The sequence below is a fragment of the Lactonifactor sp. BIOML-A5 genome (assembly GCF_009677585.1).
Lineage (GTDB): Bacteria > Bacillota > Clostridia > Lachnospirales > Lachnospiraceae > Lactonifactor.
Genome location: NZ_WKYV01000030.1, coordinates 1 through 52,441, shown reverse-complemented (window position 1 = coordinate 52,441; position 52,441 = coordinate 1). Strand labels below are relative to the sequence as shown.

53 protein-coding genes, 1 other RNA gene and 1 pseudogene are annotated in these 52,441 nt (G+C 46.5%); 21 read left to right on the top strand and 34 right to left on the bottom strand.

From position 1 onward, the window contains the following. The first annotated feature begins 207 nt into the window (after positions 1-207). The gene (locus GKG41_RS19270; RefSeq protein WP_154261461.1) at positions 208-855 is read left to right on the top strand and encodes a Crp/Fnr family transcriptional regulator; all 648 of its coding nucleotides are present in this window, start codon (positions 208-210) and stop codon (positions 853-855) included. A gap of 157 nt (positions 856-1,012) precedes the next feature. Beyond that, positions 1,013-1,344: pseudogene (locus tag GKG41_RS19265) on the top strand (CGGC domain-containing protein). Between the two features lie 119 nt (positions 1,345-1,463). Here GKG41_RS19265 and GKG41_RS19260 read toward each other — a convergent pair. From GKG41_RS19260 to GKG41_RS19120, 29 genes are all read right to left on the bottom strand, one after another. Continuing rightward, on the bottom strand, positions 1,464-1,805 hold the full coding sequence (locus tag GKG41_RS19260; RefSeq protein WP_154261460.1) for a DUF3852 domain-containing protein: 342 nt from the start codon (positions 1,803-1,805) through the stop codon (positions 1,464-1,466). A gap of 74 nt (positions 1,806-1,879) precedes the next feature. Beyond that, complete coding sequence (locus GKG41_RS19255) at positions 1,880-3,565, bottom strand: hypothetical protein (protein ID WP_154261459.1); 1,686 nt, start codon at positions 3,563-3,565, stop codon at positions 1,880-1,882. A gap of 68 nt (positions 3,566-3,633) precedes the next feature. Beyond that, the gene (locus tag GKG41_RS19250) at positions 3,634-4,194 is read right to left on the bottom strand and encodes a DUF6550 family protein (RefSeq protein ID WP_020072884.1); all 561 of its coding nucleotides are present in this window, start codon (positions 4,192-4,194) and stop codon (positions 3,634-3,636) included. Positions 4,195-4,301: 107 nt separating this feature from the next. Further along, the gene (locus GKG41_RS19245; RefSeq protein ID WP_154261458.1) at positions 4,302-4,847 is read right to left on the bottom strand and encodes a hypothetical protein; all 546 of its coding nucleotides are present in this window, start codon (positions 4,845-4,847) and stop codon (positions 4,302-4,304) included. An 8-nt stretch (positions 4,848-4,855) separates the two neighbouring features. Further along, positions 4,856-5,251 (bottom strand): DUF4320 family protein, encoded by a 396-nt coding sequence (locus GKG41_RS19240; RefSeq protein ID WP_020072886.1) that lies wholly within the window; start codon positions 5,249-5,251, stop codon positions 4,856-4,858. A 15-nt stretch (positions 5,252-5,266) separates the two neighbouring features. Then, positions 5,267-6,139, bottom strand: coding sequence for a secretion protein F (locus GKG41_RS19235; protein ID WP_154261457.1), 873 nt, complete (start codon positions 6,137-6,139; stop codon positions 5,267-5,269). A 10-nt stretch (positions 6,140-6,149) separates the two neighbouring features. After that, positions 6,150-7,079, bottom strand: coding sequence for a hypothetical protein (locus GKG41_RS19230; RefSeq protein ID WP_154261456.1), 930 nt, complete (start codon positions 7,077-7,079; stop codon positions 6,150-6,152). Continuing rightward, positions 7,076-8,602, bottom strand: coding sequence for an ATPase, T2SS/T4P/T4SS family (locus GKG41_RS19225; protein ID WP_020072889.1), 1,527 nt, complete (start codon positions 8,600-8,602; stop codon positions 7,076-7,078). The genes GKG41_RS19230 and GKG41_RS19225 overlap by 4 nt, the downstream gene beginning before the upstream one ends. Beyond that, positions 8,596-9,411 (bottom strand): zeta toxin family protein, encoded by an 816-nt coding sequence (locus GKG41_RS19220; RefSeq protein WP_066644889.1) that lies wholly within the window; start codon positions 9,409-9,411, stop codon positions 8,596-8,598. The genes GKG41_RS19225 and GKG41_RS19220 overlap by 7 nt, the downstream gene beginning before the upstream one ends. Continuing rightward, positions 9,411-10,235 (bottom strand): Flp pilus assembly protein CpaB, encoded by an 825-nt coding sequence (cpaB, locus tag GKG41_RS19215; RefSeq protein WP_066644887.1) that lies wholly within the window; start codon positions 10,233-10,235, stop codon positions 9,411-9,413. The genes GKG41_RS19220 and cpaB overlap by 1 nt, the downstream gene beginning before the upstream one ends. 30 nt (positions 10,236-10,265) lie before the next feature. After that, complete coding sequence (locus GKG41_RS19210; RefSeq protein ID WP_154261455.1) at positions 10,266-10,718, bottom strand: A24 family peptidase; 453 nt, start codon at positions 10,716-10,718, stop codon at positions 10,266-10,268. Then, positions 10,708-10,938: a DUF6133 family protein gene (locus GKG41_RS19205; protein ID WP_020072893.1), complete on the bottom strand. Its 231-nt coding sequence runs from the start codon at positions 10,936-10,938 to the stop codon at positions 10,708-10,710. The genes GKG41_RS19210 and GKG41_RS19205 overlap by 11 nt, the downstream gene beginning before the upstream one ends. 332 nt (positions 10,939-11,270) lie before the next feature. Continuing rightward, positions 11,271-12,119 (bottom strand): zinc-ribbon domain-containing protein, encoded by an 849-nt coding sequence (locus GKG41_RS19200; RefSeq protein ID WP_154261454.1) that lies wholly within the window; start codon positions 12,117-12,119, stop codon positions 11,271-11,273. Then, positions 12,112-12,846: a hypothetical protein gene (locus GKG41_RS19195; RefSeq protein WP_154261453.1), complete on the bottom strand. Its 735-nt coding sequence runs from the start codon at positions 12,844-12,846 to the stop codon at positions 12,112-12,114. The genes GKG41_RS19200 and GKG41_RS19195 overlap by 8 nt, the downstream gene beginning before the upstream one ends. Before the next feature lie 1,560 nt (positions 12,847-14,406). Further along, entirely contained in the window at positions 14,407-16,281 is a 1,875-nt protein-coding gene (locus GKG41_RS19190; protein ID WP_154261452.1) for a hypothetical protein, read from the bottom strand. After that, positions 16,265-17,593, bottom strand: a complete 1,329-nt coding sequence (locus tag GKG41_RS19185) for a site-specific integrase (RefSeq protein WP_173015657.1) — start codon at positions 17,591-17,593, stop codon at positions 16,265-16,267. Before GKG41_RS19185 ends, GKG41_RS19190 begins: the two co-directional genes overlap by 17 nt. Before the next feature lie 231 nt (positions 17,594-17,824). Then, on the bottom strand, positions 17,825-21,769 hold the full coding sequence (locus GKG41_RS19180; protein WP_154261450.1) for an S-layer homology domain-containing protein: 3,945 nt from the start codon (positions 21,767-21,769) through the stop codon (positions 17,825-17,827). A gap of 10 nt (positions 21,770-21,779) precedes the next feature. Further along, positions 21,780-22,139, bottom strand: a complete 360-nt coding sequence (locus tag GKG41_RS19175) for a SpoVG family protein (protein ID WP_020072895.1) — start codon at positions 22,137-22,139, stop codon at positions 21,780-21,782. Positions 22,140-22,172: 33 nt separating this feature from the next. After that, positions 22,173-22,436, bottom strand: a complete 264-nt coding sequence (locus tag GKG41_RS19170; protein ID WP_154261449.1) for a DUF6133 family protein — start codon at positions 22,434-22,436, stop codon at positions 22,173-22,175. A gap of 56 nt (positions 22,437-22,492) precedes the next feature. Continuing rightward, entirely contained in the window at positions 22,493-23,044 is a 552-nt protein-coding gene (locus GKG41_RS19165) for a YodL domain-containing protein (RefSeq protein ID WP_020072897.1), read from the bottom strand. 41 nt (positions 23,045-23,085) lie between these two features. Continuing rightward, on the bottom strand, positions 23,086-23,658 hold the full coding sequence (locus tag GKG41_RS19160; RefSeq protein ID WP_154261448.1) for a hypothetical protein: 573 nt from the start codon (positions 23,656-23,658) through the stop codon (positions 23,086-23,088). A 62-nt stretch (positions 23,659-23,720) separates the two neighbouring features. Continuing rightward, positions 23,721-24,551: a DNA adenine methylase gene (locus tag GKG41_RS19155; RefSeq protein ID WP_020072899.1), complete on the bottom strand. Its 831-nt coding sequence runs from the start codon at positions 24,549-24,551 to the stop codon at positions 23,721-23,723. 8 nt (positions 24,552-24,559) lie between these two features. Beyond that, positions 24,560-24,892 carry a hypothetical protein gene (locus tag GKG41_RS19150; protein WP_020072900.1) on the bottom strand — a complete coding sequence of 111 codons (333 nt, stop codon included), beginning with the start codon at positions 24,890-24,892 and terminating at the stop codon, positions 24,560-24,562. 133 nt (positions 24,893-25,025) lie between these two features. After that, entirely contained in the window at positions 25,026-25,247 is a 222-nt protein-coding gene (locus GKG41_RS19145) for a hypothetical protein (protein WP_154261447.1), read from the bottom strand. A 108-nt stretch (positions 25,248-25,355) separates the two neighbouring features. Beyond that, entirely contained in the window at positions 25,356-26,081 is a 726-nt protein-coding gene (locus tag GKG41_RS19140) for a DUF4314 domain-containing protein (protein ID WP_020072902.1), read from the bottom strand. A gap of 13 nt (positions 26,082-26,094) precedes the next feature. Further along, positions 26,095-26,325, bottom strand: coding sequence for a hypothetical protein (locus GKG41_RS19135; RefSeq protein ID WP_066644873.1), 231 nt, complete (start codon positions 26,323-26,325; stop codon positions 26,095-26,097). A gap of 153 nt (positions 26,326-26,478) precedes the next feature. Continuing rightward, positions 26,479-27,015, bottom strand: coding sequence for a hypothetical protein (locus GKG41_RS19130; RefSeq protein WP_066644871.1), 537 nt, complete (start codon positions 27,013-27,015; stop codon positions 26,479-26,481). After that, on the bottom strand, positions 27,008-27,760 hold the full coding sequence (locus GKG41_RS19125) for an ImmA/IrrE family metallo-endopeptidase (protein WP_020072904.1): 753 nt from the start codon (positions 27,758-27,760) through the stop codon (positions 27,008-27,010). Before GKG41_RS19125 ends, GKG41_RS19130 begins: the two co-directional genes overlap by 8 nt. Further along, positions 27,753-28,106: a helix-turn-helix transcriptional regulator gene (locus GKG41_RS19120; RefSeq protein WP_154261446.1), complete on the bottom strand. Its 354-nt coding sequence runs from the start codon at positions 28,104-28,106 to the stop codon at positions 27,753-27,755. Before GKG41_RS19120 ends, GKG41_RS19125 begins: the two co-directional genes overlap by 8 nt. 422 nt (positions 28,107-28,528) lie before the next feature. On the opposite strand from GKG41_RS19120, the gene GKG41_RS19110 reads away from it, so the two are divergent. Further along, positions 28,529-28,801 carry a type II toxin-antitoxin system Phd/YefM family antitoxin gene (locus GKG41_RS19110; RefSeq protein WP_020072906.1) on the top strand — a complete coding sequence of 91 codons (273 nt, stop codon included), beginning with the start codon at positions 28,529-28,531 and terminating at the stop codon, positions 28,799-28,801. Continuing rightward, entirely contained in the window at positions 28,788-29,102 is a 315-nt protein-coding gene (locus GKG41_RS19105) for a type II toxin-antitoxin system RelE/ParE family toxin (protein ID WP_066644868.1), read from the top strand. Before GKG41_RS19110 ends, GKG41_RS19105 begins: the two co-directional genes overlap by 14 nt. A gap of 71 nt (positions 29,103-29,173) precedes the next feature. Here the strand turns inward: GKG41_RS19105 and GKG41_RS19100 are convergent, their stop codons facing one another. Beyond that, positions 29,174-29,737, bottom strand: coding sequence for a helix-turn-helix domain-containing protein (locus tag GKG41_RS19100; protein ID WP_243141076.1), 564 nt, complete (start codon positions 29,735-29,737; stop codon positions 29,174-29,176). Between the two features lie 517 nt (positions 29,738-30,254). Here GKG41_RS19100 and tadA point away from each other — a divergent pair. From tadA to GKG41_RS19085, 3 genes are all read left to right on the top strand, one after another. Further along, positions 30,255-30,755 (top strand): tRNA adenosine(34) deaminase TadA, encoded by a 501-nt coding sequence (tadA, locus tag GKG41_RS19095; RefSeq protein ID WP_154261444.1) that lies wholly within the window; start codon positions 30,255-30,257, stop codon positions 30,753-30,755. Further along, on the top strand, positions 30,733-31,590 hold the full coding sequence (locus tag GKG41_RS19090; RefSeq protein WP_154261443.1) for a homocysteine S-methyltransferase family protein: 858 nt from the start codon (positions 30,733-30,735) through the stop codon (positions 31,588-31,590). The genes tadA and GKG41_RS19090 overlap by 23 nt, the downstream gene beginning before the upstream one ends. Before the next feature lie 178 nt (positions 31,591-31,768). Continuing rightward, positions 31,769-33,481 (top strand): Na/Pi cotransporter family protein, encoded by a 1,713-nt coding sequence (locus GKG41_RS19085; protein WP_154261442.1) that lies wholly within the window; start codon positions 31,769-31,771, stop codon positions 33,479-33,481. A 72-nt stretch (positions 33,482-33,553) separates the two neighbouring features. Here the strand turns inward: GKG41_RS19085 and GKG41_RS19080 are convergent, their stop codons facing one another. Then, positions 33,554-35,233: a Na/Pi cotransporter family protein gene (locus GKG41_RS19080; protein ID WP_154261441.1), complete on the bottom strand. Its 1,680-nt coding sequence runs from the start codon at positions 35,231-35,233 to the stop codon at positions 33,554-33,556. Positions 35,234-35,455: 222 nt separating this feature from the next. Here GKG41_RS19080 and GKG41_RS19075 point away from each other — a divergent pair, with 222 nt between their 5' ends. Genes GKG41_RS19075 through hydE form a run of 3 tightly spaced genes read left to right on the top strand, consistent with a single transcriptional unit; the run spans position 35,456 to position 38,316 of the window. Beyond that, a complete protein-coding gene (locus GKG41_RS19075; RefSeq protein WP_154261440.1) occupies positions 35,456-36,550 on the top strand; it encodes a DUF4118 domain-containing protein in 1,095 nt (364 codons plus the stop codon). Next, positions 36,547-37,248 carry a response regulator transcription factor gene (locus GKG41_RS19070; protein ID WP_154261439.1) on the top strand — a complete coding sequence of 234 codons (702 nt, stop codon included), beginning with the start codon at positions 36,547-36,549 and terminating at the stop codon, positions 37,246-37,248. The genes GKG41_RS19075 and GKG41_RS19070 overlap by 4 nt, the downstream gene beginning before the upstream one ends. A gap of 15 nt (positions 37,249-37,263) precedes the next feature. Continuing rightward, a complete protein-coding gene (gene hydE / locus GKG41_RS19065) occupies positions 37,264-38,316 on the top strand; it encodes a [FeFe] hydrogenase H-cluster radical SAM maturase HydE (protein ID WP_154261438.1) in 1,053 nt (350 codons plus the stop codon). 30 nt (positions 38,317-38,346) lie between these two features. Here the strand turns inward: hydE and GKG41_RS19060 are convergent, their stop codons facing one another. Both GKG41_RS19060 and ffs read right to left on the bottom strand, forming a co-directional pair. Continuing rightward, positions 38,347-38,958: a DedA family protein gene (locus tag GKG41_RS19060; RefSeq protein WP_154261437.1), complete on the bottom strand. Its 612-nt coding sequence runs from the start codon at positions 38,956-38,958 to the stop codon at positions 38,347-38,349. Between the two features lie 248 nt (positions 38,959-39,206). Beyond that, positions 39,207-39,468, bottom strand: an RNA gene (ffs, locus tag GKG41_RS19055) — signal recognition particle sRNA large type. Positions 39,469-39,600: 132 nt separating this feature from the next. Here ffs and GKG41_RS19050 point away from each other — a divergent pair. The 8 genes from GKG41_RS19050 to GKG41_RS19015 all read left to right on the top strand — a co-directional run bounded on the left by GKG41_RS19050 (position 39,601) and on the right by GKG41_RS19015 (position 47,207). Further along, complete coding sequence (locus GKG41_RS19050; protein ID WP_154261436.1) at positions 39,601-40,680, top strand: ATP-dependent 6-phosphofructokinase; 1,080 nt, start codon at positions 39,601-39,603, stop codon at positions 40,678-40,680. A gap of 37 nt (positions 40,681-40,717) precedes the next feature. Further along, a complete protein-coding gene (gene dnaX / locus GKG41_RS19045; RefSeq protein ID WP_154261435.1) occupies positions 40,718-42,322 on the top strand; it encodes a DNA polymerase III subunit gamma/tau in 1,605 nt (534 codons plus the stop codon). Positions 42,323-42,409: 87 nt separating this feature from the next. Then, entirely contained in the window at positions 42,410-42,760 is a 351-nt protein-coding gene (locus GKG41_RS19040; RefSeq protein ID WP_072854499.1) for a YbaB/EbfC family nucleoid-associated protein, read from the top strand. A gap of 12 nt (positions 42,761-42,772) precedes the next feature. Continuing rightward, positions 42,773-43,369 carry a recombination mediator RecR gene (gene recR, locus GKG41_RS19035; protein WP_154261434.1) on the top strand — a complete coding sequence of 199 codons (597 nt, stop codon included), beginning with the start codon at positions 42,773-42,775 and terminating at the stop codon, positions 43,367-43,369. A 15-nt stretch (positions 43,370-43,384) separates the two neighbouring features. After that, complete coding sequence (locus tag GKG41_RS19030; RefSeq protein WP_154261433.1) at positions 43,385-44,491, top strand: LacI family DNA-binding transcriptional regulator; 1,107 nt, start codon at positions 43,385-43,387, stop codon at positions 44,489-44,491. A 227-nt stretch (positions 44,492-44,718) separates the two neighbouring features. Continuing rightward, positions 44,719-45,372, top strand: coding sequence for a fructose-6-phosphate aldolase (gene fsa, locus GKG41_RS19025; protein ID WP_154261432.1), 654 nt, complete (start codon positions 44,719-44,721; stop codon positions 45,370-45,372). A gap of 42 nt (positions 45,373-45,414) precedes the next feature. After that, complete coding sequence (locus tag GKG41_RS19020; RefSeq protein WP_347563352.1) at positions 45,415-46,281, top strand: transketolase; 867 nt, start codon at positions 45,415-45,417, stop codon at positions 46,279-46,281. Next, positions 46,269-47,207, top strand: a complete 939-nt coding sequence (locus tag GKG41_RS19015) for a transketolase family protein (protein WP_154261430.1) — start codon at positions 46,269-46,271, stop codon at positions 47,205-47,207. The genes GKG41_RS19020 and GKG41_RS19015 overlap by 13 nt, the downstream gene beginning before the upstream one ends. Positions 47,208-47,928: 721 nt before the next feature. Here the strand turns inward: GKG41_RS19015 and yyaC are convergent. Continuing rightward, positions 47,929-48,585 carry a spore protease YyaC gene (gene yyaC / locus GKG41_RS19005; RefSeq protein WP_154261429.1) on the bottom strand — a complete coding sequence of 219 codons (657 nt, stop codon included), beginning with the start codon at positions 48,583-48,585 and terminating at the stop codon, positions 47,929-47,931. A gap of 155 nt (positions 48,586-48,740) precedes the next feature. Between yyaC and GKG41_RS19000 the strand changes: the two genes are divergently transcribed. The 3 genes from GKG41_RS19000 to GKG41_RS18990 all read left to right on the top strand — a co-directional run bounded on the left by GKG41_RS19000 (position 48,741) and on the right by GKG41_RS18990 (position 52,090). Further along, on the top strand, positions 48,741-49,949 hold the full coding sequence (locus GKG41_RS19000; protein WP_154261428.1) for a LysM peptidoglycan-binding domain-containing protein: 1,209 nt from the start codon (positions 48,741-48,743) through the stop codon (positions 49,947-49,949). 155 nt (positions 49,950-50,104) lie between these two features. Continuing rightward, entirely contained in the window at positions 50,105-51,337 is a 1,233-nt protein-coding gene (locus tag GKG41_RS18995) for a DUF5711 family protein (protein ID WP_173015656.1), read from the top strand. A gap of 45 nt (positions 51,338-51,382) precedes the next feature. Continuing rightward, positions 51,383-52,090, top strand: a complete 708-nt coding sequence (locus GKG41_RS18990) for a CvpA family protein (RefSeq protein WP_154261427.1) — start codon at positions 51,383-51,385, stop codon at positions 52,088-52,090. Positions 52,091-52,441: the final 351 nt, after the last annotated feature.

Sequence of the window (52,441 nt, the reverse complement as noted above, 5' to 3'; positions counted from 1 at the left end):
TAAGTGCTTTCAATGTCTTAACTTTATCCTTTTTTAAGGAAATCAAAAGGAATACGATCGTTCCTATCCACATTGCTGCTGTAAAAATATCCATACAAATCCTCCGTTCTTTTTGTGATAACACAATTATAAAGCAGTTTATTATGTTCAAATAGACACCGATGTTTCTTTTTGATATAATGTTTTAAAATAGAGGAGTAAATTCACATGAATATTGACATTTTACGAAACATTTCATTATTTTCAGCTATAAAGGAATCTGATTTAGAAAAACTAATAGCAGGTAATCATATTTATCGAAAACACTATATGAAAGGTGCAACCGTTCATAATGCAAATGAAACTTGCCGTACATTAGATATTGTATTGTCAGGAAGTTTGGTTGCGTATTCTTTATCAACTAACGGTTCAGCAACTACAATGTTTGAATTTAGTCAGGGAAGTGTGATAGGAGCAAATTTATTATTTGGTGAAAACCACAGTTATCCGCTTACTATCTATTGCCTTACAGATTGTCAAATTATCCATATTGACATAAATGCTGTTTTGGAGTTTTTGCATGATTACAATTTCACATTGCATTATATAAAGTCAATCTCACAAAATTCTCAAGGAATAAATCAGAAAATAGCAATGTTTACGCAAAGAACACTTCGAGAAAATATTATGGATTATTTTAAACAGCAAACTATCATACAGAAATCTTCGGTAATTCTTCTTCCAATGAGTAAAAGACAACTGGCAGATTATTTAGGTGTACAAAGACCTTCTTTGTTCAGAGAGCTTAAAAAATTAAAAGAGGAAGGTATTATTGAAATTAATAACCGTACAATCGCAATAAAAAACAAATATTAAACAATCGAATTCCATAACGTAGTATCCATTGTCTGTGTTCATAATAAGTTACTTGTAACCCTTGCTTTACTATGGTAAACTTTTATATACAAGCTAATTAAAGTATTGTTGATTTTATGCTTTTAGAGCGAATTTATATAGGAGGAGGAACATCTTAATGAAAGTAGGCATTATTAGGTGTATGCAAACAGAAGATTATTGCCCAGGTTCAACTGATTTTAAGGTGATACGGGATAAAAAAGGTGCTTTTGAAAATGTTGAAGAAGATATTGATATTATAGGCTTTACAAGCTGTGGCGGATGCCCTGGTAAAAAGGCTGTTTACGGGCAAGAGAACTTGTAAAGCGTGGTGCAGACACCATTGTATTTGCTTCTTGTATACAGAGAGGAAATCCCATTGGATATCCTTGTCCGTTTGCTAAGAAGATGAAAGAAGCAATCCAAGCGGATTTGCCAGAACATATTCAATATATCGATTTTACACATTAAATAGAAAAGTACATACCTTAATATAAAAAAGCAGCCTTACCAAAGTTAATCTTGATTACATCAAAAGTTTGGGCAACCTCACCGCTTTATGGCTTGGTTGCCCTCTATCTATTTCACTATCATAACCCAAGTATAGTCCAGATATATAGCGGAGCCGTCAGCGTGAACACAAGGCAGGCGAACAGAATAGCCGGTGCGGCCCATTCGAACTGACCATGCTTCCGATAATCAAAATACGCCATCCCCAATTTGGCAAAGAAGAACACTGCCAAAATGAGGTCAATGGCGGGAAACACCACGTTGTTGACAACCGTCTTGATCTGACCGGAGGCGTCCCGCCAAGTACCCTCAATAGCCCCTGCCACATCCCCGGTCGGAGCGGCGTATGCTGTCGTACTAAACGCAAAGGCTACCATGAGGGCAAAAGTCAAAACAAGAGCTGTTTTCTTGTATTTCTTCATAAAGACCACCTTTCCAAAGTTAAGAAAAGACCGCAGAAATACTTCTGCAGCCTTGCTCTTTTTCTGATATTTTATTAAGGATTGAGGGGGGCGACATGCCAGTCGCTCCACAAATTCCCGCGAATTGTAAGGGAGTCAGTGAGGTTGGCGGACAGCATCCCATCCGGCGTCCACCCATCAATGAGCCAAGTGTTAACGGTATAGGCTCCATCAGGCATCCAAATCGGGCTGAAATGAGTGCGATTTTTGTAAGTGGAATAAGGATTACGTTGAAATTCAAACCGCCCCGAACCCATACGTTCTAAAAGCCGCCAGTAGGTTTCATAACCAAACTCCGGGAAGTAGCTGACCGCATTCTGCGGCTGAGTAACTGCTGAGCTTTGGTTGGAGCTGACACTTCCGATAACTGTCTGATTGATGCCGTATCCTGATTTCATTGTCCTTCCGCTGGCAGTAGGGTTACGGTTGTCACACTTGATGCTCATGGCAGCGGTCAGGCTGGCGCTGTAGCGATCCAGGTCAAATTCCCACCATCCGTGATCGCACCAATATCCATCTTCATCATCCCCATGCCATACCCAGTACTCTTGCCACCACGGCCGCCAAACACTCCAATTTGCCGTGCTTTTTATCGCTCTGTTCGGAACACCGGCGATACGGTAGCTGTCGTTGCGGTCATCGGCTACGGGATTAGGCGGAGAATTTTTGTCAAGATCAACGATTTTTACATTGAGGGTGGTTTTGGCGGTGCTTCCGGGACCGGATACCGTCACATGGATTGTCAATGTCTGCTCAGTATCCGGGGTTTTCCATTTTACCCACGCAAGCTGACTGTCTCCTTCAGGATAATAAACATTACCCACGTTGTAGGTTCGCCCACCGATATTAAAGCTGACACGGGTGGGCCTGTCGGGGTCGGATTGACCGCCGCTGACTCTGATTGCCGTAATGACATCCGTATTCACACGGTACTCATAATCGTAGGCGTCAATCTGAGGTTCCTCCGGCCTTTCTGTAAAACGGACAATGCCAAGCCCAAGGCTGGACTTGATGTCCGCATTAGAAGCGGCGCTTGTCCTGCTTCCTCCCCATGCGGGATAACCGAGATCACTTACTTCAAGAAACATGGCGAGGGGCAAATTCTTATGAGTAAGGGACACCATACGCCGCCTTAAAAGGCCGCTTGTCTGCTCATCGTAGAGCGCAGCTTCGGTAGCGGTGGTGGCAATCATAACACCTTCAAATTTGTAGTAGGCGATGGGTTCCAAAAGAATTTTATACTCTCCGCCGATGAGGATGTCATAATCCATGCCTGTGTGATTGGCAATCATCTGTACGATGTATTCTGAACAAAAGTATTTCTTGATTGCTTCAATATTGTTGCTACCATTGGTGCTGATAATTTGCGGCATAGCCTGTGGCGGATTAATATATTGGTATTTACTTGTCATGGCCGTCAAAGCACTCCCTGCATTATATTGCAGCTTGCTTGTCTTTCCAAAATGCACTTTAATATTATTGGGGGATTTGTTTGTTAAATCGATAGGAGTTGTCACAACAGTATGATCACTTGCTCGAACCACAGTAATGCGAACGCCTTCGTTACCGGGGCTCCATGTGTTTGTGCTGGTTCCGCTGCCCATCCCGCCTCCGCCGCCGTCAATGTTTCCACTGCCGCCTGTATCTGCAAAAGCATTTATGGGAAAAAGCATGGACAGTGTCAGCAGTAGTATGAATGTGATTCTAATTACTTTTTTCATCCTGTCCTCCTGTTTTTCAAAAATTGAGGCACGGTAACTTTCAACCGTGCCTTTTAGATCTCTGCTATTCAGTCCATTGTACCAACTTGCTTATTGATATCGCCATCGCTTTTACCAACGGTACCCTGTCCACCACCGCCTTGATCATTAATCCATCCAAAACCCGGCACGTAGATTTTACCGTCCTTGGTATCGCCGCCATGCGGCTGGCCGTCGCTTTTTGGAGTAGTCTTGGGCTTTTCCACTTTATCATGGTCGACAGGCTTATCCTGTTCCGTAACTTCATCGCCGTTGGGCTTCTGTTCAGGATTTTTGAGCTGTTCCTCGGTATATTCCGGCTTGGATACATCACCCTGGATAGTCTGCTCGGTACCACTGGAAACCGCACCATTGTCGGTGCTTGTCGGCTGGGTGGTGTCAGAAGGGGCTATGGTGACATCTTTTTCTTTCTCTGTATTTTGCGGAACCTTCGGGTCTACTGTCACATTGCTCACATCGGAGCTTTGAGGTGGGTGCGGATTGTCCACCGGTTTTGGACTTTTGAACTGCTGCCCAATCAGTACCACCAATACTGCACAGATGGCGAGACAACCGATGACAGTCAGCCATTTCTTCATTTTATTATTCATAAGAGTGTCCTCCTATTTGTAAAATTTTGAGATTTACCTTGTTAAGTCACACCCTACCACGAACTTTTCAAAAAGTCTATCCTTACAAAATAGACTTTCACAAAAAATTAAAATCTCGGCGTATACCCGGCACTGGTCTTGACTTTGATACGCATAGGCGGCAGCAGTTTTCCTCCAAAGGATACCGGAACCTCCAGCATGATGGTGCTGTCAGCTTTAAAGCGGGCAGAGACTTGGTCACTTGATGCGAAAGGAGCATTTCGAATATCCACATCCAGATTCCATATTTTAAATTCCAGCTTTCCGTCAGAAGTGCGTTTTTCATGATAGCCGCCACTGTAGGAAAGACCGAGGATACCGTCCAGCCTGTTATATATATCGCCGTAATCGAGACTTTCTTCAAAATCCTCCGCAATGGGCTGGTAGGATCCGCTGTAGCCTTCCCGCACACCGTGGTACACATCGTCATAGTTGTCGTTGACGGTGGAGATGACGGCAGCCTGTAATGCATCCCGCACACCCTGTGCAACAATCATAAGCCGGAAATATTCCGAAATGCCGGTAAAGACAATCAAGAGCGACAGGGTTATGGCAATGATGAGCGGAAAGCCTGAGCCGTTTTTATCTTTAAAGATACGCTTGGTTTTTTCCATCTCATCACCTACTTCCAATAGACTTCCGATTTTCCTGCGGCATCAGCCCTGAGCGTTATCGGGAAGGAGCCGAATCCTCCGAACAGTCCGATATTAGTCTGATAGGTGACCGTTACCGTGACTTCCTCGTTGAGCTGAATCCTTCCGGTTTTCGACCATGCCACTGTAGGGCTCAGACCGGTCTTTTCCCGTAGATACTGTTCACGGCGTTCGGTTTCACTGCCGACCTGGCCGGAAATTTCCGCTTCTCGAATGAGCTCTGCGGCAAAGGTGTCAATCTGCTGCTTTTGGATGTAGACAGGAAACACATTCACGGCAAGGGCGATGACCAGCATAGCACATAAAACCAGCACCGCTACATCGATATATCCCTCGCCATTCTTACTTTTCAGGATTTTCAGCACGTGGTCACCTCCAACTTAAAACATTCCGCCGAGGGATGTGATGATTTCATAGACAATAATCGCCATGTAGGTCATGATGAAGCACATGAGCATGGCAAAAGAGAACACACGGATTTTCGGCGGAATTTTCATAGCCTGTGATTTCAGACGTTGGAGCTCCAACTGCTTCATATCGTGCGAAAGCATCTGAAAGTACATCACTCCATCATCCCCGCGCAGTACACCGATCAGCCCCCTTGTAATATCCGAGAGCATTGGCGAATTAAACCTTGCTTCAAAGCGAGTCAGAGCCGCTTCATAGCTGGAGGAACGCATGTCTGCCGTAAGAATATCAAGCTCTGCCGCAAAGTCCTCGCCTGCATTTCTTTTGAAATTTTCCAATATGGACAGCACATCCCGGCTGGCTTTCAGTTCCTGGGTGATGGTTGCAACAAAGCGTGGCAGTTCCTGCTCGATTTTACCTCGCTTGGCCGCCAGAGCTTCATCTGCCTTACGGACTTCCTTGAAGTAGACCAGTATGGCAGTAAAAAGCACAATGGGGGCCAGCAGCGGCAGGACGATAAGGCATGGAATGATGCAAAGCGCAATACTCATCGCCTTGACAATTGCCATTGCCATAAACAGTTCCGGTGAGTCGGAAAATCCTGCTGCCGACAGGACATTTGCCATTCGGCTTTTTTTATATTCATCCATACGGATGTAGTGGCATAGCCGGATAGCTGCATTGCGCAGCAGCATATCGATGGTTTTGGACTTCTCCTTAGTCTGCTTTCCTGACGACAGAATCGCCTTTTGGGTGGCGAGAGTGGGCAGCCGCAGCAGATCGGCGGCAATGAAAAAGAGCCCCGCCGACAGGAGGACTCCGAATAGAAAGAGATAGATTGTCATAGGCGTCCTCCTATCTTCGATATTCAATGGGCTGGGTCAGCTTAATGACAAAGGCTGTGGAAACAAACATTACGGCGGCACAGATGGTCAGGATAATCTGCCCCAATGGTGTGTGCATCAGCGTGTGATACCAGTCCTGATTCAAAAAATGGAGGAGCGGTATATTGCCGATGACAAGAACCTGCATGACGATGAATTCCTTTCGGGGCTCAAAAACCATGTTTTCCAGCTCAGCGTTGACCACACGCATATCGCTGAGCTTGCTGACGATGGGAGTCAGGGTGGTTTTGAGACTGCGGTCATGCTGACAAGCAATGAGGGCATCGCACCACTCGGCATATACAGTGTTGTCAATCCGGCTTTTCAGATCATGGAGAGCCGCCGTTACATCCGGGTCTATTAACTTAATACGGGATACAAATTCCTTGAATACGGACAGCACAGGCGGGTTCAGGTATGGGAGATTTTCCTCCACCGCCGTCAGAATATCCTCGTTTCTAAGGTAGGCCGTGGTGATGATGCTAAGCGCCGTTTCAAGCTCCGCCGCAATGTCCTTTTTGAAGTGGCCGGCAGTGAGCTTTACCCACCAGAAGGGCAGGAACATACAGCCTATCGCCATTACAGGAATAAGAAAAAAGTTTGAGAGCATGATGGCGATGGATGCGCCCACGGCAAAAAATAACAGGGACAGGACGCAGAGCATGGGAAAGCGTTCCGTCCTTCCGGTTACTCTAAGAATCGATTGCACTTCGTCTATTTCACGGCGCAGATAGGACTTCTTTTTTCTGCGGGTGAACTCGTCCAGCTCATCACGGAGGGACTTGGGTCTGCCGGTGAGCTTTGTGAATACGGCGGAAGTAAATTCCATTGGCGTAAGACCGAACAGAATAAAAAAGCCTGCAATCATTCCGATGCAAGCAATTAAAAGTATTGTTGTCATGCACTTCGCACCTCCTTTTTTCGAAGACTTTCAATGAGTGCCTGAGGCATACCGTTCTCCAGCAGTCGTTTGGCAAGGCTGTCTGAGATGGTGTTCACCTGTTCGTGATGTCCCTCGATGATAAATTTGCCGTTCTCAATACGGTTTTCAGTGATCACATACTGAAAGAGCGGGCGGTAGTGTCTTGTGCCGTCCGGCAGAATTTCGCATTCCTGAATCTCCATCATGCGCCGCTGCTTGTTTTCAAGTTGTTTGCAGAACACCACAATCGGATAGGCCTCCGTGACATAGTCCATGAGGGTCTGGTCGGACATATCCACGGCACGTTTGCACAAAGACACCATGCGGCGGTAAGTGGCTTCGCAGGAATTAGAGTGGATGGTGGTCAATACCGCTACGCCGGTCCGGGCAGCTTCCTGCGCAGCATTCGCTTCCGCACCGCGCATTTCTCCTACCACGATGATATCCGGATTAAAGCGGAGCGCATAGTCTAAAAGATCGGTCTGATCAATACGCTGACGGTCATTGTCGCTGTCGCGGGTCAGGGTATGGATAACCGAGTTGACCACCTTACCGTCTTTTTCCCGTACCAGTGCAAGCTCACGGGAGCCGTTTTCAATGGTATAGATTCTCTTGTTGTCCGGGACAGTTGTCAGCACCCAGCCAGCCACAGTGGTTTTGCCGGAGCTGGTGGCGCCTGCCACACAGATTGATATGCCATAGCGGATACAGAGAGATAAAAAATCCAGCATGGAATCTGTTGCCGTGCCGCTTTTGACAAAGTCCTCTTTCTTCATGCTCTGAGGGTTTACGATACGGATGGAGGCTGCTACGCCAACATCCTCGTCCACAATGGGACTTTTGAGTACGGCTATGCGGATATTCTTACTCAAATGTCCCAGCACGATGGGGCTGGCGTTGTCTAAGACCATCCCACTGATGTGAAGCATCCTTCGGATGACATTGACAGCGTGCTGGGGGCTTTCAAAACGTTCCTCCAGCTTGACGGTTCGTCCGTCCGAATACTGTACCTCAATATCCCGCCATGAGTTGATGTCGATTTCCTCAATGCCTGTGCCAAAGATATATTTAGTTAGAAACCCAAACTCCGCCATTTCGGTGTAGAGGGCATCTGTAAGCTTTTTTCCGCTTAAGCCGTTTACCGAGATGCGGTGATCCTGTACATACTTGGCGATATAGCGTTTAAGCTGTGCTTTGGCATCCTCGCCGCCCGCTGTGATGAGAGTGCTGTAGTTTTCGGAAATATATTCCTGCACATCGGCAAGTACTGATGAAAAGCTCTTTCCCTCGGCTTCAGGGGTAAAGAACAGCGTATGCGCACGGTTCGCGCCTGCAAAATCTACCGGGCGTCTGACCGTGGGTTCCTGCTCTGAGATGCTGTTTAAAGCCGCAGGTTTTGTCAAAGGGGCTATGGATAAATGGGTTTCGACCGTTTTTTTCTGTTCGGCCTGCGGCTTATTCTTCTTGGAAAATGCCTGAGCATTTCTCTTTTTCCCTAACATCCGAACACCTCCCTTGCAATTTTTTCAATTTCTCTGCGGAATTGACGGCTGTCCTTCAGGGACAGATCGGCAAGCAGATTGCCTGCAAGATACTGTTCCTCCAATTCCTGCGAATGGGTCAGGGTAAAGGCCACCGATCCCAGCGCCTGTCCGATCTGCTCGCCGGCCTGCTGGGGTTTTACATTGCTTGCAACCTTATATTGCTTATCCGCATCCCATTTGGAATCCCGAAGCAGAGGAAGCTGACTGGAGAGATAGCTCACCGATTTTAGGTCGGCATTGGCAAGTCGCAAAACGTTGTCGGCTTCCATGAGCGCCACGGTGGAGAGGATGTCATTGGCAATATAGCTGCCGCAATCCACCACCACAAATGGCGCAATTTTCCGCAGACCATCCATCAGTTCAAGTACCTGTACCTGCTCATAAGGCGGGTAGGTGTATTCGTTCTCACCCTTTTTCATGCCGAGGATGGTGAGATGTCTGTGCTTTTTTAGCGTCACCAGATTATGCTTGATGAGAGCATCCGTCACATGAGCCGCTGCAAGGACGCTGCCCAGTGAATGCTCGCATTCCAGCGCCGAGGGCGGACAGATGCAGGGCAGCATGGGTGCGGTCATGTCACACAGCAGAAGCACCACGTTTTTCTTCCGGTCGGCAAGATACTTCGCCAGCTTGACCGCCACGGTCGTCTTGCCGCTGCCGGGTGAGCCCCAAACGGCAAGAATGCCGCTCTGAGGTTCCATCTCCTGCGTGATATCTTCCTCGGCAGATTGTCGTGTGAAGATGCTCTTTTTCTTGAAGTTCAGCATCACTGCACCTCGCTTTCTGCAGGCGCTTCGGATACGGGGTTTTCTTCCGTTCCCTCGGCATGAGAGTCAGAAGGGCTGTCTTTTGTCTGTTCTGCAGGATAGAGGGCGGCGATCACTTTGTCCTGTGCTTCTAAAAATTTGGTGGTGTTGGCATGGGAGCCCCGGTAAACAAGGGACAGGTGGAGCTTGCCGTCAGACTCCAGCTCTGCCAGTATTTTGCTTTGTTCGGGAGAGACAAGCAGGGTCACCGTGGAGGGCAGTTCCCGTTCATCATCCCCTGCAGGAGCTTCCCCGGTATTAGCGTCATAGCCGGAGGATGCGGTTACGCTGATCACTTCAACATATTTCAACTCGGCAGGGATAACGGTGGCACCCTGCTTTTTATAGTCAGGTGCTATGACCGACACGATATCGCCGCTCTGAAGCTTTCCGGAAAGGCCGTTTGCAAAGCTCTTGATGGTCACCGACATGGCTTGTTTGGTGCCGTCCAGATTGTACAGATAGGCGTTCTCAGCGGCGGGAGTGTCGGACAATTTAGTATTCAGAATATAGTCACCAACGGAAAGGTCGGCTTTAGCGTACTTGCCAATAACTGTTTCGCTCTGGCGTATGACATTTTCGGGAAGTCCGAAGCCGCCCACTTCCACGGTTTGAATCATGTCTTTGGTGATTTCATCACCTGCTTTAATTTCCTTTGTTACACGGACAATCTCTGTTTTCTGGCTGATGGATTTATTGAATAGCGGTGTCACTCCGAAGCAGATGAGAAGGGATAAAAGAATACAGATTACGCCGACAACCGTGCGGTTTTTAAATAGGCTCATAAATTTTCCTCCTATCGGTAAGGATTTTTTTCATAGGATGGTTCCTCCAATATTCATAATGGCTGCAGCAAGAAAGCCGAGGGATAAAAACGGTGCCATAGGCAGGGTTAACTGTGACGCTCTCTGCGGCTCCAGTTTTTTGAGCTTTCTGATAGCCTGATTTAAGATGTAAAAAATGAGGGAGGCGGTCAGACCGAGTATCAGTCCGACCACGCATCCCCAAAAGCCGATGGCAAGGCCAGCGGCGGCAGTGAACTTTATATCCCCGCCTCCAATACTGTCAGGCTTACATAAAGCAGCGGTCAAAAACGGAAGCGCCGCAAGGATTCCCAAAAAATTGACGGGACTGAAATCAATCAGCCCCGTCAATGCAATCAAGATACAGGTACTGTCCGGGATGATCCGTTTGCGGATATCCCACACAGAAGTTGCTATAAGCAGGAAAGAAAAAAGCACCGTTTGAAGGGTGTTGTTAACCTCCATAGTTGAACATTTCCTTGATGCGCTGGGTCAATGTCGGGAGCACCGTTTCTCCGAACAGTGCGTAAAGCCCTGCCAGCAGCAGGGCGCCAATGACAACCGCCAGCAGAATTTTGATGGCCGTGTCAATATAGCCCTCCCCGCAATTGCTTGAAAGCATGCCATGAGTTTTAGAGATGGCTGTGGCAGTCTTGCTTTTCAGCTTGCAAAACAGATATTTCATGGATTTTCCTCCTATTCAAAGTGGTGTAACTAAAATTTAATCTACAAAATGTTCTTTGTTTAAAAGTGTTGGAATTACAGGGTGAAATGGTTTTGTAGACAACATATTAAAAATCTACAAAACATATCAAATCTACAAATGAAAGTGAGCCACCACCATAGGGTATGGCAGCAGCTCAGATAGAATAGTTTTGTAGATTTGCATCTTCCTGTTCTCCATAATAGTAGGTCAGGGGGATTCCCTGTGGGGTAGAGCCATCTGTTCATCTCAATTCGTCTCCTTTCATCAGTTTGAGCAAATCGGAACTTTGGGCCTGTGAAACATGCTTGAAATTATCTGACGCACTTCGGCTTGTACTGAACCTTTCCAACACAGTATGGACAGCCGCGGCCGTTTACCCGGCTTGCTACGTCTGAACGCCATGAATGACCAACAGGACATTTCCACCAAACTCTTTTGTTTGAGCCGGGAGTTACAGCCGTTGGCAGAATTCTGTTTTTATCCCGATCCCATTCATCGGCAATTTTGGGGTACAGTGTTTCCAGATCGTTAAATCCAACTAAGACCTTTTGACCAGCGCAGTAGGGACAGCCGCGGCCGGCAGTTCTGTTAAAAATGATCGCGCGCCAAGAATGCCCCAGCGAACACCTCCACCATGCTTTCTTGTTGGATTTAATGCCCACTTGGGATGGGAGGCAGGAGTTTTTATCATAATCCCATTCTCTTGCGAGTTGAGGCTTCAGCGTTTGCAGATCATTTACGCCCGTAATTATCTTTTGCCCTGAACAATACGGGCAGGAAAATCCTTCATTCCTGCTGAAAATTCTTGCTTCCCAGGAATGTCCGGCCGAGCATTTCCACCACGCTTTTTTGTTTGATTTAGCCGCTACCTGTGATGGAAGGAGAGCATTTTTCTCAAAATCCCATTCACCGGCCAGCACAGGATTTAGTGTTTGCAGATCATTAACACCGGTCAGAATCTTTTTTCCAATACAGTACGGACAGCCATCTCCATTGGTTCTGTTGAAAATCATAGCCTCCCAAGAATGGCCCTGGCCACATTTCCACCATACTTTCACATGAGAGTATGCAGTAAAATGTTCAGGACCACGTACATTTTTTTCAAAATCCCATTGCTGCATCAGAGCAGCATTCTCAGACAGCTTCTTCCTTTTACTCATCACAGAGCTCCCACATTTTTGAGATCAGCCGTTCTTCCTCAGACTGCATGAAAATATCTTTTGAAGCGGCTTCGCGCAAAGATTGGGGAGCACCCAACTCAGTCATATCTTTAAAAGCGGTATCTGTAACCTTCTTTTCTCCGCTGCCTTTTAGGGCCTTTTCCTGTACCAGAATCTCGTTCGCAATGTCTGGATAGAGGTAGGTGCGAAGCATTTTACGAAGATATCTGTTTTCAACAATCAGCTTGTTGTTCTGCTGAGAAAGCTCCCCATATTCATTCACCAGTTTTTCCTGCGAAAGAGCGGACTTCTTTTGTCCCTCTTGATACTCCGTTTTTTCTTTCCTAAGTGCGGAATTCTCCTTCGATATCTGTTCCGCATGATCATAAATCCTTTTCCAATAATCATTCAGTTCAGTCAGTGCCTGTGTCAACTGAGCCATACTTGGATTGTTACGAATAAGGCCGGCCACATCAAGGCTTTTGAAAGCAGTGACAGCCGTTTCTTCTGCAAAGACTTCTGCTTCTATCTTAAGGCATTCAATATGTTCACGAACTTCAGGATTTCTCCTGAAATCATATCCATCTGCAACATATCCAAGGTTGGCTGCGTAATCAGCGATAAGGCTGCACTTCATAAGCCTTGCGTTTCCTTCTGCTTTAGTAGCATAATATGAGTCAACGACCAACAGCATTTGTTCGGTTGTCATTTTTCTTGGTCTTGCCATTTTAGAGTTCCTCCATATTCCGATATAAACATTGACTGTATCTTGTGCTGCTGTATTGCAGCTTTAGAAGCGCGGACTGGATATCTTCATCACATCCGGTGCCTTTTCTGACCGTTTCCAATACTCGCATAAGGTATTTACAGTCTTCATCAACCTGTTTCCGTTTTTCATCAGCATTCAGGAAAGCAAGATACCGTCCCGTTTTGTCATCAATAAAATGTGGACAGGAGGCACATTCTCCGAGTTCACCGCCACTTCCCATGTGCTGGAGACAGTCCCTAATGCTGCCGCTTGCGTAGACTTCCGAATCACATCTCCCGCCGGTCACCGCCACGGTATTAGCCGACTTCATTAACCTATGTTCTCGCATCTCAACATGATGGGCCCTCTGCTTTCGAGAAAACTCATATGTAGCACACTCAATAAAACGGGAAATATTCGCATAATAATGTGAGCTGATATTGATATCCTCATGCCCAGCCAATTCTTTGCAGATTGTGGGCGAACCTCCGGATATAATCAGGCTGATCATCGCCAGATGTCTCGTATCCCCTAAATGGATACACTCATCACCGCTCAAATCAACTCCCATTTTTTCCTTTTGGAATTTTTTCAGGCAGGCCCTAAGAGACAAGTACGAATATAATTTGGGGGTTGCCTTTTTCCCTCGATCTCCCGGAACAAATAACGTATCAATCTCCGAAACGGACATTTGTGAAGTAGTCTCAATGTAGGCTTGAATTTCAGCGGCAAGTATTTCTGGTATGCAATACTTCATAAGTCGGTAATCGTCAGCAATGTTGTAGCGGATGTGCTTGTTACCGCCTTTGAGCCGTGTGCGCCGCACTGTTAAAATGCTATCACCATTTTCTCTGCTCAAGCAGTTGCGGGGGATCAGGAGAAACTCCGTTGGCCGCAGTGGTAAAATTATGGTAAGCTTCCACCACAGGAACAGTGGAAAGTAAAAAAGCCTTTCTTTTTCTTCCGCATTCGTCCAGAATTGTTCTAAACAATCATTAAATTTAAAATAGTTTTCAAAGCTTGCTAAGACACGCTGGAGCTTGAGTCCCTTCATATGCTGACTGAAAAGAGTCTGTTCCTCCATGTTTTCAATCACAAGCTCCCGCATTTCAGTGCTGTTCGGCAGCATTTTCAAAAATTCCAAGGTATGAACATTTACTGGAATCTGCTCATATGCGGAGATTTCAGCTAATCCCGTCAAGCTTTTTACTAGGCATTGCAAACTTCCGAGGCTCAGACTCCCGATTTGTAAAAGGGCATATATCTTTACGCAATTCACAAAACTGAGGGAGGAGCAGCCAAGCCACCTCTGAGCCGTTCGTAAATACATAAGCTGGTCAATTTTAAAAAATAGACTTGTGCGGGTTACCTGATTGGTCAGCAGCCAGACATCGTTGTCATAGCTTTCGTTCAGAATGACACCTTTGTTTTTGTAGTCATCAAAAATCTCTTTCGCCTGATTCGTAGTTTCCTCGTCAATGCAGGTTACTACAAAATGTCTGTCATAGTTGCCGTTATTGCTGTCAGCTCTGGCTGTTATCATATTTTCACCACCAATCCCGTAAATTTGAGCATGGCGGGCAGATCTGATTCGGGGTAGAGCTTTTTGATCGAGGTAAGCATTTCTGCAATGGCGGGCATCACCGCCTCTTTCAAAATCTTGGTGCAACGCTCTGCCTCTGTGCTATCCGCAGCTTTTTTCAGTTCCAATAACCTCGCGTATTCCTTCGTCAGTTGGTAGAGAATCGTCCTTGTATAAATTTCACAACCACAGCCTATGCAGCAATTCCTTTCAACATCTGCGCAGGCATAGCCTGCGGCCATCATCAAGCATAAGCACCCTTCCTGTTTCCCCGGAGCATTTCCCACAGCAATGCTTTGAAGAATATCAGCCACTGTACCGCGGATGGATTCCGGGCGCTTCATAATTTCAGCAATGGCGCTGCGTGCCTTGACAAGGCTTGTTTCCACTGCCTTTGTCATATTTTCCAAGCCGTAAGCAGCGATTCCGATTTCTGAAATCAGCTCTGTCTGAGCGGAAGGGGAAAGCTTTCGGTAATCCTGCTGTGCGTACATCTCCAGCATCAGTGCCGGTATGAAACTGAAAACGCCCCGCTCAAACATTTCCCTTGCGATAAACTCGGGACGATAGCCGGAGAAGTTCGCATCCCGTAAATAGATATCCGTTGTTGTGGGCAGGCTGCCCAGATGCCCCTTATGACTTCGTGCGAGTGCTGCAAGCATATATCCTTTTGGCTTGGCGGACGAATCTTCCGCCACCGCCTCCAAACCCTGCAGGTAGGCTTTGTTAGCCCGGCGGGTGCTGAAATCCCGGTTGCCACAGGCGGCTACAAAGTCTTTACCGAAAAATGATTGAAGCTGTTTCCTCTGTCCGGTGGCTTTAAGGAAACACCTGCCCGGCTCAATATCTTCATGGTGCGAGGCAGCTACGGCTAGAATAATTCCCATTGGCTTCCGAAGACTTTCAGGAACAAAAAGCTTCAGCTCAGAAACCCCTTCATGAGCTTCAGTTTTATGGGGCCTGCGAGGTGAATAATGGAGTCTTAGCTCAAACTCGTTCAAAATGTTTTCTGCATTAAAACTTCCCATGACAATCTCATTGCGCAGCTTGTCCCCGGAAGCAGGTATCTTGGGCATCGGTAATCGAATAAGGTCTGTCCTGCGCCAGCCACAGATGAAATGGAGTGAAATAAACAGCCATAAATCCGCAGCACTCTTTGATTGCAGGGCCTTTTTCAGCAATTGTTCCTTTTCCCAGGCTTCATCGTTAAAAACAATGTAAGCCATTCGTATAAAGTCCAATGCAGAGTAAGCTTCTTGTGGCTGAGGCTCTCGCCGAGATTTGAAATGGAACGTCCAGCCATTTGATAAATGCCGGTTTTCCCGCACATACACCAGAAATGTTGAAAATAGCCTCGCGGCATTTAAAGGAAGCTCTTTATCCATCTCCGCGGCCAAAGAGTCCAATTCCGTTTCATCCATTTCAACAAGCTCCGTTTTAAGGGTAAAACACAGATAGTCTGCGAGTATCCACGCGGCTCTGCTATCGGAGCAATTATGCTCAATGTAGTCCGCAAACAGATTTCCTGTTTTGGGAACCAAAGAGCGCAGCCGATCAGTCAGCAAAATAAGTTTTTCGTCGTTCCCTGTGCCATAAGAGCGAATCCACAGATCAAGGCCGGGTTCAATCTTTTGGAGATCAGTTCTGGAAACGGATAATGTCTCATCAAGCTTTGCATGCTCCAAAACGGATACTCCGAAGAACGCATTTTCCTTCAAAAACATGAAAAGTTCTTTTTTGCATTTCCACTTCTGTAATGAAAAGTGTTTGTTTTCTGCGGATATTTCTTTAATCCAGTCAAAGAAACCGACAGCCTCAATTGTTTTTGCCATAGTGCAAACCCCCTTCGTTCATCAGAAAGTTTGCAAATAATTCGTTCGCTGCCGAGAGTTCTTTTACAAGATCCCCCTTGTTTTGCAGATAAACCAATGCGCTGTCAGGAGAAGAATCACCGCGCCAGTATTGCAACCCGGCGATATCTTCGCCCATCAGGACTAACTGCACTGAGAACCAATGCCGTAAAGCGTGAGGGCCAAGGGGATTTTCGTATAGCAGTTGCCCGTATAGACGGCACTCTGGATCGCTATGGTTGAGCAAAGCCGTTCTGACATGTTCCGTAATTAAACAGCGAAATCTATTCTGATAGCTGGAGTAGGTCATGGCCTTACCATTGCTGTCAACAAACATCGGGCAATAATCTGTTTCATAATCGTTCTGCAAGCGTCTTTTATGGAATTCATATACCTGACAGAAGGCTGTCAGGAACGCGGGGTACACCCGCTGGCGCCGTTTTTTCTTAATTCCTCCGCATCGAATGCCATCGCTCCTCAGCATGTATTCTGTGCTTAGGTCAATCTCAACCTTTTTAACAACGCCGTTTACTGTTGTAATGGAAAGGCCGCTTCCCAAAGGACTGCATTCCTGACGTACATTGCACACTTCCCCAGGGCGGAGCCCCGCAAAGGCTTGCAGGCAGATTGCAAAAGCAATCTCGGGCGTATATCGAAAGGCATTGCTTATGATGACTTGAAGCACCTTCGTCGGTATATCTCGAAATATGGTCTTCTCTGGGAAGGCTCCCCGAACTCGAAAGTTCGGAATATACTTTCTTTGAATTCTCCCGCGTTTTGATAATGAGGTTTTTTCAGAGTAAAGATCGCTTGCTGAAAGCTCCATGTATCCACCATATTTCAGGCTTAACTTTCTGAAAAAGCCTGTCACGACGGCCACGCACCGGTTAACCGTTTGTTTATCTCTATAGGTCCCATTTGCCTGTTTTCCTAATGCATAGTCCTGGAAAAAGGCTTCCAGCATCTCCTTTTTTATGCTGAATATATGCTCCACCCCGAAAGTTTCGTACTGCTCAATCAGGATGTAATTCAACATTGAACAAATATGGTGCAGCTTCTTTCTGCCATCACTGGTTATAGGTATGCACACACCTTGTGTATAGGCATCGATATAATTGTGCAGTGAAGTAAAACGGACGATCACATCATACTGGTTTTTAATTACAACAAAGCATCTGGAATATGCCTTGCCATCATCCAACGGCAATCGGTGTTCGTAGACAGCATAGCGATACAATGTCCTCCATTCGCGCGATCTGCGACTGTTCGCAGCTTCAAGTTTGTAAATTGACATAACGGTTTCCTCCATATTCTGTATTTGGAAAGACAACTTTCCAGACAAAATTATACAGGCTCGTATGTCAACTGAAAAACGGTCAAATGGAGTTCCTTCTGTCAGAGCATAGCCTGACAGAAGGAATCCTTTTACAACGCTATAGGATTTGAAAATCTACAAAACTACGCATATTTTGATTGTTAAGGTACACGGTGTTTTGTAGATTTTTTCGACAAAACTACAGTTTTCTTAATCTGTGTTCCAGTAGAAGGTCACCGAGTAGGTGATGTTGGACTTGTTATACATACAATTATGGTTGGTGTAGTAATAAAATTCGAGCTTGCTGTATACGCCTGCGCCCAGCGTCCTCTTGAAAGTAATGCCATTTGAGGTGGTACCATAGTCAAGCTGATCCCACTGGCTGGTCAGCTTGTTGTAACCGCGCACTCTGCCAAAGTCAGAGCCACTGTGACCGCTGACCGGAGGTACGGTAAAGGTATACTCCGTGATGGTTGCGCCTTCAAGTCCGTTTTCGAGAATAACCGAATCGGGTCCGGTGAGCGTCATACCGCCGCTGCCGTTGGAGTCCGCCACAAAGAACACGATGGCAGACCAGGAAGATTCAGCACCCGCAGAATCCACCGCCTTGACACGAATCACATTTCTTCCCAGCGGGTAGGTTTGTGTTTCTGCGTTTCGGCCCTCCCAAACGAGAGTGACAGGATCGCCGTCGGGGTCGGAGCTGGTCGCTTTGATGGTGACTGGCGTTCCCGGCGGTACGCTATTGCCGCTTGGCGTTCTGGTAATGACCGGCGCAGTCGGCGCAGAGTTTGCGATGGTAAAGGTTTTGGATACCCATTGCGAATATAGCCCGGTTGCATCCTTGGCACGGACACGGATGGTGTGAGTACCAACGGCATAGTAGTTGTCAGCCGCCTTATTTTCCCATTCCAGCGTGGTTGCATCGCCGTCTGCATCGGACGCTGTGGCGCTGATATCGACAAGGAACTTGCCGTTATTCGCTGTTCGGGTGGGAGCTGCGGTCAGTGTGACAACAGGTGCAGAGCTGGTGATGGTAAATGTCTTTTCTGCCCAGGGGGAATAAGCTCCGACAATGTCTTTTGCACGGACACGCACGGTGTGAGTACCTGCGGCGTAATAATTGTCCGCCGCCTTGTTTTCCCATTCCAGCGTGGTTGGGTCGCCATCCGCATCAGAGGCTGCAGCGCTGATATTGACAAGGAATTTGCCGTCCTTGACCGTGCGGGTTGGTTCAACTGTCAGGGTAACAGTGGGAGCGGAATTGGTCACGGTGAAGGTTTTTTCCGTCCACGGGGAATAAGCTCCGGCGATATCTTTGGCTCTGACACGGATGGTATGGGTACCCGGCGCATAGTAGCTGTCAGCCGCAGTACCCTCGTACTCCAATGTCACCGAATCGCCATCGGGATCGTCGGCACTGGCGGTAATGTCTACAAGGAACTTGCCGTCCTTGGCGGTACGAGAGGGAATTGCCGTTACCACAGGGGCATTCGGCGCAGTATTGGTTACCGCGATGCTCTCCGAATGAGTGGTTACACGCCCTTTGCTGTCTATGACAGAAGCGGTCAGGATAAAGTCGCCGGTGTCACGGATGGCGATCCTGCCGCCGTCATTGTCCAGCGTTCCCTGATACTGTGCCGCATTGCCGTCCTTTTGCAGCGTCCAAACTACGGTATAGCTGCCGATATGCTGAACATCTTTTGCGACAACATCAAACTCCGCACCGTAGTGAACGGTCTGCGGCATGGTGAATGTATACTGCACCACCGGCAGGATGCGTATACTTTCGCTGTGGGAGTAACTGCGTTTCAGATAATCGGTCATCATGGCGGTTAGAACATATTCGCCATCGCTTCGGAAAGTAATTTTTCCTCCCTGCGGGGTGAGACTTCCGCTGAATGCCTCTGAGAGCGGAATATTTTTGCCGTCCTTGCTGACGGACCACTCTACCGGCAGAACATTGTTGTTGCCGTGGGTTCTGATGTCAAGGTCGGTATCGGTGTAGGCAAAGGCGGGAAGCTCAAAGTCAATGGTCAGAACGGGAAGCACCTCGCACCTGTCCTTGCTTTCATACAAAAATACCCGTCCTGTTTCATCGGTAACTCTCGCCACCAGCTCATAGATACCGGCTCTTTTAAATCGGATTGTGCCGCCGTTGTTTGTGAGCTTACCGCTGACATAGGTCGACCAGTCCTGAAAACCGAAGGTATTGTCCACCAGCCATTCGATGGTAAGGCCGTCCAGATTGGCGGTTTCAGTTTTGACTACGACATCGGTATCGGTATGAGCGTACTTTGACAGGCTGTAGCTTACGGCCGGCACAGGATAAACCTTGAATCTCTGTTCATAGCGGTAGGTTCTGCCGCCATCATCGGTGAATTCCGCTTTCAGGACATAGCTGCCCTTGGAGTGAAACTTCAGCTTGCCGCCACTGTTGCCCAGCGTGCCCTCCGCCGCGTCGGTGAGGGATACCTCCTTGCTGTCATGCAGCAGCGACCACTTGGCGGTATGGCTTCCGATCTCCCCGAACACCGCTTCCACCGTAACGGTTTTATCGGTATGGAAGATTTCAGGCAGATAAAATCCCGCTGATCCCACCGGATAGACGGTGATATCCGCTGTATCGGCAAACACTCTGCCTGTAGCGTCTGTGACAGAAGCGGTCAGCACATACACGCCTTTTTCCTTAAAGCGGATGCTGCCATCGGATGGATTGCCTTCGATAAATGTGCCGATGTCGGCAGGTTCACCGTTTCTGGTCAGGGTATAGGTTAAAGCGAGACCATCCGTTTCTTTTGTTTCTGTCTGTAGAGTGATGGTTTTATCCGTATGGGAAACCGCCGGCAGGGTAAGCTTTACCTCCGCCACAGGGTAGATGGCGATGTTGCTTTGTGCAGTAACGGTTTTGCCCAGCTCGTCTGTAATGGAGGCGGTCAGCGTATATCTGCCTTTTTCCTTAAACAAAACCGTACCGCCAGCAGAGTTTAACTCACCAGAGAGAGCTTTTTCCAGATCCGCGGCAGCTCCATCTTTTTGAAGGGACCACACTACCGAATTAGCGCCGAGGTTTTCAGTAGCAAGTTCCACCGAAACGGCCGTGTCGGTGTGGGCGGTTTCAGGCAATGAAAAAGCAGCCTTTACCACCGGATAGATGCTGATTGTCTGCTCATGGGTTACCGTAATGCCCCGGCTGTTTTTTGCTGTGGCAATCAGGGTAATGCTGCCTGCTTTCGTAAATTTGACTTTGCCGCCGTTTGCGTCCAACGTACCCTCTGCCAGCTCGGAAAGCTCTGCAGGGAGCCCGTTTTTAAGAGCCGACCATGTCACGCCGCTTACATAGCGGCTTTCCGGCTTGATCTCAATTTCCTCGGCAGTATAAGCGGTTTTGGGCAGCGTAAAGCTGAACTGCGGGGCAGGAACATAGGAAGATCCGCCGCTACTGTCGGAGTTTGAGTACTTATCCTTCGGTTTGGTGTTTGCTGGCGGCTTCGCTGTTTCCTCTTTATTGATCTGCTCCTTTGCCTTATCAGCGTCCACCAGCATTTCAAAGGCTTCTCCGCGGGTGGCATTGCTGTTCGGTTTAACCGTTCCGTCCGGATAGCCGTCTACAATACCATATTTTTTACCGGCGCAGATGCAGGCTTTGTCTGCGTCACCAAGTTCGCTGTCATCTGAAAAGCCGGTTGCGCAGGAGCAGGATGCGTCATGGTCGCCTTTGCCGATGGCTCTCACCAGCATACGGATCATCTCTATGCGGGTGATGGGCTCGTCTGGCAGAAACTTTGTGCCGAAATCATCCTTTTGGATGATTCCCGCAATAATGAGTGCTTCCACATGCTTCTCTGACCAGTGGCCGGCAATATCGGTAAAATGAATGGTAATTTGGCTTTCATTCGGTTCCGGCAATTCCATGGTTCTTGCGATCAAGGCTGCAAACTCGCCTCTGGTGATGATGGCATCAGGGTGTACCAAGCCATCGGGATAACCGCTGATGACGCCTTTATCTGTAAGAATTTGAATAGCTTCCTCCGCCCAATGGCCTTTGGCATCCTCAAAATATCGGTTTACCGCATAGGCGCTGCCCGCAAGCAGGGAAACCACCAAGCAAACCACAAGAAGAATGCCGAGAGGCTTTTTCATTTTCTCGTTCATTGGCTACCTCCTACATCCCGCCCATGACAGGCTGACTTTGCTCCTGCTGGAGTTCGGAAGATTCCTGTTTCTGTGCGGCGGCCTGTCCTTGAGTGAGCGTCTGCTGGTAAGCCCCGATAACCGCCTTGTCAAATTCCGCTTTGGACTCCTTGGTACAAGGAAAGCAGATATCCTTGTACTCGCCGTTTCCGGCCTTGTAGCTGGGCATGGAAATGAACAGCCCCTTGGAGCCCTCCATAATCTTGATGCCCCGAACGGCGAAAACACCGTAAATATTGACCGAGGCGGTGGCCTTGCAGCTTCCAGCCGGACGGATGGAATGAATTTTCACATCGTACTTTGGAACGGGCGATGTTGTATTCTTAGGCATGTTTATTCCTCCTTCTCAAAATTTCCGGTATTTCTAACCGGCGTAGTTGAACATTTCCTTAATGCGCTGGGTCAGGGTCGGGAGCACCGTTTCCCCGAACAGGGCATAGAGCCCCGCAAGGAGCAGGGCGCCAATGACAACCGCCAGCAAGATTTTGATGGCTGTGTCAATATAACCTTCTCCGGCATTACCTGAGAGAAGGTTCCTGCCACGGAAAGCGAGATTGGCTGCGGCATCCTTTGCCGCTGTAATCTTGTGTGAAGCTGTACTTTTCATTTTTTTGATAACCTGAACCATGTAGTTTTCCTCCGTTCTATTGTTTCTTTGGTCGAGAAAAGGCAGCCCCAGGCTGCCTACATACTCATTTCCATAGCTTGGGTCTGCTCTGAGCCCCCGAAGCTGATTTTCTGGAATCCAAAACGGTCGCAGTAGTGATATTCGCTGCCTTGGGCGTCATACAGCTCCACCACATCAGACATGGAAAGAGAGTGTCCCGAAAAGCCTGCCGGGTGATTTGCATTGCACCTTGTGTAGATGGCTTCGAGGTCGTTGGTGTCGAGCTGACCGTCATAGACGATGTTGTAATTTTCGAGAGATGGCTCTCCAAATCGCCGCACCATTTCTTCATAGGGTATAAATTTCATGTGCACGTCCACGTCCGGCTTTAACTGCCAGATGCGAACATTTTTCAGCAGTACGCCTTCCATGCCATCCGCACGTTCGCCAGCAAGAAGCCGCTCCATCACGCCATCTGTCCACTTCGGCGTTAAGGAGCGGCTTTGGAGCCAGATGGTCAGCTCATCATTTTGAAAAATGCTGTCCACAATGGCTTTTTCTTTATCAGTATAACCGGCCGGGTTTCCATAGTAGGAAATGAGGCCGTTTTTCAGGGTAATCCCTAACATCTTCCCACCTCCCAGATAATGTCTTAAAGAATGAGGGCAGGTTATTTGCCATAGATGATGCTTTCCTGCATGATCAATTCATCCAATGCTGCAAGGCAGATACCGTTTTGCGCCAGCACCGAAAGAATGCAGGCCGGTACATCGCGAATATCTTGCTGGATATCTGCCTTTACGACTGTAAATTCGCCGCTGTCCTCATCGGTATAGCCTTCTAACCGGGTACCCTTGGGGATACCCGCTTCCTCCAGCAGATAGTCTGGAATGCGGATGTCCTGGTTTTCGTCCAGCAGATCACGGCAAAGGGAGCAGTCTGCTACCCATTCAGCGGGGTTGTGATTGCAGCCGCCTTTTTCACTTGCTTCCGGATTTTCATCCTCGCAGTTGTTGCAGAGACCGCAAGCTCCGGCAAGGTGAACCGTCATATCGCTTGCCAGCTCGCTGAGTGCGGCAATAACGCGAATAAGCTCCAGCGCCGTCATTTCACCCTTGTGGATGACGCATACGCATTCGGCGGCTGTCACCACAAGGGTTTCCGCATCGGCAAAGCTGCAACGCTGCTGAATATCTATGGGGATTTGCAGGGTCTGCTCATTTTTCTTCTGATTGTTTTTCATGGGGTCTGTCCTCCTTTAAATATTTGCCCCGATAGGGACGGTGTTCCTTTTTGGTTTTTCGGTCAGAGCTCAATCCCGCCGTTGTCAAATAAATTGAGTTGCGCCGGGGCCTCCCTCGTCCGTTCCCCCATATCGTAATTGGCAATGAGGATTTCGGGGAACTGCGCCCCATTGTCATACCGCTGCTTGATGTTATTGATGCGGGTATAGGAATCAATTTGGATACCCGGCGCATCATACAAATTGCGGATAAAATCGCAGTCATTGTAGGACAGCAGGAATTTGCCCTCAATTCGCAGCAGAGCATCCCGCAGGCGGATGTGATCTTTTTCTGTAAAGCCGTCCTCACCCACGTTTTTGTAGTAGCCCTCGGTTTCAAAGTACGGCGGGTCACAGTAGAAAAAGCTGACGGGGCGGTCGTATTGCCCAATCAACTTCTCGAAATCCTTGTTTTCGATCACCACTTTGGCAAGCCGTCTGTGAGCCTGTTCAATCAGTGGAAAATTGGACCACATATCATGGGGCTGACTGCCATAGCTGGTAAGTCCCGATGCGTAGCTGTAGCGGATAAGCTGGTAAAACCAGGCTGCCTTCTGTACATCGGAAGCAGGACTGTCACGGGCGAGGGTATTTTTAACAAGGTCAAAGTCTGCGCGGGCATTGAGGACATAACGCAGTGCGTCTATAAGTTCCTCCGGCTTTTCCCGCACACAGCGGTACAGGTTGACCAGCAGTCCGTTGAAATCGTTATACACCTCAAAGTCGTTACCGGGCGGCTTGTGAAACAGTATCCAGCCGCCTCCGCCGAACACTTCAATGTATCTTTCGTAGTAGAGGGGAAACAGTGTGACGATCAGCTCACGCAGGGATTTCTTGCCGCCGATCCATGACATAAAGCTGTTCAGAAATCATCACCTCCCTCCAGCGGCAGGCGTATCTGCGTATCGTCAAATGCCGTGAGGGAATGCCTGAGCCCTCCGATGGCAGCTCTGATTCCGCTGACGCGGCTTCTCATATGACGGATGGTCAGCCGGACTTCCGCTTCGGTTCTTGCGTAAAAATATCCGCTTTGATCGCTGGCGATAGGGATGCCTTCGCGACGCAGGCTGTTGACAATGTCGCGCAGTTCCTTACCGGAAACACAAAAGGTGTGTTCCAGTTCTTTGCTGGTGACGGCATTTTCCGCACCGTGATGATAGCGGTGCAGATATTCCGCAAGCTGTTTTTTCAACATGTTTACCTCCTTTCCGACCGCTTCCCCGGAAAGAAAGGCAGGACAAATGATAAAAAACAGGGCCGCCTCCTGTTTGGGGAAACGGCCCTGTTTTGATTTTGAATCTAAAAAAGCACAGGCATCATTGCCTGCGCTACTTGATTACGCCAAGCTCTCTCAAAACCGCCACACAGTCTTTAGCGCCTTGGATGTACAGATGTCGGCTGTATTCACCGAGCAAAAGCTGCATAGCTTCAAAATATGAGTCCACTATCTGTTCCAATTCGTTATCGTATTTCGGATGATCCTTTACCAGCACCGATGCATCCCGCTGCTGTTTGACAGCCTCCCTGACAGCAGGGTTGGATTCTGCCAACTGTCCACCTCCTTCAATTACAACACAATGCCACACTTTTCATAGGAAAGCTATACCAAATACCAAAAGAAATTCTGCTATTCATCTCCGGTCAGAACGGTCAAGATATTATCCAAGCTGCATTCCTCCCATCTGCTGGCTTTGCGCCAACTCATCCGGCGTCATGATGCTCCAGTCTTTATCACTGCTCCATAGGCTGACATAGATTTCGCCATTGCCTGTTTTTAAGGGATGCTGCTCAAAGCCTTCACCAAAGCCGTCCGATGCCTGACCGGAAACATAATCCTTAAGCTGCTCAAGCTCTGCCTCACTCAAGCTCCCTTGTATGCGGCATTCGGCCACACCCATCAGCTTGGCGCCAATCTGTTCCACTGTGAAAAAGAAGGAATGAACCTTCTGATTGACGCTGTCATTTTTAGGATAGTATTTCATGAGTCCTCGTTCCGTTTCTTCCGGCCTTCGCTCTTTCACAATGGCTGCAAGGATAGAATCGTGATAGGAGAGGATAGTATCTTGATCCAGCTCCGAGGGATAATCCTCCCAATCGCCCCATTCGTTGCGCTCGTATTTCTTAACGGTAAGCGGCATATATAGCTTGAGAGTCTGGAGCGGAGGAGATATTTTTGAGAACGAGTCCTCCCCAGGAATGAGGGCAAGGGAGCGCCCGTTGTCCCATTGCATGTGAATTCCGCACGCATCGTCAATAAAATCCACCGTACCTTCTGTACCGGGTGGTACGGGGGCATAGGGATCGTTCATTTTTGTGAGACGGATTCGTGTACCGGGCGGATACTTCTCCTTGAGCAATCTCAGAAATTCACTGTCATATCTCATATTTGTTCCTCCTTCATATGGGCTTTTGTTTTGCATTGGGTTTTTTGTTTATTTTCTGCATATCGGTTCTAAGGCAATCTCCCTCGGAACTGTAGCAGATAAAACCATGAGAGGGGTAGGGGCAGTTTCCGCAGCTTTTAAATGGTCCCTTAGGCTGTTCAGCTGCCGGTATCGGACCTGTTGTTACAAGGACATCAGAATCATAACAGGCAGGTTTCTTGTTTTTCTTATAGCGTACCAACATATTTTTCCTCCCTTCCAAAAAAGAAAAGCCGGGGAATCGAAGTGCATTTCTGCACTTCGATTCCCCGGCCAATAAATAAGGCTCCAATTTGCAATATTGGAGTCTTTAGTTCTAATTTTGCGTTATAAATTATGAAATGAGCGATAGGCGTTTTTATTTTTGCTTTGCCTGTATGTAAGCAGTAAAGTTTGCCGCCCCCAGTTTTCTTCGTTTAGATAGCATTTTAGTCCAAATAGTATTTCCCTGTGCTTCGGTGATGTATCCTCTTTCCAGTGCCGCAAGTAATATATCGCCAGTTGATAGATGCTTAAGATCCATTTGAGCGATATATAAAGAAATATCCTTCAGATTATTACTTGCTACAATGCCGTCATACTGTTTTGCTAATGCGATGGATGCGGCTTCTCCTTTGCCGATAACCATATGCCCGGCTTTTGGTTTTTCGGTAAGCTGATAATATATATCATAGGCTTCCGTAGCCACATCAATGGACATTACCTGTGCTTGTCCCACCGAAAGGAGTGCATCTACTCTTGCCTTTAGGTGCGCAATCCCGGGATAGGACAGTTCGTCATAAACAGTTTTAGGAATAACGATCCTACCGGGATATAACTTAACCAATAAATTTTCATTCCCAACCCACAAAAAAGCCGAGATACAGTCGCTATCAAAAAAGAGCGAATCAGTCAAGCAATTCGCCCCCTTCGATTTCCTCCCCATAGACGAGGTCGGAACGGAAAGCAGATAGCAGCAATTCATCATATTTGCCGCTGGATATTAGCCCTTGTTCCAAAGCTTTTTCCGCCTGCTGAATATAGTAGCCGTATGTCCTGTATCGCTTATCTTCGGGTGTCGGTCTATAGAGTGTATCATCGTAGCCAAGATTAAGAGCAGATAAAATTACGTTTTGGCGCATTGAATCAGCTTCTTCACGGGTTAATTCATTTTCGCTGAGCAGCCGGTAAAGGATAGCTTTGCGGCTAATACGAAAGTATTGCTCCAAACGCACAACATCATGAATGGAAAGCTTGGCGGAGCTCGACTTTTTCAGCTGGTCAATTTTATCCGAAAGGGCATCCGGGGGCATAAGCAAATACGATGCAAACTGATCTGCTTGCTTTTCCTTTTCATTTCCCTCGCCGATTGTTTTTGCACACACCGCAGTGAGTTCGTCATCATCAAAATACAGGTGATATAGTTCATGAGCCATGGAAAAGCGCTGCCTTCCAAGGGTCATGGCTGAATTAATGGCGATGACATTGCTGCCGGTTCCCTTAATACAAATACCGCTAATGTGATTCCCCATCGGATAGTATACGATGGATAATTTATCGATTGTATGAACCAATGCCAATATATCGATCGGAGAAGTCGCATCTTCTCCAAGCTCTTTCCGTAAACTGAGAGCTTTTTTCCATAACTCTATTCTATCCATTGGCATGCTCACCCTCAAGCAATTGAGTCATAAAGTGGCTATTTAAAGCAATCCTGTTTATGGCGCTAATTGCGTCCAAGTCATCTTCTCCGATTTCGCTTGCACGAAGCGCAAAGGACAGCGGTTTAACCTTCATTTCCGGCTCCATGAGTGCAGATACCCGCGTACCAAACAAGGCTGCAAGCTTATCCAGCATATCCGCCGTCAGTGCCCGTTTGCCTTTCTCGACCATAGACACAAGGCTTTGATCGACATGAAGATAATTAGCCACATTGCTTTGTGTAAGGCCGCTACTTTCGCGCAGAGATTTTATCCTTGCTCCGATGATCTCCAGAGAGTTATTCATGATAATGCCTCCCTTCTATATTTATAGTATATGCCGCATTTGTCATATTGTCAATCAAATTTAAAACTTATTTTATGACAGTGCTTAGGCATTTATTATTCTCTGATTATTCTGCTTCTATACATTGATACTGAATTTAATGGGATTTTGTTTGAAACAACAAGTTCAATGTGTTCAATTTTTATAAGATATATCTTTGATGTTGTATTGTTATGGAAAGAGATAAAGAGGTGTTTTGTTTATGATTAAACGAGAGTTACATATGAGTCATATTCGTCCCTTCATAGGAAACGATCTCATTAAGATTTTAACCGGCATCCGGTGTCTTATTTTCGATGCCAGTTGCAGTCAGCGAAATTCAATTGATATTCTAAAGAAATTCGTGTATAATATCTTTAGAATTGTGTAAGGAGGTAAACGCTATGCCAAATATAAAGTCCAGCACTGACCTGCGGAATAACTATAATGAGATATCCACCTTCTGTCATGAAAGCCGTGAACCTGTTTTTATCACAAAAAACGGGCAGGGAGATTTGGCGGTTATGAGCATTGAAACCTATGAGGCACTCAGCGGCAAGCTTGAACTGTATCACCTGCTTGACGAAGGACGATCGGCCGTTAAAGCGGGTAAAAAGCGTCCGTTTCAAGATGTCATGAAGGATATTAAGCGAGGCATCGCCGATGGCGAAATATAGGGTAGATGTATCTGAACCAGCCGAAAACGATCTTAGGGACATTGTTCGGTATATTGCTTCTCAGCTGTCAGCTCCCATATCGGCAACTCGTATGATGGAGCTTTTTGAAGAGGCAATGCTAAGTCTGTCCGATATGCCGCAGCGCTGTCCGCTTGTTTCAGACGATCGTCTATCTCAAATGGGATACAGGAAACTAATTGTAAAAAATTACGTTGTGTTTTTTTCCATAGACGAGAAGAACAAGGTGGTTGACGTTGAAAGAATTCTGTACGGCAGACGCGACTGGATCAGATTTTTATAATCGATACAAGAACAGGGTGACACTATGCAAAGTAGTCACCCTGTTTTCATGTAAATGGATGCGCCGAGCATTTAGGGATTTCGATACTGCTCCAGCAGCTCTATATGCTTTTTGGACTTCTGATGGATGCGGCAAGCTTCTGTTGCCATATAGTTTATCAAGCTGTCCTTTGGCACTAAATACTTGGTATAATACCATACCCCCGTTATCTTTTCTGCCTTGATCCATTCAGATACTGTGGTTTGGCAGTATCCCGTTAGCTTTGTGACATCATTTACCGTGAGGGCATCCGGAAAGGTGTGCCACTTGTTCTTAAGCATTGCCATAAACTTCTCGGAGTTGATTGCCTTCGCCGTTTGGCGCTTCGGTTTATATTTTATTCCGCTTGAAAATATCCCCGGTGGTGTCAGCAGAGTTTCAGGAGATTCTTCCAAGCGAGTAAGGTATGCAATAACGTCGGTTATTTGGATTTTAAACCTGCGGGTCTTTTTGTCGGTATCCTCGCAGGGGATATATCCGTTCTCCAAAAGCCATGTGGCTTTTCGTTTGCTTATGCGGCAAATTCTGTAAAGCTGGTCTTGACTTATCTTCTCCGGATATTCAGCCAGAAGGTAAGAGTAGTCGGTTGCCATCATCGTTCCTCCCATCACATTGATCCTTAGGACAGAGAATTATGCTCTGTCTGCTGCAGGATGTTCTGTTAAAAATCAATGTCAATGGTAGGATACGCTTGGTTTTGATTTTTCAAATTGCCGGGAAACTAAAGTATCTTAAGGTTATTTCGCCGGTTGTTTTTCTACGGTTTTTCTACACTTTTTCTACACTTTGCCCTGAAAACCGCTAAATCAGGGCGGTGTGTTCATGCGCGGAAATATCAGCGTTTGTGCCTGAAAAGCCTTTATTTATGCGGGTCTGCGGGATTTTATCTTCTCCTAAAGTTACTCTCGTAAACTCATAAGAACTTGCCTTCAAATAACTCGAAATCAAGTTGCCGGGTAACCGGCACGTGGGTTCGAATCCCACCGTCTCCGCTGCTGAAAATGCTGTTAAACAGTTGGCTTATTTACTGTTTAGCAGTATTTTTTATTTGCCCAAGTTATCATAACGTGTTAAAATGTATGATATATTTTTAGTGAATATAAAGGAAGATTTATGACAGAACAGGAAAAGTTTATGAAAGAGGCGATACGCCAGGCAAAAAAGGCGTATGCTCTCTGGGAAGTTCCTATCGGATGCGTGATTGTTTCTGAGGGGCGGATTATTGCCAGAGGATATAACAGAAGGAATACGGACAAGAATACGCTGTCCCATGCAGAGCTGAATGCTATAAGAAAGGCGAGCAGAAAGCTGGGGGACTGGAGGCTGGAGGGATGTACCATGTATGTTACTTTGGAACCCTGCCAGATGTGCGCAGGAGCGATTGTCCAGGCCAGAATTAACAAGGTAGTGATCGGAAGTATGAATCCTAAGGCCGGATGTGCCGGTTCTGTCCTGAATCTGCTGGAGATGGACGGATTTAACCATAAGGTAGAAGTTGAGAGAGGCATTCTGGAAGAGGAGTGCAGCGGGATGCTCAGCGGATTTTTTAAGGAACTTCGGGAAGCAAAGAAAAGAAAGGAACAGGTGACGGATGACAAAAAGGGAATGGAATGATTTAATAGCCTGCAGACCTGTGATTCTAGATGGGGCCACTGGCTCTAACCTGATCCAGGCGGGGATGCCCAGAGGAGTATGTACAGAAGAGTGGATAGTCCAAAATCCTCAGCCTTTGACAGAATTGCAGAGGGGATATGCAGATGCAGGTTCACAGATTGTATATGCGCCTACCTTTGCAGCCAATGCTGTGAGTCTTAAGGGGCATGGACTGGAAGATAAAGTAGAGGAACTGAACAGAGAGCTGGTGGCAGTAACACGCCGGGCAGTTGGCACAAGGTGTCTGGTTGCAGGCGATATAACAACGACCGGAAAGATGGACATGCCCTATGAAGAATTGTATGAGGTATATGCGCAGCAGATCAGAAGTCTTTGTACAGCAGGGGTAGATCTTTTGGTGGCGGAGACTATGATAGGGATTCAGGAGACCATGGCCATTCTGGATGCCGCCCATGAAATCTGCGATCTCCCGGTTATGTGTTCTATGACCGTAGAAGCGGACGGCAGCCTCTTTTTTGGCGGACATATTCTTGAGGCAGCGGTCAGCCTGGAAGAGATGGGGGCAGATGCGGTAGGGATTAACTGCTCTGTGGGACCAGATCAGCTGGAAGCAGTGGTAACAACGATCAAGAAAAATGTTAAAATACCGGTTCTGGTAAAACCCAATGCCGGAATGCCTGTGATAGATGAAGAGGGGAATGCGGTATATCAGATGGGAGCTGAGGAATTTGCCGGACACATGGAGCGTTTGGTAAAAGCCGGGGCGGATCTCATCGGTGGATGCTGCGGAACATCACCGGAATATATAAGAGAAGTCAGAAAGAGAGTCTTTTAAAGGCTCTCTTTTGGCGTTATAATCCGGCCGCCCGAATTTCTTATGTAAAATCAAATGGCAGCCTTTTGGAAGAATTTACTTAAATTTTACCTAAAGTTTTACATAGATTTAACATACAACCAATATACTTGGACCGTAAACAAGAGATAAGAAAAGATAGTTAACGGAGAAAAAGTATATGAATGAGACGATGCGGACAGTGTTTGGGTTGTTAGGAGGATTAGCTGTATTCATCTATGGAATGAATATGATGAGTGAAGGCCTGCAGAAGGTTGCAGGGGAGAAAATGAAATATGTACTGGGGATTCTCACAAAGAATCCTATTGTAGGCGTACTGGCCGGAGCGCTGACGACTGCGGTCCTGCAGAGCAGCAGTGCCACTACAGTAATGGTGATTGGATTTGTCAGTGCAGGCTTAATGAAGCTGCCTCAGGCGATTTCTGTCATTTTGGGTGCAAACATCGGAACAACCATGACCGCACAGATTATTGCTTTTAAGATTACGGATTATATATGGCCTATTATTTTCATTGGATTTGTAATTTTCTTTTTCTGTAAGAAGGAAAAAGCTAAGAATATAGGGCAGACCATATTTGCTTTTGGAATTTTATTTCTGGGAATTACCACCATGGGGGATGTCATGAAGCCTTTGGCAGCCAGCCCTGTATTTACCGATATGATAGCAAAAGTTTCTCACATTCCGGTTCTGGGTGTCCTGCTTGGCACGGTTATGACCCTGGTGGTGCAGAGCAGCAGTGCCACAATTGCAGTCCTGCAGAACTTTGCCAGCCAGGCGGGACCTGACGGGATATCCAGTGTCATAGGACTTACAGGAGCTATTCCAATTCTTCTGGGAGACAACATCGGGACAACAATTACTGCATTGCTGGCCTCTGTAGGCCAGTCTAAAAATGCAAAGCGGACAGCAGTGGCCCACAGTGTATTTAATATTACAGGAAGCTTCCTCTTTATCTGGATCATCCCATGGTTTGCAAAGTTTGTAGAGTTTATCTCTCCCAAGGGAAATGAGATTGATGTGATTTCCAGACAGATAGCAAATGCTCATACAGCGTTCAATGTGGCAAATACGCTTCTGTGGATTCCCTTTATCTGGCTGATGGTCAAGATTGTCACTAAGATTGTGCCGGGAGAGGATGTGGTGGACACAGAAAGCCAGCCCCAGTTTCTGGACGATAAGATGGCAGGCCAGCCAGTATTCGCGCTGCATCTTGCCAATGAGGAGATTGTGCGCTGCGCACACATGGTGCAGGAAATGATAAGTGAGGCGAGAAAAGCAATGGATCAAAAAGCGGCCGCTGTATGGGAAAATGTCTGCCAGAGGAGGGACGTTGTTGAGCATCTGTATGGCCAGATAGAAAAATTTATCTCCAATCTTTTTGCCAGCGGTACACTTACAGAGGTGCAGTCCATGCGGGCGGCCAGCCTGATGTATATAGCCTGCGATGTGGACAGAATTAGCCAAAGGTGCCAGGAAGTGGCCAAGGTCCGCAGAGAGCGCCTGGAGGATAACCGGGAGGGCAAAGAATATGCGTTCTCTAAGGAGGCAGAGAAGGAAATGGAAAGTATGCTGGAAAAAATAGAGGGAATGCTTCTCTCGGCCATGGATGCAGTGCAGAACGATAACCGGGCGGCAGCCTTTAAGGTGATTCAGCAAAGGGACGAACTGCAGATACAGGAAAATAAACTCAGAAAAAATCATGTACAGAGACTGAAAAAAGGAAAATGCAGTCCAGAGCTTACGGGAGCCTTTACAACCATATTGTATAGTATGGAGCGGATGGGCAGCCTTTGTGTAAATATCGCCGAGGCTTACATCGGACAGCCCAGCCTGGAAGGGGAACGGGAAGAACAGGAGGCCGTGGGACAGTAGAATCCAGCAATATAAGAACAGCCATTCTCAGCAGTCGGCAATAACTGGAGAATGGCTGTTTCTATGTGGGTACTATAGATTTTCTGTGGCTGCGATGCCCATCTCTTTGCTTTCCCCTTCCCACATCGTTGTGTATTCTTTGGCAATATTCAAAGCATGATCGCCAATTCTTTCGAAATCCGTAAGCATCTCAGAATAAAGAATACTGGTTTCTGCCAGGCAGGTTCCGTTTTGCATCCGTATGATTTGATTTTGACGGTACTGGGCGTTGATATCATCGATCTGCTGTTCATATTTGGCCACCTGTTCCAGAATATGGAGGGGGGAGACCGACTTCTGGGGGGCAAGCTGATCCAGCGTAGTCAGACATACTGCTTTCATAGACTGGATTTCCTGGATAGCTGTGGAAGAAAATTTAAGATCTTTATCGCAAAGCATTTCTGCATATTCTGCGATATTCATAGCGTGATCTCCCACCCTCTCGATGTTCCCTACTATTTTAAAATAGCCATTGATAATTTTACTGTCTTTGTGAGACATCTCCTGTGCCATGAGGGTAGAGATGTATCTGGATATCTCCATATTCAGATAATCCAGGTATTCCTCATTGGACAGAACCTGAGCCATTTTTTTTGTAGAGCGGTGCTCCACAGACTCAAAGCTGAGAAGCACATTTTCTCTGGCAAATTGGAACATACGGTATACTTCCTGCTGGAGCTGGGAAATAGCCAGAGCAGCCCAGCCTATTTTGTAATCTCCGGCGTGGGGAAGGGTGTGCAGATACATCAGGGAATGGCCGCCTTCTTCCGCCTCTCCTTTATCCGGAAGCAGTTTTTCTGACAGAGCAGCCAGATAATTGCCAAAGGGAAGAAGAAGCAGCGTGGTGACTATGTTAAACAAAGTATGTACATTTGCAATCTGCGCCGCGGGGTTGTCTGGTGTCAGTGACTGCATGAAAGACGTAAATGGGGTCATCATACAGACGCAGACGAAGATACCGGTGCCAATGGTATTAAACAGCAGATGAATAATGGTGGTTCTTTTCGCATTGCGGTTGGTGCCGATGGAGGCCAGCACGGCTGTGATGCAGGTACCGATATTCTGTCCGAACAGAACATATACGGAACTGGAAAGGCCGATCAGTCCGCTGGAGGCCAGTGCCTGAAGAATTCCCACTGAGGCTGAAGAAGACTGTATCACGGCAGTAAAAAGAGCTCCGGCCAGAATTCCCAAAAGCGGATTAGAAAACTGGGTCATCAGATGGATGAACCCCTGGGAATCCCGGAGGGGCATCATAGCGTCGCTCATCATCCCCATTCCGATAAAAAGTACTCCGAGACCGGCAATAATAGCCCCGAAATGATGATTTTTCTCTCCCTTCAGAAACACTACCATGGAGACCCCGATAAAAGCTATAAGAGGCGCAATTGCGCTGATGTCAAGGGCGATAAGCTGGCCTGTGATTGTTGTCCCTATATTGGCTCCCATAATAATCCAGACAGCCTGTCGGAGCGTCATGAGACGGGAGTTGACAAAACCAACTACCATAACAGTAGTCGCTGAGGAAGACTGTATGACGGCTGTTATGCCTGCACCCACTGCAATGCCAAGAAAGCGGTTAGCAGTAAGCTTTTCTAAGATGCGTTTCATTCGGTTGCCGGCTGCCGCCTCCAACCCGTCGCTCATCATATGCATGCCATATAGAAAAAGGGCAAGCCCTCCCAGGAGGATGAGTATGTCACTTGTTTTCATGTGTTTATTTCCTTTCCATATTTTCTCCAAAAATTCTACGCAAATCCAATATAACATGATAAAATAAGTACTTCCGTAAAGAAAGCGTTAAAAATGGAAAATTACCTGCTTACAAGCAGAAAAAATTGCGGTATACTGTTTAATACCAAAGGAATAATTCATGCCCTTCGGGCCGGCATAAGTATTGTGCCATATAAAATATGAGGAGGAAAACGGCCGTAAATGAAAAGACTTAAGGATTTTATAGTAACAATGGCGCTGCTTCTGCTGGCCACAGTGCTGGCCTACTGGTTTTACCATACCACAGAGAGTATGACGAATATGGCAATTGTGTATATGATGGCAACCGTTCTTATATCCAGATATACGTCAGGGTATTTTTGGGGGATAATATCCTGTTTTATCGGCGTTCTGGGGGTTAATTTCTTTTTTACCTATCCATTCTGGCAGATTGATTTTACCAGAGATGGTTATCCGGCTACATTTATTGGGATGCTGGTGATTTCATTTATTACCAGCGCCACCACGACCAGTATGAAAGAGCAGACAAGATTGGCAGAAGAGAGAGATGAGATGAATAAAAAGCTCTATGAATCACAGAAAAAACTGGAGGTGGAGACAGAGAAGGAAAAGATGCGGGCCAATCTTCTGCGTGCGGTTTCCCATGATCTCCGTACCCCTCTTACGAGCATGATAGGTTCCAGCGATTTGTATCTGGAAGCAAAGGATACGTTAAAAGAGGAGGAAAAAGAGGAGCTGATTCATCATATCAGAGAAGATGCTACCTGGCTGCTGCATATGGTGGAGAACCTGCTGTCGGTTACAAGGATCCGGGAGGGGAATACAAAGGTGAATAAATCTCCGGAGCCTCTGGAGGAAGTGGTATCTGAGGGCGTGATAAGGCTGAAAAAGAGATATCCGGGGGCAGAGATACGCACCACAGTCCCGGAAGATTTCCTGATGGTGCCTATGGACGCCACACTGGTGGAACAGGTAATAATCAATCTTCTGGAAAATGCGCTGCTTCATTCCGGGAGTACAAGGCCAATTGAGTTTACTGTTACAAAAGAAAAGGACACGGTACTGTTTCAGGTGAGGGATCACGGAATCGGAATTGCAGAGGATAAACTGCCGGATCTTTTTGACGGCATCAGCAGCGAAAGAGGAAGAGGGAGCGATTCCTCGAAAGGGATGGGGATCGGCCTGTCCATATGTAAAAGTATTATAACAGCACATGGGGGAGTCATTGAGGCCAGAAACCATTCAGATGGGGCCGAATTTATTTTTACTCTTCCGTTGGAAGGAGAAGCAAGATGAAGGATCACAGAGAGTTAATTTTGATTATCGAGGATGAGAAAAACATCGCTGATTTTGTAGAAACTGTATTAAATTCCCGAAACTACAAGGTGATTAAAGCTTACACGGGAAAAGAGGCCTTAAGCGCTATCACTTCCCATTGCCCGGATGTAATCCTTCTGGATCTGGGTCTGCCGGATATGGATGGACTGGACATTATAAAGCAGGTACGGGAATGGGCGGAAACTCCTATTGTTGTAATATCTGCCAGAACCCAGGAAAAGGAGAAAGTAGCGGCATTGGATCTGGGGGCAGATGACTACATAACGAAGCCCTTCGGTACGGATGAGCTTATGGCCAGGATCAGGACAGCGCTGCGTCACCACGACAAAGTGAAAGCTGGAAACTCCTCCGAAAAGTATCAGGTAGAAGGGCTGGAGATTGATTTTGGAAAACGGCTTGTCATGCTGGAGGGCCAGAGCATTCATCTGACCCAGATAGAATATAAGCTGATTACCCTGCTCGCCAAGAATGCGGGAAAGGTTCTGACCTATGACCATATTATGAAAGAAATATGGGGGCCTTATGCCGGGGATGACAACCAGATCCTCCGGGTAAATATGGCTAATATACGGAGAAAGCTGGAGAAAAACCCTGCAGAGCCAAAGTATATCTTTACAGAAGTAGGGGTGGGATACCGGATGCAGGAGGACAGATAGGGAGATACTTTAATCATGAACGAAGAACAATACAAGGAACGAATCCTTCAGCTGGCGAAACGAAAGGATGCGGATGATGATTTTTTGGGGAGGCTGATTACCTGCCGGGACGAATGGGTTACCAGCTTTCTCTACGAGACGGCTGCTGGCGTAAGGCAGAAATTGTATGGCAGAGACGTCTACATACGCGGGCTGATAGAGATATCCAATTTTTGCAGAAATGACTGTTACTACTGCGGAATACGCAAAAGCAATAAAGATTTGACAAGATACCGTGTTGGGGAAGATGAGATTCTGGAGTGCTGCAAAGAAGGGTATGCCCTGGGCTTTAGAACCTTTGTCCTTCAGGGCGGAGAGGATGGATATTATACGGACGACCGGCTTTGCGGCATCCTTACCGGAATCAAAAAGGAATATCCGGACTGCGCGGTTACTCTGTCTCTGGGGGAGAGAAGCAGGGAGAGCTATAAGAAACTGCATGATGCCGGTGCGGATCGCTATCTGTTAAGGCATGAGACAGCAGATGAGACACATTACAGACAGCTGCACCCTGCTTCTCTCAGCCTGGAGAACAGAAAGCAATGCCTTTTTCATTTAAAGGAAACAGGATATCAAGTGGGCTCAGGCTTTATGGTGGGTTCCCCCGGGCAGATTCCCGAGTATCTGATTGAGGATCTGAGGTTTCTCCAGGAACTGCAGCCGGCAATGATTGGCATAGGTCCGTTTCTCCCCCATAAAGATACCCCCTTTCGGGAAGAAAAAAAGGGGGATTTGACAATGTGCCTGAATCTCACAGCTATCTTAAGGCTGCTCTTCCCACATGCGCTGATCCCTGCGACTACGGCCCTGGGCACTTTGCATTCAGAAGGAAGAGAGCTGGGGATTCTGGCCGGAGCCAATGTGGTAATGCCTAATCTTTCGCCGTTGTCGGTGAGAAAGCTGTACAGCCTTTACAACAATAAGGCCTGTACCGGGCTCGAGGCGGCTGAACATAAAGCATTGCTGGAAAAGCGGATGGAACGGATCGGCTACCGAATCGTAACAAGCCGCGGGGATGTAGTGAAATAGGGACGTGTTCAGTCTGAACCGTCCCTCTCTTTATTTTTTCTTTCTTTTCCGGTAGACAATAAATAGGCCCAATAAAAGACCGCCCACTGTGACAGCCACAGCTACATCGGAGTAAGTATTCATATAGAGGACCACCCGCTGCCAGGAAGCCCCGGCCATAGCTCCCAGAGTGACAAGAAGCAGGTTCCAGATGGTACTGCCGACGGTAGTGAGAAAAAGAAAGGTGGGAAGAGACATCTTAGCCATGCCTGCGGGGATTGATATGAGACTCCGCACAATTGGGATACACCGGCAGAAAAGGACTGTGTAATTTCCCTGGCTGTCAAACCAGCGTATTGCTTTTCCCACATCCTCCTGTTTGAAATGGAGGAGATGTCCCAGCCGTCCGCTCAATATTTTCTCCAGCCGCTCTTGAGACACCAGGCTCCCCACCTCATAAAGGATGATAGCGCCGAACACAGAGCCTACGGTAGAAGAGAGGACAACGCCCAGGATGTTCATCTTGGTGTAGGTTGTCATAAAGCCGCCAAAGGTAAGAATGACCTCCGAAGGAATGGGGGGGAATACATTTTCGATGGTAATTAACAGGGCGATGCCCAGATATCCGTAAGTATTCATAATTTCCATGATCCATGACTGCATGGTTGTCTGCCTCCTTAAGGGTTAAGGGTTAGTTCATTGTATTATGAATAAAACGGAAATATAACAAAATACTGGTGCAAATAAGTTCAAAAGTTATTGGCGTAATCCGGGCATCAAAAAAAGATGATGCATTTCGGGCGGAGCGTCATCGGGTATCTTATGTATTTGTAAGCGTGGGGAATAGATAATTTCTATGAAATAATGAGAGTATGTACCTCAGATTTGAATATAAGATAAATTAATTTTTTACGTGCGCCGCCCTTCGACTCCACCCCATAGACGTTACCTCTACAGTTAACTCGGCCCAGGCACCCTTACGGCACACAGAAGATTCTACTTAGTGCTGCTTCATTCCTGACCTGACACGATTCATAGAGTTCTGTTGCGTAAGACCCAGACGTCAACGCCACTTATAGAGGGCAGCTCTACAAGATAAAAGCCTCAGTTTGGCATCACCCCTGCTGTAGCGGATTGCAGGTTCAGGGCACCGCTAACTCCCCGGCTGCACGGACTTATAGTATACATTGAATTGGGAAGTTTGTCAATTGATTTGAGAAAAATAAGCCAGATTCGCCTTCCCCTTGTTATAAAAAATAAAATATTATATAATGAGTTCATATTAAAAAGATTGGATGTGACAATATGAAGAGAATTGGCTTACTGACCAGCGGCGGAGATTGTCAGGCCCTGAATGCAACCATGCGGGGTGTGGTGAAAGGTCTTAGCAGTAATCTGGACGAACTAGAGGTATATGGATTCGACGATGGATACAAAGGTTTAATATATGGAAATTACAGAATGCTCTCTTCCAAGGATTTTTCAGGGATTCTGACACAGGGAGGGACGATTTTGGGCACCTCCAGACAGCCGTTTAAGCTGATGCGAGTGCCGGATGAAAACGGACTGGACAAGGTTGAGGCTATGACCCAGACCTACCATAAGCTGCGTTTGAACTGTCTTGTGATTCTTGGGGGAAATGGGTCACAGAAAACCGCTAACCTGCTGAGACAGGAAGGATTAAACGTACTCCATCTTCCTAAAACCATTGACAATGATATCTGGGGTACGGATATGACCTTTGGTTTTCAGAGTGCGGCAAATATTGCTACGGAAGCTATAGACTGTATTCATACTACAGCAGCATCTCACGGTCGCGTTTTTATCGTTGAGGTAATGGGGCATAAGGTGGGATGGCTGACACTTCATGCAGGAATTGCCGGCGGGGCGGATATTATTTTGATTCCGGAGATACCCTATGATTATAAAAAAATTGTGGAGGCTATTGACAAGCGGAGCAAGGCGGGAAAAAGATTTACCATCCTTGCAGTAGCAGAAGGGGCGATCTCCAAGGAGGACGCGAAATTGTCCAAGAAGGAGCTGAAGAAGAAAATGGAGGAAAAAGCAGGAAAATATCCCTCTGTTTCTTACGAAATTGCCGACAAGCTTGCAAAGGCTACAGGTGCGGACATCAGAATTACCGTACCCGGACATACCCAGAGAGGGGGAAGTCCATGTCCATATGACAGAGTGCTGTCCACCAGAATTGGATCAGCGGCCGCTGATTTGATCATGAAAGAAGAATACGGGTACATGGTTGGTATTGTAAACGGAAGAATGAAAAAGGTTCCGCTGGAGGAATGCGCCGGCAAGCTGAAGATGGTTTCCCCCAGTGATCCCCTGATTGAAGAGGCTAAACGTATTGGGATCAGCTTCGGAGATTAATTCCGGACTGGAAAGACATTAGAATAGGAGAATTTTCATGAGCTATACTGCTCTTTACCGCAAGTTCCGGCCAGACACCTTTGAGGATGTAAAGGGTCAGGAGCATATCGTCACAACACTGAAAAATCAAGTAAAAGCAGACAGAATAGGACATGCATACTTATTCTGCGGAACTAGGGGAACTGGTAAGACTACCATTGCCAAGATTCTGGCTAAGACAGTAAACTGCGAGCACCCTGTGGACGGGAGTCCCTGCAATGAATGTGAGACTTGCAGGGCAATCTCCGCAGGCACCTCCATGAATGTGATTGAAATTGACGCAGCGTCCAATAATGGTGTAGACAACATCAGAGAAATCCGGGAAGAGGTTGCTTACCGGCCCACGCAGGGAAGATATAAAGTGTATATCATAGATGAGGTTCACATGCTTTCAGTAGGCGCCTTCAATGCTCTTTTAAAAACTTTGGAGGAGCCTCCTTCCTATGTTATTTTTATACTGGCAACCACAGAAGCCCACAAGATTCCCATAACCATACTCTCCCGCTGTCAGCGGTATGATTTCCGAAGAATCACAGTTGACACCATTGCCGCAAGGCTGCAGGAACTGATGGCAGAGGAGAAGGTAGATGTGCAGGATAAGGCAATCCGCTATATTGCCAAGGCGGCAGATGGGTCCATGCGTGATGCCTTAAGCCTTCTGGACCAGTGTATCGCCTTTTATCTGGGGGAGACGCTGACCTACGACAAGGTGCTGGATGTTCTGGGAGCTGTGGATACGGAAGTCTTCAGCAAACTGCTCAGAAAAGTACTGGAGGGCAATGTCACAGGCGCCATTCAGGTTTTGGAGGAACTGATTACCAGAGGCAGAGATTTGGGACAGTTTGTCTCGGATTTTGTCTGGTATATGCGCAATCTGCTGCTGGTTAAAACGTCTGAAAATATCGAGGATGTTCTGGATGTATCCACGGAAAACAGAAAATTGCTGGAGGAGGAGAGCCGGATGGTGGACAGTGATACTCTGATGAGATATATCCGGGTGTTCTCTGAGCTTTCCAATCAGATCCGCTATGCAAGCCAAAAAAGGGTATTGGTAGAGATCGCTTTAATAAAGCTGTGCAGACCTGCTATGGAGACTAATTTGGACTCTGTCCTGGACCGTATCCGAATCCTGGAGGATAAGATGGAGAGTGGAGTGCCGGTCCAGGCATCTGCGTCATCAGGAAAGGAAGCCCTTCCCCAGAAACAGGAGGAGGCAGAGGTAAAGGAGCCGATAAAACCTCCAGTGGCCGCCCCAGAGGATCTCCAGTATATTAAGCAGAACTGGAAAAGCCTGATCCGGGAGACTTCTGGACTGTTCTATCAGATGCTTCAGAATTCCGTTCCCAAATATAATGGAGATACAGGGGAGCCGAAGCTTTATGTGGAGTTTCAGAGCTACCTGGCACAGGCTTGTATCGACAATCCGGAAAATGCAGTTACCTTGTCCAATATTATTCAGAAAAAACTGGGCAAATCCATAGAGCTTGAACTGATAATAAAGCGGGACAACAAGGAAGCCCGTACCGGACTGGCAGAGATTTCTGTAGATGATATTTTAAAAGATAAGATTCACATGGATGTTGTAATTGAAGATGACTTCTAGAGTGTGGTATGATAGAGGACAGAGGCGGCAGATAACCACTGCCTGCCATTATGAATAGAATAAAGAGTGTAAACAGGAGGTTATAAGATGGCAAAACGCGGAGGATTTCCCGGAGGCATGGGAATGCCTGGCAATATGAACAATCTGATGAAGCAGGCACAGAAGATGCAGAAGCAGATGGAAGAAAACCAGAAGATGCTGGAGGAAAAAGAATATACCGCAGCAGCGGGCGGCGGTGCAGTGGAGATAACGGTATCCGGCAAAAAGGTTATTACGAAGGTTAAATTAGACGAGGAAGTTGTAGACCCGGATGATGTAGAGATGCTGGAGGATTTGATAATGGCAGCCGCCAACGAAGCACTGAGAATGATGGAAGAGGATACGGCAAAGGCTATGTCGAAATTAACCGGCGGGTTAGGGTCCGGTCTGCCGTTCTAGAGGAGAGACATCTTGGACTATTTTAGCAGTCATATCAGTAAGTTAATTGAACAACTATCAAGATTGCCGGGCATTGGCGCTAAATCAGCGCAGCGCCTGGCCTTTCATATTATTAATATGCCCAAGGATCAGGTAGAACAGCTGTCGGCCTCTATCCTGGATGCAAGACAGAACGTACAGTACTGCAAGTGCTGTTATACGCTGACAGACAAAGAACTATGCCCTATCTGCAGCAATCCCAGACGGGATCAGAAGACCATTATGGTAGTGGAAAATACAAGGGATCTGGCCGCCTACGAGAAAACAGGAAAGTTTGAGGGTGTATATCATGTACTGCACGGAGCTATTTCTCCTATGCTGGGAATTGGCCCTAATGACATTAAGCTGAAAGAATTAATGCAGCGTCTTCAGGAGGACGTGGACGAGGTAATCATTGCCACCAATTCCAGCCTGGAGGGGGAAACCACTGCCATGTACATCAGTAAGCTGATTAAACCTACCGGAATTAAGGTAACCAGAATAGCCAGCGGTGTGCCAGTGGGAGGCGATCTGGAATACATTGATGAGGTAACGCTGCTTCGTGCCCTGGAAGGGCGGGTAGAGTTGTAGAAGGATGGGGATAGATTGAAAAAAAAGGTGACATCCGTTGATATAGCCAGGGCGGCCGGGGTATCACAGGCTACGGTCTCCATGGTATTAAATAAAAAATACAATGTGTCCTTTTCCAAGGATACCATAGAGCGCGTGGAACAGGCCGCCAGGGACATGGGGTATGTAATCCCCAAAAGAAGGAATCATAGCGACAGCAAAGTCCACAAATTAATTGTAGTATTCTGTCCTACATTAACGAACCCTTACTATGTTATGCTTCTCCAGGGAATTGAGGCAGTGGCAAAAGAAAAGGGCTATGGGGTATTTGTCTGCAATACTCAAAGAGAACTGAAGCTGGAAGAGCAATATCTGAAGATGATGCCCGTGGTGCGTCCCCAGGGAATTATCTATACCTGTAATCCCAGCAGGAGCTTTATGGAGCAGGTGGAAGAACTGGCGCAGCAGATCCCGCTGGTGATTATCAGCAACAGAGAAAAGACTATAGAAGTGGATGCGATCAATCAGGATAATACCAAAGTGGGAAGGCTGATGGCTCGTCATCTGTTGGATCTGGGACATCGGGATGTGGCGTTTATCACGCCTCCTCTGACCAAACGGCAGCAGCAGCGCTCGAAAAGGGTGGAGGGGTTTGTCAGTGAATTTGAAAGGGAAGGCCTGAAAGGGCATGTCATCATAAAAGCCGCGGACGATGCTCTGGACAAGATTATTCCGAACATTGATTCCGAGTATAAGATGGGCTATAATCTTACGAAAGAGCTTCTGGCCGGGGAATTTAGCTGTACCGCAATTGCCGGACTAAACGATATGATGGCCTTTGGGATTATTGATGCCCTGCAGGATCAAAAATATAAAGTGCCTGCAGACGTCTCGGTCATTGGCTGTGATAATACGTTTTATTCCAGTATGCACCGCATGTCTTTGACTACCATCGAACATTTTGTACCCCTGAAAGGAAGAGATGCCTGTGACATTATCATAAGAAAAATCAATTCCGCCAACAATCCATATTCTGGGATCCAGCCTACCAGTATCTATCATATAGAATATGAACCTAAGCTTATCGTCAGAAAGACAACTTCCTATGCAAAGGCCAGAAAACATTATAGGAAAAATAATTAATTAAATATATTTTAGAAAATTATTAATAATAATTTTTCTCTCATATGTAAAAGCAGCGTTATTTTTGGGCGGAAATGTTAAACGTATGATGATTAAAATTAATAAAAATGAAAATTATTAATAAAATTATTTATTAATAAGAGCTGCGCCCCCTTGACCGCCTGCTGATACGTGTTATACTGAAAACGTAAATCAGAGGTGTGCCAAAACCAGGAGGAGACAGGTATATGAAGTTTTTTATTGATACTGCAAATGTAGAGGATATCAGAAAAGCAAATGATATGGGGGTTATCTGCGGAGTCACAACCAATCCCTCATTAATAGCAAAAGAGGGACGCAGTTTTGAGGAAGTAATTAAAGAAATAACTACCATCATTGACGGTCCAATCAGCGGGGAAGTTAAGGCTACAACTACAGATGCGGAAGGCATGATAACAGAGGGCAGGGAAATTGCAAAGATTCATAAAAACATGGTAGTTAAAATTCCTATGACAGTGGAAGGCTTAAAAGCGGTAAAGGTTCTTTCTGCGGAGGGAATTAAGACAAATGTTACATTAATCTTTACGGCAAATCAGGCACTTCTGGCGGCAAGGGCCGGGGCAACGTATGTATCTCCTTTTGTGGGACGTCTGGATGATATTTCAGTTAACGGAACAGAGTTGATTCGGACTATCACAGATATTTTTGCTGTGGCAGAGATTAAGACACAGATTATTGCGGCGAGTGTTCGTCACACCATGCATGTAACAGAGTGTGCACTGGCAGGAGCTGATATTGCTACTGTGCCCTATAAAGTAATTGAGCAGATGACAAAACATCCGTTAACTACGACCGGGATTGAAAAGTTTCAGAAGGATTATATCGCAGTATTCGGAGAGTAAGAGGGAATAAAGCAGGGCACCCTGTTTTAATAAATATATCACATTTTAAAGAAGGAAAAGGTGAAAAAAATGAACAAATTAGAACTTCAGAAAACTGCCAATGAAGTCCGTAAAGGAATCGTGACAGCAGTTCATTCTGCAAAGGCTGGACATCCGGGGGGATCTCTTTCAGCGGCTGATATCTTTACATACCTGTATTTTGAAGAGATGAATATTGACCCCAAGGATCCGAAAAAAGCTGATCGTGACAGATTTGTATTATCCAAAGGCCATACAGCCCCGGGTCTCTACTCCACTCTGGCGCAGAGAGGATTTTTCCCTGTGGAGGATCTGAAGACCCTTCGCCATCTGGGTTCCTATCTCCAGGGACATCCGGATATGAAACATATTCCCGGAGTGGATATGTCAAGCGGCTCATTGGGACAGGGGATTTCTGCCGCAGTAGGCATGGCTTTATCTGCAAAGATGAGCGGTGCAGATTACCGCACGTACACACTGCTGGGAGACGGCGAGGTTCAGGAAGGCCAGGTATGGGAGGCCGCCATGTTCGCCGGTCACAGAAAACTGGACAACCTGGTAGTAATTGTAGACAATAACGGACTCCAGATTGATGGTGATATTGAGGACGTATGTTCTCCGTATCCAATCGACAAAAAGTTTGAAGCATTTAATTTCCATGTAATCAATCTGGAAGACGGCAATGATATGGATCAGATTAAGGCTGCATTTGACGAGGCCAGAGCAACAAAGGGCATGCCTACAGCAATAATTGCTAAGACAGTAAAAGGAAAAGGCGTATCCTTTATGGAGAATCAGGCATCCTGGCATGGAGCAGCTCCAAATGATGAGCAGTATGCAGTGGCAATAGCAGACTTAGAAAAGGTAGGTGAAGCGTTATGTCAGAAGTAAAGAAGATTGCAACAAGAGAAAGTTATGGCAATGCCCTGGTGGCACTAGGAGAAAAACACGACAATGTAGTAGTTCTGGACGCTGACTTAGCTGCAGCTACCAAAACAGGAACCTTTAAAAAAGCATTCCCGGACCGCCATATTGACTGCGGTATCGCAGAGTGTAATATGGTGGGAATCGCAGCAGGTATGGCGACTACAGGTAAAGTGCCGTTTGTAAGCACCTTTGCTATGTTTGCTGCCGGACGTGCTTTTGAGCAGGTGCGCAACTCTGTGGGATATCCTCATCTGAACGTAAAAATTGGGGCTACCCATGCAGGTATCTCTGTGGGGGAAGACGGAGCGACCCATCAGTGTAATGAGGACATTGCGCTGATGAGAAGCATTCCAGGTATGGTAATTGTAAATCCAAGCGATGACATTGAAGCGAAAGCAGCAGTGGAAGCGGCTTACGAGCATGTGGGACCTGTATATCTGCGTTTCGGCAGATTGGCTGCTCCTGTTATTAATTCTAATCCTGACTATAAATTTGAACTGGGGAAAGGGGTTACGCTGAGAGAGGGCAAGGATCTTACTATCATTGCAACCGGTCTTTGCGTAAGCGCATCCCTGGAAGCAGCTGAGAAACTGGCAGCAGAGGGGATTGATGCAAAGGTTATTAACATTCATACAATCAAACCTCTGGACGAGGAACTTGTAGTTGCAGCTGCAAAGGAAACCGGGAAGGTAGTGACAGTAGAAGAACACTCTATCATCGGCGGTCTTGGAAGCGCAGTGGCTGAATGTCTGGGAGAAAAAGCTCCTACATCTATGCTCAGAATTGGTGTGAAGGACGTGTTCGGCGAGTCCGGCCCTGCAGTAAAACTTTTAGAGAAATATGGATTAGATGCACAGGGCATCTACGAATCCATAAAAGCATTTGCATAGGCCTTTACAGGAATCTGTGTATATTATAGAATAATACTGAAGTCTCAGGGGTGCAGCCGGAAGGCCGCACCCTTTTCTTGAACAATCTGTTAGTTATAAGATGCATGCTTTTTTCAGGAGGGTATAGAGCTATGACTAGAAGAGGAACTATGTATCACAGGAAAAGGAGCAGGAGCAATGCTCATACGGTGACGGATGAAGGAAATGAGGAATTCTATGAATGCATTAAGGATATTGTGCACCATCCGGCAGTGCTTAAGATGAAAGACTATCCTCATCACTGCGAGACCAGCTGCTATCAGCATTGTCTGAATGTCGCATACTACAATTTCCGTATCTGCAGATTCTTTCACCTGGACTACCGTGCAGCTGCAAGAGCAGGAATGCTTCATGACCTTTTTTTATATGACTGGAGAGAGCATACGGAGAAAACCGGAGATCATTTCCATGCCATGACCCATCCCAAGGCGGCCCTTCGCAATGCGGCAAAGTATTTTTTGATGACACCTCTGGAAAAGGAGATAATATTAAAGCATATGTGGCCGGTTACGCTTACACCGCCCACTCATTGGGAAACCTTTATTATTACCCTGACGGATAAATATTGTGGCTCCTGTGAGATAGGACGGTATTATTCGCATACAAAAATTCCCAAAAAAACCTTTTTGTTTTTTAAAAGGATTCTTAAAAAAGTGTTTGGCCCTAACTATACGTACCAGAATTACCGCCTTCCGTACGGTTCTGAGGCAGATGCAGCCAGCGGAGTTGTATTTACCCAGCTGCGCAGGCGTCCTTCTTCCTCCGGCTGGCGCACTTCCAGGAAAGGCAGAGGACGTTCGCAGAAGTATTCATAATAAGCCATTAGAATGCCGTTAGTGATGGCATCAGCCATAGAGACTACAGTGGAGAGCCTCGTAGTCTGAAGAAGAAAGTGTTCAAAGGTTCCCGCAAGATTTACAATTCCCGTGATAAAGACATCTCCCACAGGCTCCAGCTTTTTGTGTACACCAGCCCCTGGAGCTATAGTGCCGTTTCCGACAGTGATAAATCCCAGATGCTTTTTAGAACCCAGGGAAGCATCGATAGCTACAATGAGGGAGGAGGGGTGACGGCAGGAGATCTTTTCTACGGTTTCTGACAGGTTCAGCGCATGGACGGGATGGGACAGGGTTCCATATATCTGTACATGATCCAGGTGGTATTTGGAGAGCTGGTGTCCGATGAGAGGTCCAAGGCTGTCCCCGGTGATTCTGTCGCTTCCAATACAGAGAAAAATGATTTCATCCCAGGGTATGGGATGGGTCCTCATACAGTCTAAAAGGGACGTCCCCAGTCGAATGCTGGCGTGGCGTTCCTTTGCGTTTATATAAAAAGTCATAGTCTGATTCCGTCCTTTCTTTTTCCAGTTTTCCCCGATGCCCGAAGAATATTCTTAATGTGCGTTTTTCGTCGTAAAAAAATAAGGCAGGCCTTTCACGATACGATAAAATTCGCATGATTGCTGTGCTATTCTGTCTCCAAAGGGGTGACATCATGATAGAAATTGTATATGAGAAAGAAAAACAAAAGCCAGTGGGGAACGAGGGTTACTTTCGAATTCCTAACAATATACGCCAGATAGGAGAAATTAATGAAGCACAAAAAATATATATTGAAGATTATGCGTACACTTATCTAAGTAGACTATCAAATGATAAGTCGGACAAAGGACAGGCTGCTGTTCTGCTGGGACAGACAAACTGGCTGGATGGAGTATCTTACCTGTTTGTTAAGAGTGCAATTGCCCTTCCCGATATGGAGATCAGCGAGGACTATCTGGTATTTACCGATGATATCTGGAACCAGGTGTATGAAAAAAACAAAGAATATTTTGGAGAGCAGGAGATCGTGGGATGGTTTCTCTCCATTCCCGGATGCTCAATGGAGCTCCATGAGGTGATTTGCCGGACACATCTGGATCATTTTGGAGGAAGTGACAAGGTTCTTTTTGTTATGGAACCAACAGAAAAGGAAGAAGCGTTTTACCGTTATGAGAACAGCAAACTTACCAGACAGCTGGGCTTCTATATTTACTATGAAAAAAATGAACCCATGCAGAATTACCTGATATCGCAGAACGAGAACATGCCCAGGGATGAGGCAAAGGTGGAAGATAAAGCAGTGAAAAACTTCCGCAAAAAGGTAGAGGCGAAAGCAGAGGTGAGACCTCAGAAAAAAGCAGGTTCTCTCGTCTATGCTGCCGGTGCCTGTGTCCTGATCGGTGCATTGGCTGTGGGGACAGGCTTATTTAATAATTATAATAAGCTCAAAGATGCCAAAGACGTAGTGGCAAGCGCAGCTGACACACACAGTCAAAAGGACACGGACAGAGAGCCTGTGATTCAGGAGACCCCTGTAAATGGACTTGCCTCTGAGAACCAGGGAAAGGAGCCTCAGGACGAGACCCAGGATAAAGAGCAGGGGCAGAGCACGGAGGCTGAGGATTCTGCAAAAAAAGAGGCAGAGTCTATTGAACACCAGGTGCCGGAGGATACCAAAAAGCCTTTTGACAATGCAGATACTACCCAGCCAAGCAACGGGCAGTCTGTGGCCCAGTACTACACGATTAAGAGAGGAGATACGCTGACAAGTATCAGCAACAAATATTATGGAAACAGTGCCAAGATAGCAGAAATCTGCAGTGCAAACGGAATGTCGGAGGATGAAACCATTTATCCGGGACAAATAATTTTACTACCGTAGAAGAGTGTGATATAATGAGCGTTAGCGAGCCATGTGGAGCTTTGCTCACTTTTGGCGAGTGGCGATTGGCGATCATGCCGAAGGCATGATATAATGAGCGTGCTGGTACTCAAAGAAATCAAACACGGAAAATACATAAGGATAAGGATATAGCTATGAAAAACCTGTTAAGAAAGTGGAAGAGGCAGAGGAAAAAGGCAAAAGCACAGAAAGCAGCCCAAATACAACAGGATGGGAATGATATAGAGGCTTACAAAGCTAAGATTATAAGACACCGTATCAGAATGCTGAAGAGAGCCGGCATCCTTGCTGCGGTGATTGCGCTTGTAATCCTGGTAATAACGCTGGTGATCCAAAAGCGGGTGTACCATAAATATTCTGTACTTTTTTCTCTCACAGAAGAAGACACCTCTTCTAAAAATTATGTGGATTTGGACGGGGCTGTACTAAAGTATGGAAACGACGGTGCCGCTCTGCTGGACAGTAAACAGAATGTAGTCTGGAATCAGACCTATGAGATGCAGGACCCACAGGTGGATATCTGCGGTGAAACAGCAGTAGTTGCTGATAAAAAAGGGACAGCTATGTACATCTTTTCAAAAGATGGGCCTTCTGGCGCAGTTGACAGTTCCCTGCCCATATTAAAGGCAAAGGTAGCCAGCCAGGGTGTGGTGGCCGCCATTCTTGAAGATGGTGAAAAGACCTGGATTAATTTTTATGCATCTGACGGTACTGTGATCGCAGAAAACCAGACCAGAATTGACAGTCCGGGGTATCCGGTGGATCTGGCGGTATCTCCCAATGGCCAGCTGATTATGGTAACCTATTTATATGTTGAGAATGGAGTTTCCACTAGTTACGTGGCATATTATAACTTCGGTAATGCCGGACAAAATGAGATTGATAACATAGTCAGCGGTTATACATACGAAGGGATTCTGGTTCCCCAGGTGGCATATCTGGATGAGAGCACATCCCTGGCCTTCCGTGACAATGGTTTTACTATCTATAAAGGAAAACAGATTCCAAAGGAAGCCACAAAGGTAGATGTGAAGAAAGAGATTGTCAGTACATTTTATGACGACAGCCATGTGGGTCTCATATTTAAAAGCGACAACAAGTCCAAGCAATATACTATGAGACTGTACAGCACTTCCGGAAGGCTTTTATTTGAAAGAGATTTTAACATAGAGTATAAAAATGTTAAGCTGAGTGACGGTATGGTAATCATGAATAATGAAAACCAGGTCTGCCTTATGAGTTTAAAAGGAGTAGAGAAGTTTAACGGGACGATTGATGAGGGGAACATTAAGGACATCTTTAAAGTGGGTATGAATAAGTACATGCTTGTGACGGATAAGGGGAGCAGTACCATTAAGTTTAAATAATGGTTCCCCGTTGAAAAAGAACGGAAGATCTACAGGAGAAATGTTATGAATTGGCTTAGTATAGTTGTGCTTGCTTTCCTGATATTTACAATCATCAATGGGTTCCGGAGAGGACTTATAAGAACTGTTATCTCAATGGTCTCGGTAGTACTTGCTGTGATATTGGCTTCTTTTATAAGCCCTCATGTAAGTGAATTCCTGGAGGAACAGACCCCTGTCTATGATAAGATTCAGGAAATCTGCGAGGCGCAGATGGAAAATTATGTGTCAGGCACAGAGGAAATTGACAGAGATGGTGAAAAGCAGTCTTCTATTATAGAAGAGCTTCCCCTGCCGGAGTCTTTGAAGAACAGCTTGCTGCTGAATAACACTGCGGAAGGGTACAGCCAACTGGTGGTTGGTACCTTTGGTGAGTACCTCTCTGTGTATATAGCTCATATGCTGGTAAAGGGGATTGCCGCTGTTTTGTCCTTTATTCTGGCCATGATATTGATTCGGCTGTTGTCCTTTGCTTTGGAAAGCGTAGCGCAGCTGCCGGTATTAAGCTCTATTAACCGGGTTGGCGGAGGGCTGGCAGGAGCAGTTCAGGGGATTTTAATTGTTTGGATTTTTTTTCTTATCATTACCGTATTATGCAATTTCGACTTTGCCTGGTGCAGGGAGATGTACCAACTGATTCAGGAGGATACATTTTTAAATTTTTGGTATAATAATAATGTTCTGCTGCATTTTATGCAGGGCTTTTTAGGATGAGATTGATTGAAAAATCGCTATAGTGTATTGACAATAATTCCCATAAATGGTACGATATAAGTCCACCGGTTGTCATCCGGTGGACTTATTTGTCTGGAAAACAGAGAACTGAAAAAGTCAATGAGAAAATGGTAGATTATTGTTGACAATGAAAGTTGTTTGTGATATTCTATTACAGCTGTCGGGAATTGTATGAAATGACAGCAAAAGAGAAAAAAGTTGTTGACAAGGCAGACTGCTTATGATATTATGTAAAAGTTGCTGTGAGTCATGTGGAAATAACTGATAAAAAGAAATAAAAAAAGTTATTGACAGACACAACAGCCTGTGGTAATATTTAAGAGTTGCTGC

Coding starts and splice junctions, on each gene's coding strand:
- GKG41_RS19040 (WP_072854499.1), top strand. CDS start 42,410: ATGGCAAAACGCGGAGGATTTCCCGGAGGCATGGGAATGCCTGGCAAT.
- GKG41_RS18990 (WP_154261427.1), top strand. CDS start 51,383: ATGAATTGGCTTAGTATAGTTGTGCTTGCTTTCCTGATATTTACAATC.
- GKG41_RS19085 (WP_154261442.1), top strand. CDS start 31,769: ATGAATGAGACGATGCGGACAGTGTTTGGGTTGTTAGGAGGATTAGCT.
- GKG41_RS19175 (WP_020072895.1), bottom strand. CDS start 22,139: ATGCCTAAGAATACAACATCGCCCGTTCCAAAGTACGATGTGAAAATT.
- hydE (WP_154261438.1), top strand. CDS start 37,264: ATGAACGAAGAACAATACAAGGAACGAATCCTTCAGCTGGCGAAACGA.
- GKG41_RS19200 (WP_154261454.1), bottom strand. CDS start 12,119: ATGAGTAAAAGGAAGAAGCTGTCTGAGAATGCTGCTCTGATGCAGCAA.
- GKG41_RS19165 (WP_020072897.1), bottom strand. CDS start 23,044: ATGTTAGGGATTACCCTGAAAAACGGCCTCATTTCCTACTATGGAAAC.
- GKG41_RS19100 (WP_243141076.1), bottom strand. CDS start 29,737: ATGATGGCAACCGACTACTCTTACCTTCTGGCTGAATATCCGGAGAAG.
- GKG41_RS19150 (WP_020072900.1), bottom strand. CDS start 24,892: ATGTTGAAAAAACAGCTTGCGGAATATCTGCACCGCTATCATCACGGT.
- GKG41_RS19225 (WP_020072889.1), bottom strand. CDS start 8,602: ATGTTAGGGAAAAAGAGAAATGCTCAGGCATTTTCCAAGAAGAATAAG.
- GKG41_RS18995 (WP_173015656.1), top strand. CDS start 50,105: ATGAAAAACCTGTTAAGAAAGTGGAAGAGGCAGAGGAAAAAGGCAAAA.
- GKG41_RS19270 (WP_154261461.1), top strand. CDS start 208: ATGAATATTGACATTTTACGAAACATTTCATTATTTTCAGCTATAAAG.
- GKG41_RS19160 (WP_154261448.1), bottom strand. CDS start 23,658: ATGAAAAACAATCAGAAGAAAAATGAGCAGACCCTGCAAATCCCCATA.
- GKG41_RS19140 (WP_020072902.1), bottom strand. CDS start 26,081: ATGAGATATGACAGTGAATTTCTGAGATTGCTCAAGGAGAAGTATCCG.
- tadA (WP_154261444.1), top strand. CDS start 30,255: ATGACAGAACAGGAAAAGTTTATGAAAGAGGCGATACGCCAGGCAAAA.
- GKG41_RS19075 (WP_154261440.1), top strand. CDS start 35,456: ATGAAAAGACTTAAGGATTTTATAGTAACAATGGCGCTGCTTCTGCTG.
- GKG41_RS19155 (WP_020072899.1), bottom strand. CDS start 24,551: ATGTCATGGATCGGCGGCAAGAAATCCCTGCGTGAGCTGATCGTCACA.
- GKG41_RS19180 (WP_154261450.1), bottom strand. CDS start 21,769: ATGAACGAGAAAATGAAAAAGCCTCTCGGCATTCTTCTTGTGGTTTGC.
- GKG41_RS19205 (WP_020072893.1), bottom strand. CDS start 10,938: ATGAAATATCTGTTTTGCAAGCTGAAAAGCAAGACTGCCACAGCCATC.
- cpaB (WP_066644887.1), bottom strand. CDS start 10,235: ATGAGCCTATTTAAAAACCGCACGGTTGTCGGCGTAATCTGTATTCTT.
- GKG41_RS19190 (WP_154261452.1), bottom strand. CDS start 16,281: ATGGCAAAAACAATTGAGGCTGTCGGTTTCTTTGACTGGATTAAAGAA.
- GKG41_RS19220 (WP_066644889.1), bottom strand. CDS start 9,411: ATGCTGAACTTCAAGAAAAAGAGCATCTTCACACGACAATCTGCCGAG.
- fsa (WP_154261432.1), top strand. CDS start 44,719: ATGAAGTTTTTTATTGATACTGCAAATGTAGAGGATATCAGAAAAGCA.
- GKG41_RS19260 (WP_154261460.1), bottom strand. CDS start 1,805: ATGAAGAAATACAAGAAAACAGCTCTTGTTTTGACTTTTGCCCTCATG.
- GKG41_RS19235 (WP_154261457.1), bottom strand. CDS start 6,139: ATGACAATCTATCTCTTTCTATTCGGAGTCCTCCTGTCGGCGGGGCTC.
- GKG41_RS19195 (WP_154261453.1), bottom strand. CDS start 12,846: ATGGCAAGACCAAGAAAAATGACAACCGAACAAATGCTGTTGGTCGTT.
- GKG41_RS19015 (WP_154261430.1), top strand. CDS start 46,269: ATGTCAGAAGTAAAGAAGATTGCAACAAGAGAAAGTTATGGCAATGCC.
- GKG41_RS19105 (WP_066644868.1), top strand. CDS start 28,788: ATGGCGAAATATAGGGTAGATGTATCTGAACCAGCCGAAAACGATCTT.
- GKG41_RS19125 (WP_020072904.1), bottom strand. CDS start 27,760: ATGGATAGAATAGAGTTATGGAAAAAAGCTCTCAGTTTACGGAAAGAG.
- GKG41_RS19250 (WP_020072884.1), bottom strand. CDS start 4,194: ATGAATAATAAAATGAAGAAATGGCTGACTGTCATCGGTTGTCTCGCC.
- dnaX (WP_154261435.1), top strand. CDS start 40,718: ATGAGCTATACTGCTCTTTACCGCAAGTTCCGGCCAGACACCTTTGAG.
- GKG41_RS19090 (WP_154261443.1), top strand. CDS start 30,733: ATGACAAAAAGGGAATGGAATGATTTAATAGCCTGCAGACCTGTGATT.
- GKG41_RS19230 (WP_154261456.1), bottom strand. CDS start 7,079: ATGACAACAATACTTTTAATTGCTTGCATCGGAATGATTGCAGGCTTT.
- GKG41_RS19110 (WP_020072906.1), top strand. CDS start 28,529: ATGCCAAATATAAAGTCCAGCACTGACCTGCGGAATAACTATAATGAG.
- GKG41_RS19210 (WP_154261455.1), bottom strand. CDS start 10,718: ATGGAGGTTAACAACACCCTTCAAACGGTGCTTTTTTCTTTCCTGCTT.
- GKG41_RS19060 (WP_154261437.1), bottom strand. CDS start 38,958: ATGCAGTCATGGATCATGGAAATTATGAATACTTACGGATATCTGGGC.
- GKG41_RS19070 (WP_154261439.1), top strand. CDS start 36,547: ATGAAGGATCACAGAGAGTTAATTTTGATTATCGAGGATGAGAAAAAC.
- GKG41_RS19255 (WP_154261459.1), bottom strand. CDS start 3,565: ATGAAAAAAGTAATTAGAATCACATTCATACTACTGCTGACACTGTCC.
- GKG41_RS19080 (WP_154261441.1), bottom strand. CDS start 35,233: ATGAAAACAAGTGACATACTCATCCTCCTGGGAGGGCTTGCCCTTTTT.
- GKG41_RS19120 (WP_154261446.1), bottom strand. CDS start 28,106: ATGAATAACTCTCTGGAGATCATCGGAGCAAGGATAAAATCTCTGCGC.
- GKG41_RS19000 (WP_154261428.1), top strand. CDS start 48,741: ATGATAGAAATTGTATATGAGAAAGAAAAACAAAAGCCAGTGGGGAAC.
- yyaC (WP_154261429.1), bottom strand. CDS start 48,585: ATGACTTTTTATATAAACGCAAAGGAACGCCACGCCAGCATTCGACTG.
- GKG41_RS19135 (WP_066644873.1), bottom strand. CDS start 26,325: ATGTTGGTACGCTATAAGAAAAACAAGAAACCTGCCTGTTATGATTCT.
- GKG41_RS19245 (WP_154261458.1), bottom strand. CDS start 4,847: ATGGAAAAAACCAAGCGTATCTTTAAAGATAAAAACGGCTCAGGCTTT.
- GKG41_RS19185 (WP_173015657.1), bottom strand. CDS start 17,593: ATGTCAATTTACAAACTTGAAGCTGCGAACAGTCGCAGATCGCGCGAA.
- GKG41_RS19170 (WP_154261449.1), bottom strand. CDS start 22,436: ATGGTTCAGGTTATCAAAAAAATGAAAAGTACAGCTTCACACAAGATT.
- GKG41_RS19050 (WP_154261436.1), top strand. CDS start 39,601: ATGAAGAGAATTGGCTTACTGACCAGCGGCGGAGATTGTCAGGCCCTG.